This is a genomic window from uncultured Martelella sp. (genome assembly GCF_963677965.2).
Lineage (GTDB): Bacteria > Pseudomonadota > Alphaproteobacteria > Rhizobiales > Rhizobiaceae > Martelella > Martelella mangrovi.
The window spans coordinates 728,527-786,197 of record NZ_CAXXFM010000001.1 but is presented as its reverse complement, the minus strand read 5'-3'; the positions used below and the strand labels follow the sequence as shown (position 1 = coordinate 786,197).

The following is a 57,671-nucleotide window of genomic DNA, read 5'->3' as shown; positions in this document are numbered from 1 at the left end:
TCGGGGTATCCGATGTCGATGGGCAGCCGACCGGCCGCGCCTTTCCCACCTGGGCAACGATGCCGTCCGCTCAGGACATCGCGGGCGGGCGTCACTGGCACTTCTTCTTCGCCTGGCTCTTCGTCATCAACGGCACAATCTATGTGGTCACCAGCGCCCTTCGCCGCCATTTCAGCCGGGACCTCGCGCCCACGCGCGCCGAACTCAGCCCGCGCCACCTGTGGCACGAGATCGTCGATCATGCGCGTCTGCGGTTTGCGAAGGGAGAGGAAGCCCGGCACTACAATGCACTACAGAAGCTCACCTATCTTTCCGTGATCTTCATCTTGCTGCCGCTCATGGTGCTGACCGGCCTGACGATGTCGCCGGGCATCGACGCGGCCTTTCCGTGGCTTCCCGACATCTTCGGCGGTCGCCAGTCGGCCCGAACCATTCATTTCATCACCGCGTCCCTCATCGTTCTGTTCGTTGTCGTCCATCTCGTGATGGTGGTTCTTTCGGGGACCTGGAACAACATCCGTTCGATGATCACCGGGCGCTATGGCATAGAGCAGAAGGAGCCGGGCGAATGACACGTCCCACAAAGTTTTTGACCCGCCGCAAACTGTTGATCGGCGGCGGTGTTGCAGCCGGAACCGCCGCTGTCGGTGGCTGGGAAATGCTCGCGCGACAGTGCGATGGCGGGCCGGTCATTCGATCCGCCGAGTGGCTCAACTACAGGGTCCAGCGGGCCCTGATCGGAAACCGGCTCGCGCGGGAATATGGTGAGGAGGACATCACCAGGCTTTTCTACGTCAATGGCACATCCAGGCCGGACACGGCGGAATGGGTGCATCTGTTTCAGGGCGATTTTTCTGATTGGCGGCTGAAGGTCGACGGGTTGGTGGAGCGTCCGCAAGCGTTCAGCCTCGAGCAATTGAGGGCGATGCCTTCGCGAACCCAGATCACCCGGCACGACTGCGTCGAGGGGTGGAGCGCGATCGCCAAATGGACGGGCGTGCCTCTCGCCCGCGTGCTGGAGATGGTTGGGCCAAAAAGCAACGCGCGCTACGCGGTGTTCTATTGCGCCGACCAGTTGGAACAGACCTTCGATGGCAGCGGGAGCTATTATGAAAGCATCGATATGACCGACGCCTTTCATCCGCAGACCATCCTCGCCTACGGCATGAACGATCAGGCGCTGCCGGTCGGGCACGGCGCGCCGCTGCGCCTGCGGGTCGAACGGCAACTGGGCTACAAGCAGGCGAAATACGTCATGCGGATCCAGCTCGTCGACAGCTTTGCCGATGTCTGGGGCGGGAAGGGAGGATACTGGGAGGACCGCGGCTATGCCTGGTATGCCGGCATATAGACCCGCAGCCGGCACTGCCGTCCGGGTAGCGGCAATTTTAGCCTCTTGACGAAGTAAAACGATCGTTTTACACACGGCATATGAACATCAAAGACCACATCATTGCGCGGGTTGAACCCGTTTTCGACGCGAACGGCTTCGCAGGCACCGGGATGGACCGGCTCACGCATGCCGCCCAGGTTTCCACACGGACGCTCTACAAGCATCTCGATGGAAAGACCGGGTTGATCTGCGCGGTGCTGGACGCACGCCGCCGCCGCTTCTTCGAGCAGTTCGAAGATCACGGCGTCGACAGCCTCTTCGCGACGCTGGAGACGTGGGTGGCGGCTGAGGGCGCACGCGGATGCCTGTTCCTGCGTGCTCAGGGCGAGATGGGCACCGATGAACCCTCTGTCGCCGATCAGGTGGCGATCTATCGCCGGGACCTGCGGGATCTGGTGGAGCGCGCCGTCGCGCACGATCTCGGCCGGGATGGCGATGCCGACCTCGTCGACGAGGTCCTCCTTCTCTTCGAAGGCGCGACGTCGGTGGCAAGCTATCACGGCCCGGCGGCCTTTGCCGCCGCGCGTCGTGCTGCAGCGCGACTGATGCCGCCCAAGACATGACACACCTAACCGAAGGGGCTGCCCGCATGAACCTCCTGACCGTCTTTGCCCATCCACTTCCGAACAGCTACCCGGCCGCCGTCCTTGAGAGCTTCGTCGCTCCTTTTCGTGCCGCCTCGCACTCGGTCGAAATCCTCGACCTGCATGCCGAGAACTTTGACCCACGCTTCACCGAAGCCGATCACGCGCATTTCTGGGGCGGCCCGGTGCCGTCGGAGATTGCGGCGATGCATCGGCGGGTCGAACGGGCAGACCGGCTTGCCTTCGTCTTCCCGGTCTACTGGTGGGGTATGCCGGCCCTGATGAAGGGATGGATCGAACGGGTTTTCACGGGTGGATGGGCCTATCAGTACGGTAAGGGAGTCGAAGACCGGGGCAAGGCGCCGCTGAATGCGCTTCTCGGTAACGTTCCGACGGTGCTTATCGGCATTGGCGGGTCGAGCCGGGCAACCTACGACAAGTATGGATACGCCGAGGCAATGCGCACGCAGATCGACGTGGGCACGTTCGCCTATTGCGGCATCAAGGACGTTCAAAGTCATCTTATCTTCGATGTGGAAGGCGACCACAATGCGCCCAAGCGTGCGGAAGGACTGGAGCTTGCGGCCGATATTGCCCGTTCCTTCATGGCGCCGGATCGTGTGGCGCGGGATGCGAAGGCGGAGCATTTCAAGGCTCGGTGACCTGTCACCAGCGCGCCGAAGATTAACGCTCGTGATGTGGACGGATATCGGCGCGCCATGACGGCGGTCGTCACAGGTCGCTTCGTCTACGCGTCCGCCCCATCCCGGCCGTTCAGGTTACGCTGGCGATTTTCCAAGGGCTGCCATCGGGAGAAGCACCCTGCCAACGGTAACGACCGTCTGCTTTTGGCGGGAACATTCTCAGAGTTGACGCTCATAGCAACGCATGTCCCGTTCAGGCGATGGCACCTTCAAATTCCTCTGCTGCAGTGTTGGACAATACGGCGGCGTCGCGCGCATAGCGTGCCGGCGACATTCCCACCTCACGCGTGAACGCAACGCTGAAAGCGCTGGCGGAGGCGCGGCTGACGCAGGCCGAAATGGATCAGCGTCAGGCGGACAGAGCGCTGGAGCGGGCGAACCAGTTGCGACCGGGCGGTGCAATCTCCGTGCAGCGCATTGAAGAAGCGGATACGGCAGCGCAAGTCGCGAAAGGTCGCGTTCTTGAAGCGCGACAGGTTCTGGCCGGGGCGCGGGCGGGCAAACGCGCACAGGAAATCAAGCTCGCTCATACGCGGATCGAGGCGCCGATGGCGGGTATCGTCAGCCGTCGTCCCGCGCGGCTCGGCGCGCTCAGCGATGGGGCCCCGCTGTTCCAGCTTGTCGGCAAGGGGGAGCTCGAACTGGTCGGCACCGTCGCTCAATCCGCAATGGCGCAGATTGAAGCTGGGCAGGCGGTCCTGGTCACTCTGACGGATGGCCGTAAGTTCAACGGTCGAGTGCGCCAGGTTGCACCGGCGATCGACACCAGCTCCCAGCTCGGCACGGTCCGTATCGCGCTTCCCGATGCTGCCGGTATTCCCGTCGGCGCGGCGGCCGTCGGCGCGATCGAAACCAGACAGAATTCGGGCCTCACCATACCGCAGACGAGCCTTCTATTCGAAAACGGCGGCGTTTTCGTCTTCACCGTGGCTGACGGTGAGGCCAGACGACGTCCCATCGTGCTTGGTCCCGTCGCCGGCGGGCGTGCACGTGTTCTGTCCGGTCTCGGCGCGGGCGAAGCGGTCGTGGCTCTGGCGGGGGCCTTTTTGAGGGATGGCGACCCTGTCACGGCCGTCCTCGGGCCCGAAGACGCGGGAGATCCGTCGTGAATTTCAATATTTCCGCCTGGGCCATCGACCGTCCCATTCCTTCGATCGTCCTGTTCGTCGCGCTCACCGTATTGGGGCTTTCCGCGTTTGGCGCGTTGCCGGTCGCCCGCGCTCCAAGCATCGATATGCCGACAATCACCGTGAGCATCGTTCAGCCCGGCGCGGCGCCCGAAGAGCTGGAATCGGACGTTACCCGCCTTGTCGAGAACGCCGTGGCCAGCCTGACAGGCATCAAGCATGTCCGCTCGACGATGACCGACGGCAATAGCGTGACCACAGCCGAATTCCGCCTTGGCGTTTCAAGCGATGCGGTGCTGGCCGACGTGAAGAACGCGATCGATACGATCCGCTCCGATCTTCCCGGTGACATTGATCCGCCCACGGTTGCCAAGGTGGATGTCGAAGGGCAGGCCATTCTCACATACACCGTCGCGGCGCCTGATCTTTCGCCGCAAGCACTTTCCTGGTTTGTCGACGACAGCGTGGCGCATCGCCTGCAAGGTCTTACCGGCGTGGGGGAAGTGCGGCGACTGGGCGGGGCAGACCGCGAAATCCTGGTGGCATTGCAGCCCGAGCGGTTGCTGGCTCTGGGCGTTTCTGCCGCCGATGTCACCGCGCATCTCGCGGCGATGAGCACAAACCTTTCCGGCGGACGCTGGGCGGCGGGGAGCGGCGAACAGCCGATCCGCACGCTCGGCCGCAGCCGCAGCGCCGAAGATCTGGCTGATACCTACCTCAATCTCTCGGACGGGCGCATGGTTCGCCTCGGCGATTTGGCACGTGTGATCGACACGTCGGCCGAACCGCGCAGTTTCGCAAGGCTCGACGGGGAGCGAACGGTCGTTGCATTTTCTGTCTTTCGCGCGCGTGGCTCCGACGAGGTGGCTGTGGCCGCGCGCGTCGAAGATGCGCTTGCCGCCCTGCAGACACGGCATCCCGAGGTCGCCTTCACCCGTATCGATGCACCCGTTACGGTGACCGGGGAGACGTTTCATGCTGCCATGAGCACGCTCGTCGAAGGGGCGGTTCTGGCAGTGATCGTCGTCTTTCTGTTCCTGCGCGATCTGCGCGCCACCATTGTCGCAGCCGCCGCACTGCCGCTCTCCATCATCCCGACATTCTTTGTGCTCGATGTGGCCGGCTTCTCGCTGAACACCATTACCCTTCTCGGTATCACGCTGGTTACCGGCATCCTCGTGGACGATGCCATCGTCGAGATCGAAAATATCGTGCGTCATATGCGCATGGGAAGGTCGGCCATTGCTGCCTCCAAGGAAGCGGCTGCCGAGATCGGCCTTGCCGTCGCCGCTATTTCACTCACTGTCGCGGCGGTCTTCGTGCCGGTCAGTTTCATGGGCGGCATCGGCGGACAGTATTTCAAGCAGTTCGGTCTGACCGTGGCGATCGCTGTCCTGTTCTCGCTTGCCGTTGCCCGGTTGATCACGCCGATGATGGCAGCGCGCATGTTACGCGCGCACGGCAGCGAGCAGAGAGCCGACGGACGCGCGATGCGCGCTTATGCGCGCTTGCTCGGCTGGGCCACGCGTCACCGGCTTGTCGTGACATTGGCAAGCCTTCTCGTTTTCGTCCTGTCTTTGTTCGCAGCAGCACTGTTGCCGGACGATCTTATCCCTGTGGAGGATACCGGCCGTGCCGTCTTCGCGCTTGAAGCGCCTCCTGGCGTCACGCTCGATACGATGGTGGACAGGACGGATGCGGCCGTGCGGACCGCACGGTCCGTTCCCGAGGTCCGGCAGGTCTTCGTCCATGGTGGCGTTGCGCCCTCCGGTGAGGCGGACGTGCGCCACGCGACGCTGATCGTGCACCTCGCACCGAAGAGCGACAGGGATCGCGATCAAAAAGCGGTCCAGGCCGACATCCGTGATCGCCTGGCCGCCGTCCCCGACATCCGGGCCTGGCCACTCAACGAGAATGGTGGCCGGGAGGTCGCGGTCTCTGTCGCTTCGAGCGCCCCGGAAGCGCTGGATGCCGCCGTCTCTTCCCTGGAAAGCGCCATGCGTCAGCTGCCCGGCCTTGCCAATGTGGCAGCAAGTGCCGGGCTGGAACGCACCGAAATTCACATCACCCCGCGCGTGCTCGATGCTGCGCGTCTGGGGGTCGCCACCGAGGCGATCAGCGAGGGCATTCGCGTCGCGGCAATCGGTGATGTGGAGACCAATCTGCCAAAGCTGAAAACGCCCGGGCGCCTGATACCTGTTCGCGTACAACTTGATCGCCGAAGCGATCTGGCGCTGATCCGCGCCTTGCCCGTGGCGCGCATAGACGGGCAAGCGATCCCGCTCGAGGCGGTCGCAGACATCAGCCTTCGCAGCGGTTCGTCCTCCATCGAACGTTATGATCGTCAGCGCCGGGTGGTTCTGGGGGCCGACCTTGCGAGCGGTTCGACGCTGGGCACCGCGCTCGACGCCATTCTCGCCATGCCGGAAGCAAAGTCGTTGCCGTCAGTGGTGAGCGTTACCCCTTCGGGTGACGGCGAGGTGATGGATGAGGTGCTGAGCGATTTCCTGTCCGCCCTCGGAACGGGCGTCCTCTTGATGTTCGCGATCCTTGTGCTGTTGTTCTCAGGCGTGCGCCTGCCTCTCGTCATCATGCTGTCGTTGCCGCTCTCGCTCACGGGGGCAATCCTGGCGCTCATCGCGACCCAGACCCCGGTCAATCTGCCCGTCTTGATCGGAATTCTGATGCTCATGGGGATCGTTGCCAAGAACGGCATCATGCTGGTCGATTTCGCCCAGCATGGTCGCCACCGGGGCATGGCGCCGGTCGAGGCCATCATCCATGCGTGCCGCACACGTGCAAAGCCGATCATCATGACCACACTCGCCATGACCGCCGGGATGGTTCCAAGCGCATTGGGGATCGGGGGCGGCGGCGCGTTTCGGGCGCCGATGGCGATTGCCGTGATCGGAGGGCTGACGCTCTCCACCCTGCTGTCGCTGGTGACGATCCCGGCGCTTTACCTCCTGACGGAGGATATCGCCCGTCTCGGCGGACGGCTCCTGCGATGGCGGGCGCATGATACGCCGGAATTGGCTCAAGAGAACGCCCAGCTTTGACAAGGAAGTCTCAAATGAATGTCCCCAGCTTTACAATTCACGACGCCACCAACTTCCCGCTCGTGGAAATCAAAACCGACAGGCTCATGCGGGGCTATGCAACGCAGTGGATGCTCGAAATGGAGATGCTGCTCTGCAACGAAAAAGCTTTCGTACTTCTACTCTATGACGCCGAAAGACACGATGAGTCCCATGAGGATCGCAAGCAAACCGTTCTCTGGTTCAAAAGGAACAGGCAGGCTTTTGGGCGTGTTTGCCGCGGCATCGTCGGTATAGAGCCGAACAAGACGAAGCGCACATTGAAACGTGCACACGGCAACCACCTGCACGGTGGCACCGAGGGCTTTGATCGCAAACTCTGGAATACCGAGGACCAGACCGTCAACCGCATCACTTTTTCCTCGGTGTCCGAGGATGGTGAGATGGGCTTTCCGGGACGGGCGAGGTTACGCACGACCTATGAACTGACCGACGACAACCGCCTGTTGATCGCCATGGAAGCGAAAAGCGACAAGCTAACGCTCATAAACATGGTGAACCACGCCTATTTCAACCTCAGCGGACAGGGCAATGGCGAAATTCTCGACCATGTGGTGCGTGCGGTTCGGCGCGAGCTTTTACACGCCTGTCGACGAGGACCTGCTGGCGACCGGCGAGATCCTCGGCGTCAAGGACACTGCGTTTGACTTTACCACGCCGAAGGCCATCGGTCAGGACATCGAGCAGCTTGCCGGTGTTGGTGGCGAGATCTTTGCCGAAGGCAGCGGGTATGACCACAACCTTTGCCTTGATGGAACCGACGCGCTGCGGTTCTGCATTGACACCTATTACCCCGGCTCTGGCCGTCGCATGGTGATGCATACATCTGAGCTCGGCGTGCAATTCTACACCGGCGGCTATCAATCCTGATCGGCATTGTCACAGGCGTTCAGGGAACACGTTGGCTGGAGGCCGTATTCGAAGGGCAGACGGAGCAATGCTGGCTTCGAGACCAAGCTTGAAAGATGGGCCATACGGAACAGAGAGGCTACCGTGGGAGATCACGGGCAACCTTGTGGGCCTCGAGGTCGCCCATCGGTCGTAGCTGCGAAGTCTATCGGGCGGGTCCGGTCGATAGCCGGGGCACGACCTCGACACCCATGCCCACACGCTTGGCCGAGGGTTTGTTGGCGGAATTCTGCTCAAGCAGCAATTTCAGTCCCGTTCGTCCAAGTTCCTGCCTGTCGATGCGCACGGTGCTGAGCGGCGGGGACGAGTGCGCTCCGATCGATAAGCCGTCAAAGCCCATCACAGATACGTCTTCTGGTACCGAAAGGCCATGCGCCTGTATGGCCTGAACCACGCCGAGGGCGACAATATCCGCCACGCAGAAGAACGCCGTGGGTAGTTCACGGTTCTCGTCTATCATCCTGCTGATGATCTCGCGGGCATTGATGCCGATCATGTGCGGATCGCCGAGGTCAAGCACATGCCGGTCGGCAGAAAATTCGATACCCGCCTCCTCAAGAGCCTCGCGAAAACCATCTAGGCGCCTGCGCAATGATTGCCGGTGCGGATGGGTTACGTGGACAATCTGGCGGTGACCAAGTTGCAGAAGATGCTGTGTTGCTGCAACGCCGCCGAAGTGATAATCGGGAGACACACTGGAAATGCGCATGCTGCGGTCCATGCCGTTGACAATCACCGTCGGTATCTGTGCGTCGTATATCGCATCCAGCAGACCGCTGTTGTCTATGCCGACCAAAATTACAGACGCGGGCCGGTTTTGCCAGAGCTGGGCGGGATCACCCTTTGCCGCGCTTTCGGCGGAGATTACCCTTACATCCGCACTCAACCCCTCTTCGCGCGCCTCGGCCAGTATGCCGTCGATAACTTCGCTGTGAAACGGATTGTCGGTGACATAGCGATCCAGAGTGACGACCGTCACCGACTCGAATTCGAGGGATGATGAAGCACGCCTGCTGCGCGCGCGATAGCCGATTGTGTTGGCGGTCTGCATCACGCGGTCGCGACTGGCCTGGCTTACGCCCTCGCGGCGGTTGAGAACTTTCGAGGCGACGGCGACCGATACGCCTGCGGCGTCGGCCACATCCTTCAGTGTGGGGCCTTTTTCATCTTTCGAGCTCATCTTATTGCTTTCTGCTGGTCCCCATCCGGATGAAAAGGCCTGTTGGTTTCGATACGCACTATCGACCACAACCTCAACCGTAAATCGGCAGGCTTCAAGAGCGGTACCCTATACCGCTGACAGACGCAAACCGGAGGTTTTCGCAAAGGCGGTAGCATTGGCATCGCCCTACGGTCCGAAGGGCATGCCCGGCACGACCGGCAGGCCTACCAGAAGAAACGCGAATGCCCCTGCGCACGCATCAGCGCCTCCATGAAGTAATAGTCGCCATAGGGCAACATGGTATCCGCCTTTCCAACATTGACATGAGCAGCGCCGCCGGAAAGCAACCCTTGCGCCGTCGGATGGTTGGTCAGGTCGCATTGCTCCAACAAACCGTCAAGCAAATGGTCGCCAAGCGCACGCCAGCGCTCGGCTGACTCCGGTTCTGTGACCAGGGCGAGTATCTGCAGGCCCGCGGCCATGACGGCCCCGGCCGAGCTGTCGATGAATGTGGGCTGGTCATCCGCAGCGCTGAAATCCCACGGAGGCACGCTCGCCCCGGCCAACAATTCCTCCGTACGACCGGCGATATGCTCGGCCGTTTCCAGGTGGGCGCGGTTTCCGGTTGCAACATAGCATTGCGCAAAGCCGTGGAGGAGCCATGCCTGCCCGCGCGACCAGCATGAGTCGTCGGCGCGGCCCTGATGGGTTTCCCCGCGGATGGGCTCGCCCGTCGACGGATCGAAAATGAAAGTATGGAAACTCGAACCGTCGGAGCGCACAAGGTGCTGGCGTGTTGTTTCGGCGTGATTTTCGGCCACAGTTCGGAAGTCCTCAATCGCCGTTTCACGATGAGCCCAATAGAGAAGCGCGAGGTTTTGCATGGTATCGGCGATCATCCGACCATTCACGAAAACGGCGCGGTCGCGGTCGCCGGTCTCGCGCGCGCTCCATGCCTGAATATACCCACCTTCCGCACGGTAGCGGCCGACAAGGGCATTGGCGGCCTCAAGGGCCATCTGCCGCGCCTGCCAGTCAGCGGTCATCAGCCAATCTGCAACGGAATGCAGGGAAAACTGGAAACCCAAATCGTGATCCCGCATGGCGCGATGCTCAAGGACATAGCGGAAGTCCGGCCGCCGTGCCCTTGCCGCTTCGCGGAATCTGACGTCGCCGGTCATCTGATAGGCAAGCCAAAGCTGTCCCGAATGAAAGCCCTGCACCCAGTCACCCGGCTCGCAATAGGCCCATGTCAAGTCGGGCAGCCCGATCTTCGGGTTGCGTAATCCGATCTGGTTCATGGTGGAGCCCAGTCGCTGCACACAACGATCAAGCGCGGCCTGGTACCTTTCGACATTTCTGGATTGCGGGCGGCGGGAATAGTATTGGCTGGCTTGCGTGTTCATGACTTCACCGAATTTAATGAATTTTCGAAACTTTCTATAAAATAAATATTTTCTGTAAATAGAAAATTTCTGATTGATTGATTGAGTTTTCGGAGTTACGTACTTTCCAAGCGAGGCTTGGGAGGAAAAGAACCAAGTGGCGTTGGAACGCTTGAGGTTTTCGAGCGGCCAGAAGAGCAATACGTTGGCCTTCAAATGGCAGGCGGGACTGTTTTTCCTCGCAAATTAGGTGCTCATACAAGGAGGCAAGACTGATGCGCCCAGAAAAAAATTCTAATTTTCGAAAAATCGTGATCTCGCTCGGCTGCGCAGTCGCGATGTTTGCCACGGGGGCCCAGGCGGCGACCTACAAGATGGCCACAAACACGTCTGAAAATGACGGAAGCGGCGTATTGCTCAATGAGTTTGTCCGCGATGTTGCCGAAAAGACGGATGGACGCGTCAGGATCAAAATTTTCTTCAACGGTGTTCTCGGTGATCAGATGGCCTATCTGCAACAGATCCCGAAGGGTGTCATTGACATGGCTCTGGTCAACAGCGGCGCGCTGGAAAATGTGATTCCCGAGTTCGGCGTTGTCAATCTGCCATACGTCTTCCGTACGGCTGACGAATATCGAGATGTCATGTCGGATCCGGCCGTCAAGCAGATGTTGTTCGAAGGCGCAGCTTCCCACCATTTTGCGCCCCTCGGCTACATCAGCAACGGGTTCCGTGGCCTGTTCGTGAATCAGGAAGTCGACGGCATTGATGACCTTGCGGGTCTCAAGATTCGGACGATGACGAGCGAGACCTATATCGAAATGCTCGAGCGTTTCGGCGCGGTTCCCACACCCATGTCCTATACCGACGTATTCCCTGCGCTGCAGCAGGGCGTCATTGATGGGGCCGAAGGCGGGCTCGGTGGCCTGTAGACCCAGAAATTCGGTGAGGTGGCGCCCTGGGCGTTGCGCACGGACCAGACGCGCCTGACTGATTTCGTCATCATGAGCGAGAAGTTCCAAGAGCGTGTCGGGCCTGAGGATCTGCAGATCGTGGTCGACGAATTCGCCAAACTCAGTGAGAAATCTGTCGACTTCATTGAAGAGCGAATCCGCAGCAACGAACAGAAGGCGGTTGACGAACTCGGCGTTACATTTGTCGAGGTCGATACCGGCCCCTTCATCGAAGCCGTCCGGCCGATGCTCCGCGAAGCGGCTGAGGATGAACAGAAGGGGCCTCTGCTTGAGGCGATCTTCGAAATCGAAAATCGTCAGTTCTAATACTGTTGAGTCTGGGCGCGCGCCAGCGCGTGCGCCCTTTTCTTTCCCGGATGTTCCAACCTTTTGCAGTTCCTTTCAAGCGCATCCGGACGACATTGGGCGGAGCCTATCATGCAACAATCGGTCAAGACCGTCAGCCAGCCGGAGCCTGGAGCTTTCGCGCGCCTATATGCCTTGTTGATCAAGACAGTGTGGGCCTTTCTCGTTGTTCTCACGCTCGCCATGAGCGTTCTGATTTCATATCAGGTTCTGGCCCGCTATTTTTTTCAATGCGCCAAGCGCACTGACAGAGAGCCTGCTGCGCTATTCGTTGGTCTGGCTTGGCATTCTGGGGTCGGCTTACTGCTTCATGACCGGCCGCCACCTCAATCTGCCCTTGGTAACCGACATGGTGTCGCCCAAGGCGGCAGCGCGGCTAAACGCCTTCAACACCATCCTGGCTCTGCTTTTCGGTCTGGTGCTCAGCTATAGTGGTTTTCATGCGATATCCGACAATGCCCGCACAATCGTGCCGTTGCTCGGCGTTTCGCTTGGCTCGATACAGAGCGTGTTGCTCATTTCCGGGATTTTGACGGTCCTGTCGCAAGGCGTGCAGCTTCTGGCGGCTGTTCGTTCCGGCGCCCTGACCCTGAAAAGCCTGCTGGGTATCGTGGTCACGATGCTTGCCGTTTCTGTTTTCTGGCTCGTCTTTCGCAAAACGGCGGTTTATGAAAACCTGGTGTTCGATCACCTGGAGATATTCTCTCTGGTCGTTCTGTTTGTGGCATTTTTCGGGTTCCTGTTTCTGGGGACCGCCATTGCCGCCGGCCTTGCTTTCGCCGGTATCATAACGCTGAGCCTTCAGCTGGATTTTGGCTCGCTGTTCACGACCGTGGGCGAGAATATCTTCAGCAGTCTCGATAATTTCGGCTTTCTGGCGCTTCCATTCTTCGTGTTGGCCGGGGCCATCATGAATCAGGGCGGTATTGCCCAGCGGCTGATCGATCTGGCAATGCTTTTGGGACGGCGGATTGCCGGCAACCTTTGGCAATCCAACATTCTGGCCAATATGCTTTTCGGCTGCCTTTCCGGTTCGGGTATCGCCGCAGCCACTGCCATTGGCAGCATGATCGCCCCTGCTGCCCGGGAGAAAGACTATGACATGCCGTTCACGACGGCTGTCAATGCTGCCTCGGCGCCTTGCGGCATGCTGATTCCCCCGTCCGGACCCTTCATTCTCTATTCGCTGATCACAGGCGGTAGCGCCTCGATCATCGCAATGTTCCTGGCTGGTTATCTGCCGGGTATGATCATGGGTGGCGCGGTCATGCTGGTCGCCTGGCTTTATGCGAAGCGCCGGGGCTACTCGGTTGACAGGAGCCCATACCGTTTTTCTGAAGTCGCTATCGTCTTCTGGCGCGCCTTGCCAAGCCTTTCGCTTGTCGTTGTCGTGATCGGCGGTATTCTCGGCGGTGTTTTCACGGCCGTTGAAGGTGCCGGCGTTGCTGCCCTTTACAGTTTTCTCCTGGCTGTCGTTTATCGCGACCTCACCATGGCCAAGCTTATTCGGGCGGCGGGCGAAACCGTTGTGACGTCCGGGGCGATCCTGTTCCTGATTGCATGTTCGGGCCTGATGAGCTGGAGCATGACCTTCGCCAGCATCCCCGACACGATCGGCACGCTGTTGATGAGCGTCAGCGAAAACAAGTATATTGTCCTGCTGCTGATCAATATCTCCCTTCTGGTCGTCGGCGTCTTCATGGACATGACCCCGGCGATGCTGATCTTTACGCCGATTTTCTATCCGGTCGTGACCGAGCTTGGTATTGATCCGGTCCATTTCGGTGTCGTGCTGATCTATAATCTTTGCATGGGTGTGGTCACGCCACCCGTTGGCACGGTTCTGTTTGTGTCGTGCAGCATCACGGGCGAAAAGATCACCAAGGTGGTCAAGCCTCTGCTGCCGATCTTCTTCCTGCAGTTTGCCGGGCTTCTCCTCGTCACCTATCTGCCGGCCATCAGCCTGACCATTCCCCGCCTGTTCGGCCTTTAGGCCGGACACGCAGCAACACTGGAACGGACATGACCCGATACGCCAGCTTCACATCAAATGCGATGAAGAGCAGGAGTGACTTCCAGCGCCTTCTCGTCGATCTCGTCACGCCTCTGCTTCCCTATCTTCGCGATCAGGGCGCCTCGGTCGATTTTCACGAAGGCGGTGCGCACTACGATATGCGGGCGAGCCATCTGGAGGGCGTGGCGCGTCCGCTCTGGGGGATCGTTCCCTATGTGCTCGGCGGTGGGACCTTCGAGCACTGGCAATTGTTCAGAAACGCGATCATCGAGGGGACCGATCCAAACAGTCCGCGTTTCTGGGGCGATACGACGGATCACAATCAACGCAGCGTCGAGATGCCCGCCATCGGATTGCTGCTCATGGCGCTGCCTGAATATGGTTGGGAACCTCTGACAGCAAAGCAGCGCGACAATCTATGTCGCTGGCTTGCCCGCATCCAGTGTGTCCCGATGCCTCTCAACAACTGGCGCTTCTTCACTGTTCTTGTCCAGGAGGCGCTTAGATCCGTTGGTCGCGAAGACCTTGTCGACGATGTTCTGGAGCGTGATTTTCTGACTCAACTGAGCAACTGGTATCTTGGGGACGGCTGGTATGGCGATGGCCGGGCGGCAACGGTAAACCACTATGGCGCTTTCGCCATGCACTTTTACGGGCTGCTCTATGCGCGTCTTGCCAAGGTGCCGGACAGCGAGCTTTCACAGCTTTTCAGACAGAGGGGTAAGGCCTTCATCGAACCTTTCTCATACTGGTTCGCGGATGACGGCAAATGCATGCCGGTCGGACGGTCGCTCACCTATCGGTTCGCGACCTCGGCTTTTTGGGGCATGCTGGCCGCTGCCGATGTTCCCGGCATCGATATCGGCGTCATCAAGGGGTATTGGGCCCGTCAGATCCGCTCCTGGCGTGACAAGCCGATTTTCACCACCGATGGATTATTGACGCGCGGCTATGGTTATCCCAACCTGCTGATGTGCGAGGATTACAATTCTCCGACATCGCCATACTGGAGCTTCAAGGCGTTCTTTCCGCTGATGCTGGCAGAAGACAGTGCTTTCTGGACCGCGGAGGAAGTGCCCGCACGGCATGAAAAGACCGTCTATCCCATGCCGGCTGCATCGCAAATCGCGCAGAGGATAGAGGGCGAGAGCGTCATTCACTATGCGGCGCCGCTGCATCCGAAAGTCCAGCCCGACAAATACAACAAGTTCGCGTACTCGACCGGTTTCGCCATGGAGGTCGAGGCGCTCCAGTACGCGGATCTCGGAAAGTTTGGCGACAACATCTTGGCCTTTTGTTTCGATGCCGGGTTCAATTGGCAAATGCTTCGAAAGCGAATGGAGGTTCTGGTCGAGGACAATCGCCTGACGGCACTCTGGACGACGGGCGAGCAGGAGGTCAGGACGACGATCGACGTGATGCAGGACGGCTCATCCGTGCGAAAGCATGCCTTCCGCCTTAAGCGCCCGGCCACGGTCGTGGAGACGGGCTTCGCCGTCTATGGCTGGTACGAAAATGTTTCAGTGGTGCTTCCCGTTGCCGCAATGACCGGCGCTTTGGGTACAGCGAATTCCGAAACCCGTGCGGATGCTTCGCGCGTCGGCCAGGTCGTGGGCGTGAAGGGGACCAACGGTATTTCTGCAATGCAGAGCATCGACGGCTACGCGAAACGTTCCGGTGTTTCAAAACGGACGAATACCAATGTCGATGAGGCAAGAACCGCGGTGCCATTTCTGTCTGTGGAATTGCCGGCGGGCGAACATACGCTGGTCGACCGCTTCGCCGTGTCTCCCCGGTCATCGCTGGATTTGATCTCTCGTCTGTTGCGCTGACCGGCAGCAGGGGACGGATGTCGACAGCATGCGCCCAGAATGAAGTCACCCCGGCCCAAACTCATCTCTCACCATAGGAAAACGGCAATATGCGGCTCGTGCTGAAAACACACGCTCAAAATGGCGCTCTTCTCAATGAGGCCTCCGGGGAACGAAGTCTTGCTGGCTCACGAGGCGGCCTACGACCCGGGCGCGGCAAGCGAGCTTCACGGCGAAGTGAAAGAATGCTTCGTCGTCATTCAGCTTGATGACGCCATGGAGCCTGCCCTCTGTTTGCTGAAGGGCGGAAAGCTGGTTTTCCCAGTGCCCCCTGATGAGTCCAGAAATGCCTATTCCCCGTGGGCCTTCTCCGGGCTGCGGCATTGCCTGCGCGCGGTTGGCCTCCGTCGGAGAGCTTGGCGCCTACCGCAATCTCGCATTCAACCCTTATGATTTCGCAGCAAATGAAGTGCTCTGGCCACATGTTTCTGCCAATGTGGAGACCCGCAGTGAAGCAGCTTTCGCCGCGCGCAATGCGATCGGCGGATGCACGGCCAACAGCAAACACGGCTTCTGGCCCTATACGAGCTGGGGCATCAATCGCGAACCGCGGGCCGAGCTCGTGGTCGATTTCGGGTGCACGGTCACTATCGACCGCGCTCTCATTTACCTGAGGGCGGATTTTCCACACGATTCATGGTGGAAATCGGCAACGCTCGACTTTTCCGACGGCAGCGAGTGCCGCGTTGCCCTGACAAAGAGCGGCCATGGACAAGAGGTTCTGTTTCCGGAAAAAGATGTCAGTTGGGCGAGGCTTCATGCGATGCAAAAGGCCGAGGAACCCTCGCCATTTCCAGGTCTCACGCAAATCGAGATATGGGGACGCGACGGCAGCGCGTGATCGTCGTCTTATGCCGTTCCTGTTTGTAACCACTGCTTTCCCGCGACACCCGTATCGCGAAAAAGAAGCTGGCCGCCAATACCGCGTCGGCGTGTCACGTGACCGTCGGTACGCCGACGCCGGACTGGGATCAACTCGCGAAACCGGATTGCGGCAACAAGCCGGCTTCCAGGGCAAAGCGGAAGAGCCCGGCCGGTGCCGTATTGCCCATATGCGTCGGGGTGGCGCCGAAGATAATACTGATCTCTTCCATATAGCGGCTGCAAAGGGCGTCATCGCCGATGATGAGCAATGGCGCTCCGGCTTCCACGCGCGTGGCGAAACGGTGATGGGCCAAGACCAGTTCGCGCCCGATGACAATGCCGGACAGGTAGTCGGCAAGCACCGGCTGTTCGATGCGCCCGAACAAGCCCATGGTTTTGGCGGAAAAATCTGGTATGCAAGATCGCCTGGCCTGCTTTCACGTGCCAGGAGTACGCCCTTTTCAAAGGCGTCCCGGGCCGCTTCCGGCGCCGGCACGCCGATTTCAGGGATCAGGCGGCCGAGTATGGTGGCATGGCGCAATGCGCTGAACAGCTCTCCGGTCATGTAGCTGTAGAAGAAATTTACGCAGCGCCCCTCGATCTCGACCCATTTTGAATGCGTGCCCGGTAGAACCATCAGTGTTTGACCTTCGGCCTTTGGTGGACTTGCTTCGCGAAAGTGGAGAGGTTTTCTTGAGATGAAAGGAATCCTCTATGACGAAGAGACCAGCATTTACGAAGGAATTTGAGCGAGAAGCCGTTCGGCTTGCCGAGACGAGCGGACGGACACACAAGGAAATTGCTGAGGACCTCGGTATCGGTCTTTCGACGTTGCCCCGATGGCTTGCGCGGAACCGTGATGCGGTGATGGATGATCTCGGCCTGCGTGATGCGAATGAAGATATGGCCGCCGAACTCAAATGTCTTCGCCGAGAGAACGAGATTTTGCGTTAGGAGCGGGATATCCTGAAGAAGGCGACAGCTTTTTTCGCCAAGGACGGGGTGAGGCCGGAAGCGCCATCGGTCCGAGCGACTAGGCCGAACGATGAGGTTCCATTTCATCGAGCAGGCGAAGAAGGATTTCCCCGCATACCGTCTTTGCCGTCTCATGGGCGTCAGTCAAAGCGGTTATTTTGCCTGGAGGGATAGGTCCGCCAGCCACCGTCAGCGCGGCGACCTGGTGATGCTGGCGCATGTGCGGTCTGCTTATTCCCTTCCGAACGAAACATATGGTAGCCCGCGCATGACGCGGGAATTGCAGGATCAGGGAGGGGGCGTTGGTCGTCGGCGGATTGCGCGGCTCATGCGGGAGAATGGAATGCATGCGCATCAGAATCGGCGTTTCAAAAGACCACGGACAGTCATCACGCTTTTCCCGTCGCGCCGAATATCATCGCACAGAATTTTGCAGCAACAGGTCCCAAACAGAAGTGGGGGGCCGATATATCCTATATCTGGACACGGGAAGGATGGCTTTACCTCGCTGTTGTCATCGACCTCTTCGCACGTCGTGTTGTCGGCTGGGCTGTCAGCGACCGGCTACACCGCAAGTTGGCGCTGCAAGCCCTCCAAATGGCCATCACCGTGCGACGACCGCCAAGAGGGCTGATCCATCACTCGGACCGTGGAAGCCAATATTGCTCGATTGAATATCAGGCCATGCTGAAGGCGAACGCCATCAACATTTCCATGTCAGGCAAGGGGAATTGCTATGACAATCCCATCCGACGGCATTCATCGCTCGACTATATGAGCCCGGCTCAGTTCGAACGAACAGCCGCCTAACGCGCAAACGCCTCTCCACTTTCGCGAAGCAAGTCCACACAGCCGGGTGACCTGGCTCTCGGAGATGCCCGACATGCCCATGGCTTTGACAAGGTCATCGACGGATCGGGTTGAAACACCCCGAATATAGGCTTCTTGGATAACCGCCGTCAAAGCCTTTGCGGCAATGCGGCTCTGTTCGAGGAAGCTCGGGAAATAGCTGCCGGTGCGCAGCTTTGGAATGCGAAGTTCCACCGTTCCGGCCCGCGTCTCCCTGTCCCTATCGTGATAGCTGTTGCGCTGGGTAAGCCGGAACGCATTCCCCTCGCCGAGGAACTCCTATTGGAGCACTTCCGACCTGCGAGCGATAAAATTGTTGCATGAAGCGGATATGCCTTTCGAAAGCTCTCGCCGATTCATTTCGTTATGGTGCGGCGTTGGGATGGGAGGCGTTTATGATGAGGCCGAATATTTTGCTGATCACCACCGATCAGCAGCACTACAACGCGCTTGGGGTTCGTGATCCAAGACTGAAGACACCGAACCTTGACCGCTTGTGTCGCGAAGGGACACGTTTTGACCGGGCTTACTGCCCCTCGCCAGTCTGCACGCCGTCGCGGGCAAGCATCATCACGGGGCAGTATCCATCGCATCACGGGGCCTGGACAATCGGGGTCAAGCTGCCGGAGGATGTCCCGACTGTCGGCGAACACCTGATTGCCACGGGCTACAATACCGCGCTGATCGGTAAAGCGCATTTCCAGCCGCTTGCAAGCACTCCGGAGTCGGAATCGCTCGAGTGTCAGCCGATCCTGCGCGATCTTGATTTCTGGCGAGGGTTTAACCGTACCTGGTATGGGTTCGAACATCTGGAACTTGCCCGCAACCACGCCGATGAAAGCCATGCAGGCCAGCACTATGCGATCTGGCTGGAGGAGAAGGGGCTTGTCGACTGGCGCGATTATTTTCAGCCGCTTTCGGGCGAAAATGCTGCGAAAGCGCCGCGCACCGGCAAGAAGGGCAGCTATACCCGGCTTGACCGTTCATGGGCGCTTCCCGCCACTATGCACTATACCACATGGACCGCCGAGCGCAGCATTGCCTATCTCGACGAGCATGGCCGCAGCGGAAAGCCGTTCTTTCTGTGGGCGAGCTTTCACGATCCGCATCCGCCTTACACCGTCAGCGAACCCTGGGCATCGATGTACGATCCGGACGACATGGAAATCGATCGGGTCACGCCCGGTGAGCACGACCGCAACCCGCCGCATTTTGGCAAAACGCAGGAGGAAAATCCGGATTTCGGAGACTGGCATGATCCCTATCAGGCGCATGGCTGCGAAAGCCATCTCTATCCGGAGGAGGAACTGAGGAAGGACAAGGCCACCTATTTCGGAATGATGAGCTTTCTGGATTCGGAGATCGGCCGCATCCTGGACAGACTCGACGATATGGGGCTGGCGGAGAATACGCTGGTGGTGTTCACCACCGATCACGGCCACTTTCTCGGTCAGCACGGCCTCATCGCCAAAGGGCCGTTTCACTATGAGGACATGCTGCGCCTGCCGATGATCGTCAGGCTACCGGACAAGGTGGCCGCCGGCGCGGTCAATGCGGATATGCAGAGCCTCGTCGATCTGGCACCGACCTTTCTGGAGGCCGCTGGCATCGCTGTGCCCGGTGAAATGCAGGGCGTCTCGCAATGGTCGAACTGGCAGGGCGGACCGGAAGCGCGGGATTTCATTCTTTGCGAGAACCGGCACAATCCGGTGATGCCGCATGTCGAAACCTATGTCGACCGGCGCTACAAGATCACGGTTTATCGTCAGGGCCGTTTTGGCGAACTGTTCGACCTTCAGGATGATCCCGGTGAGATCGACAATCTTTGGGATGATCCCGCTTCGCAGGACCTCAAGGCCAGAATGCTTCATGCCATGATACAAGGCATCATGAAATCCGAACCCACCCGCATGCCGCGAATTGCCGGCGCATGAGGCGCTATGCGAGGCGTTGGTCGATGGTCTCGAAATAGTCCGCGCACAGCGCCATCAACGCCTGAAGCGGCGGATAGTGGCTGATCGCCCTGCGATAGACCGCGCCAGTATCGGAATTGCGCCGCCCAAGCTCGATCGGCACGGTCAGGATCGGGCGACCGGGAATGCCGAGGGCGGCAGCATCCGGCAGGATGCAGAGGTAGTCGCCGTCCTGCAGAAGGCGGAAAATGGCCAGAAGAGAGCTTGATCGCACCCTGATCTGCGGCAGTCGCCCGGTACGTTCCATGACGGCGTGCAGCGTCTCCGCCTCGTAGATCGGATCGGCAGAATAGATGATCCAGGGGTAGCAATGCACGGCTTCATAATCATTGGCGCGGCATTGCTGGATGGGATGATCGGCGCGGGCGACGAGGCGATCGCAGATCTTGGAAAAGGCGCGCGTCTCCAGGTTGGGATGTTCGCTTTCCGCATAGAGTCCGCCGAAGGAAACATCGATCAGTCCGTCGATCAGTGCCTGGGATGAACCGGCCACGCTGGGCGCCATTTCAAGTGTCAGATTGGGATATTGCGTATGCAGTTTCGAGGTTATCGTCGGCAGCACGACGGACGACCACAACGGGCCGGCATGAATGCGCAATCGCCCTTCGGCGGCAGGATCATTGCCGGCAAGCTCTGCCTCGGCGAGTTCCCAGTCGCGGGCAAGCCGCGATATCGTTGAAAGAAGTTTGGTGCCGAAAGGCGTCGGCCGAACGCCGCGAGCATGGCGCTCCAGCAGTTTGGCATCGTAGAAATCCTCCAATTGCGCCAGAGACCGCGAAAGAGCGGGCTGGGTCACGTTCAGGACCTCCGATGCCTTGCGTACACTGCCCGCTTCGGCAATCGTACGGAAACGGAAAAGCAGGCTCATTCTGTCCAGCATAGCTATTAAATTCCATTATCGCTGCAGCAAAGAATGGCATTTGTTTTTGATAACTTCAATTGATATCCGTCAGTTCGCAACCGTCATCGAATGGTTTACCGGCGCCGCCTGCAGGAGGAGATTTGCGGTTGGTGTCATGCGTTGGCTGCGGACTGTTTTCGCCTGAGGATGCGTGAGCGTTCGTAAACGGAAAATGGTAGATCTACGTGTCGGGTCTGTCCTGATCGAAAAACCGGTCAGGTTGCGCCAAGGGAGGAGACTATGACGCAAATGACATCGATGAAACGCCGCCAGTTCCTGGCTGGCAGCGCAGCACTCGGCGCGCTGGCGCTGACTGGCGCCGGACGGGCTTTCGCGCAGGAATTCGACATTCCCGCACCCATCGGGCCGATCAATGCCGATGGTCCGTTTCGCTGGCTCGACAGTGGCGACCAGAAGGCGACCTTCTATAAGGCATTCTTTCCAGAATACGCCAAGGCGCGTGACATTGAAGTGGTCTATGACGGGCTGCCCTGGAACGAGATCAATCAGGTTTTGCCGCTCGGTATCCGCAACAATACCGCACAGGACGTCTTTAACCTGCCGCTCAACATGCCGCCGGCCTACGCCGTCAACGAGGGCTGGGTGCAGGCCTACGACGATTTCATCCCGGATATTGAGACCTGGAAGCAGGGTTTTCCGCCTGGCGCTTTTCTGGAAGGGCTGAATGTCTTCAATGGCAAGACCTATGGCCTGCCATACACGTCGGCGCGCGTCAGTTCGGCTTTCACGCTCTATAACCGGAAATACCTGAATGATGCCGGCTATGACCCGGAGACGACGCCGTTTACCTGGGATACATTCCGCTCGGCGGCAGCCAAGGTCACCGAAATGAACGCTGGACGCGCCTTCGGCTTCATCATCGGCGGTAACCAGGTCAACCGTTGGTGGGATGCCTGCCGGACGCTGGCACAGAGCAACGGGCTGGCCTGCGGCGATACGTCGATCGGCAATGGCGTCGATTTCCGCACCGGCGAAGTGGTCTTCGACGCCGATGAGATCGTCGGCGCCATCGAGCTTCTGCTGGCGCTGAAGGCGGACGGTTCGATTTTCCCCGGCGTGATGAGCATCAATGCGCCACAGGCGCGCGCGATGATGCCGCAGGGCGCCGCCGGCATGATACTTCAGGGGCCGTGGAATATTCCCCAATGGGAGCGAGAGAACCCGAATTTCGATTTCGGCATCGCGCCGACCCCCGGCAAGGGCGGCTACTCCATCGTCGGCTCTTTGGCCTCGGCGTCGAACACCATGTTCATCTACTCGAAGTCGAAGAACTCTTCCGTTGCCGCCGATGTTTTCCATTATCTCGGCACGGAAGAAGGCCAGATCGCGTGGGGCAATGTCGTTGGCTCCTCCGATCCGCCGATCTTCCCGAAGGCCGTCGAACAGTCGACCATGTCGGCGCGATCGAAAAAGGCACTGCAGATGTTCGAGCAGACCATCCGCATTTCGCCGAACACATTCGCGCGCAACCCGGAGCTTGCGGCCGTCGCCAGCATCTATCAGGAGCCGACTCCGAACGCCGCCCAGACGATTCAGGGCCTGTTCACCGGCCAGACCACCGACATCAAGGGCGAACTGACAAGGCTTGTCTCGGCCACCAATACGGCGCTGGATGCCGCCTTCAATACGGCGAAGGAAAATGGGGCGAATGTCAGCCGCGACGATCTCGTCTTCCCCAACTGGGACCCGTCCAAGGACTATGTCGCTTCGGATTACGAGGCGCTTTGAGGCTGGAAACAGGCGAAAAGGACCCGCCGCCGCCGGCGGGTCCGCAGTCAGGAAAACTATCCCATGTCCGATTTTACCGTGTCATCCAGTCTGACGCGCCGTCTGGGCGCACGAATCTGGAACAGCCGCGTCGACTATTTGTTCCTCGTTCCCGGCATGCTCATCTTCGGCGCCTTCATCCTCTACCCGATTTTTGCGGCGGAATATTTCTCGCTGCTGAACTGGTCCGGCTTCGATGCCAATGCCAAATTCATCGGGCTCGCGAACTATGTCGAATTGCTTCGCGATCCGTTCTTCTGGAACGCATTCGCGCGTTCGTTCCTGTTCACGCTCAGCACCGTTCCCGCGCAGATGATCATTTCGCTGATCATCGCGATCATCCTGAACAACAAGCTTTTGAAGCTCTCGGCCCTTTTTCGCACGATGATCTTTCTGCCGGTGGTGACGCCGGTCGCCGTCATCGGCATCGTTATGACGATCATGCTGTCGCCGTTCAATGGGCCGATCAACATGGCCATCCTGGATATCGGTCTGCTGTCGCGACCGCTGGATTTCCTCGGTGACCCGGACCTGGTCCTGTGGACGCTGGCGGCGATCTATGTCTGGAAATGGGTCGGCGTCACCATGGTCTACTGGCTGGCCGCGCTGCAGACGGTTCCCGCCGAACTCTACGAAGCCTGCAAGCTCGACGGCGTGAAGGGCTGGCAGATCACGCTTTACGTCATCATGCCGATGATCATGCCCTTTGCCATCGTCATCGCGCTGATCTCGGCCATCAGCGCCCTCAACGTATTCCCGCTGATCATGTCGATGACCCAGGGCGGGCCTTATTTCGCCTCGGAGGTAATGGAGGTCTATATCTTCCGCTACGCCTTTGCCACCGCAGGTGCCATACCGCGCCTCGGCTATGCCAGTGCGGCGGGCGTGTTCTTCGGGCTGGCGATCATGTCGCTGACCATTCTTCAGGTGCTGGCGGTTCGCCATCTGCGCAACAGGGAGAAGCCCAATGCCGCATGATGCCCGTATTGCAATCCGGCAGCCGGTGCTGTCGCCGCGCATGCGCCGCGTTCTGGTCTCCGTCGTGCTGGCAGCGGTCTGCGCCGTCTGGATCTATCCGCTGTTGTGGATGGTCTCGGCGTCACTGAAGGATAACGCAGCGATCTTTGCCAATGAAGGGCTGATTCCCGGACAGCCAACGTTCGAAAATTATGTTCGCGCCTGGAAAGAGGCCAATATCGGCTCCTATTTCTTCAACACCGTGTTCGTGACGGTCGGCTCGGTCATTCTGGTCACCATTGCTTCGTCGATGATGGGCTATGTGCTGGGGCGCCGGCGGTTCGTCGGCCGCGGGCTGATCTTCGCGCTGATTGCGTTCACGATCTTCGTGCCGCAGGGCTATACCATCATCCCGATCTTCGACTTGTTGACCCGCATCGGGCTTGGCCAGTCGCTCTGGGGCGTGATGCTGGCCACCTGCGGCGGTTCGTTCGTGATCTTTGTTCTTCTGTTTGCCGGCTATTTCAGCCAGATACCGAACGAACTCGAAGAAGCGGCCAAGATGGACGGCGTCAGCTTCGTCAAGACCTTCTGGTACGTCATGCTGCCGCTGGCCCGCCCGATCGTTGTCACGGTCGTGGTGATGCAGACGCTCTACGCCTGGAACGATTTCCTGCTGCCGCTGGTCGTTACGCTCGCCAATCCTACGATCCGGACGCTCTCGGTCGGCGTCTACGCCTTTCGGGGCGAGAACTTCATCGACTGGGGCGGCATGACCGCCGCTTCCACAATCTCCATCCTTCCGGTGGTGATCCTGTTTTTGTTCCTGCAACGCTACTTCATCGACGGCCTCGCCGGGGCGGTGAAGGGATGATTGCTGAGCTATTTGGGAGAGACCAGACATGACTGGCGTCAGTCTCAAGAACATCAAGAAATCCTACGGCGGTCTCGAGGTCGTCCACGGCGTCGACATCGAGATCGAAAAGGGCGAATTCGTTGTGTTCGTCGGTCCGTCAGGCTGCGGCAAGTCCACGCTCCTCAGGATGATCGCCGGGCTTGAGGAGATCAGCGGCGGCGATCTCGAGATCCACGGGCAGCGGGTCAACGATGTCGATCCGTCCAACCGGGGCGTCGCCATGGTATTCCAGACCTATGCGCTTTATCCGCATATGACGGTCGACCAGAATATGGGCTTCGGACTGAGGATGAACGGTGCGCCGAAAGCCGAAGTGGCAAAGCGCGTCAGCGAAGCAGCGAAGATCCTGCAGATCGAAGACCTTCTGGACCGCAAGCCGAAACAGCTTTCCGGCGGTCAGCGCCAGCGCGTTGCCATCGGTCGCGCCATCGTGCGTCATCCGCAGGTCTTTCTGTTCGACGAGCCGCTGTCGAACCTCGACGCCGAGCTCAGGGTCGCGACCCGTCTGGAACTTGCCAAGCTGCATCAGCAACTGGCCGGCTCCACGATGATCTATGTGACCCACGACCAGGTCGAGGCCATGACGCTGGCGGACAAGATCGTGGTTTTGCGAAAGGGCCGGGTCGAACAGATCGGCGCGCCGATGGAGCTTTACGAGAACCCGGCAAATCTTTTCGTCGCCGGTTTCATCGGATCGCCGAAGATGAACTTTCTCGATCTCGAAGGCGGCGAAAATCTGACATTTCGTTTCAAGGACAAAAGCGCCATCACGCTTGCCGGCGCGGGAGCCGAGCAAACTGCTGTTCTTGGCCTGCGCGCTGACCAAATGACGCTAACGGAGCCGGACAACGGCCATTTCACCGGCACGGTCAGCGTGGTGGAACGTCTCGGCGACAGCGAGTTCGTTTATGTCGCCACCGAATGGGGCCAGGAACTGGTGGTGCGGGTGCCGGGCGGCACCAACACGCCGATGGGCATTGCAACCGGTGTCGTACTGTCGGGACGCACCCATTTCTTCGACAGCGCGGGACGCTCGCTTTCCGGCATCTCGCTTGCCACGGACCAGAACTGACATAAAGGGGCAGATCCATGCGACCCAACATCATCTTCATCATGTCCGACGACCATGCCGCCCGCGCAATCTCGGCCTATGGCGGCGGGCTCAACAATACGCCCAATCTCGACCGGCTGGCCGACGAGGGCATGCGGCTTGATCGTTGCTATGTCAGCAACTCGATCTGCACGCCGAGCCGCGCCGCGATCATGACCGGCACCTATAATCACGTGAACCTGGTGACGACACTCGACACCCATATCGACAACCGGTTGCCGAACGTCGCCAAACACCTGCAACAGTCCGGTTACCAGACGGCGATCTTCGGCAAGTGGCATCTCGGTGAGGGTAAGGCGCACGAGCCGACCGGTTTCGATCAATGGGCGGTGATACCGGGGCAGGGCGTCTATTACGATCCGATCTTCATCGATCGCGATGGCCCGAAGGTGCATCCGGGTTACGTCACCGACATTACCACCGACATGAGCATCGATTTCATTAAGGCCCGGGACAAGGAGCGGCCGTTTTTCCTGATGTGCCACCACAAGGCGCCGCACCGGCATTTCGTCTGCGACCACAAGCACGAGGACATGTTTGAGGCGGACCTGCCGCTGCCCGACAGCTTCTCCGATGATTACGCCAACCGCGCGGCGGCGGCGAAGGAAGCGAAGATGCGGGTGCGCTCGGACATGACCTATGAGGATCTCGGCCTGGTGCAGCCCGAAGGCGGCTCGGAGGTCGGCGCGTTGCTGTTCGAGCATCCGAATGTTCACATGCGCAAGGTGCCGGAACTGAAGGAGGGTGAAAGCCTGACGCTGATCGATGTGAAGACCGGCGAAAACTTCACCTTCACCGATCCGCAAAAACTCGCCGAATTCAAGTATCAGCGCTACATGAAGCGGTATCTCAGAACGGTGCAGTCGATCGACGACAATGTCGGCCGTCTCCTCGATTATCTGGATGAAGAAGGGCTCGCCGAAAACACCATAGTGATCTACACCTCCGATCAGGGATTTTTCCTGGGTGAGCACGGCTGGTTCGACAAGCGCTTCATGTATGAGGAATCACTGCAGATGCCGTTTCTGGTGCGCTATCCCGACGGGATCGAACCGGGCGGCATTTCCGGGAAGATCGCCATGAATGTCGATTTCGCGCCGACCTTTCTCGATTATGCCGGTGTGCCTGTCCCCTCCTACATGCAGGGAACGAGCATGCGGCCGGTGTTCGAAGGCCAGGCGGGCGAAGACTGGCAGGATGTCGCCTATCACCGCTACTGGATGCACAAGGATGTCATCCACAACGCGTTTGCCCATTACGGCATTCGGACCGAGCGCTACAAATTGATCTACTGGTACAACGAGCCGCTCGACCAGATCGGGGCTACATCGGGCGACGAACCGCCCGAATGGGAACTGTTCGACTGCGACACGGATCCCTTCGAACTGCACAATCGCGCCGGGGACCTGGAATACGCGGAGATTTTCCGAGACATGCTGGAAAAGCTGGATGCCAAGATGGCTGAGATCGGCGATGTACCGGAGCACAACGGGGCCCCCTGTCGGGGCTGAAAACGGCAAATGGATCTCTGGTGCCCCGCCGGTCTCCAGCGGTTGCTTGACCGCCGGGCCTACGCGACTTTTATCGTTTGCATCGCTATTTTCACGCCCTGCCCCGGACAGGCCGCACGAGCTCGTCGCTTCCGGACAGATCGGATCGAGGCGAAGGCGATGACTGTAGGAGCAACCAGGTCGGGAACGGTGCCGATACCCGCTTCGTAGATTTCACCCGAGGTCTGCCGACTGGCATGAAAGACAGCGGCAGGATCCGAGGATAGCTAGCGAAATCGCCTACCTCCCGGGCACGTCCCCGCCTGATGGTTGCTACGACAGCGGGATCTATTCGAGTGTGCCCCGCGACGAGGGCTTCTACGACTCCAGTAGGGGCACCTTGATGGCCGCGCCGAATGTGTCCGGTGCGGTCGCCGTCGTGACCGAGGCCTATCCGACCTTCACCCCGGCGGAAATCGTCCAAATTCTGTTCATGACCGTCGAGGATCTGGGTACTGCCGGCATTGACGAGATCTATGGCTGGGGACTGGTGCGGCTTGACCGCGCGCTCTCCGTCGGCCCGGTCGGCATGACCGGCGAAGGCGTCTACACGGTTGGCGCAGACGGTTCGGGCACAACCTGGATCGTCTCCTTCACAAGCGACGGAAGCCTTGAGAAAGAGGGCGACGGAACGCTGTCGATCCTCAACGCCGCAACCTTCAGACAGGGCGCGGACGTCAATGATGGCCTCCTTGCCGTCGATGGCAGGTTGACGACGCCGATGCTGGCTGTCGGCCGGAACGGCATTCTCGGCGGTAACTGTTTCGTTGCCTCAGACGTCAATGTCGACGGCACGCTTGCGCCCGACCGGTCGCCCGGAACCCTCATCATTGCCGCCAACGGCACGCTTCAGCCGCGGCTGCGCGGCATTTCCGGTGTTGCCATCAACACTTTCACGCCGGTTCTGGGTGAACTCTTCACCTTTGTCCAGGTGGAAGATAGCAGCGTCACAGGAAGCTTTGCCGGTCTCAACCAGCCGGATTCGGGTTTGACGCCGGGCACGCGGCTCGACGTGCTCTACTGGCCGGATGCACTGTCATTGGCCGCGACGCCGGAAAGCTATGCCGATCTTTCCGCATTCGGGGTTTCCGCGACGCAAAACCAAAGAGCTCTTGGCGCTGCGATCGACACAAGCCGGCCGGCGGCCGGCGTGCGGCCCGATGCCGCCTATAATGACAGCTTCAACATGCTTTACGCCGCCGCCGGCCAGGCTCTTGCGGGCGGTCTTTCGTCGCTGACCGGCCGGCTTCATGCCGAGATGGGCACCAGCGCGGTGCGTGCGATCGGCCGCTTCGCTGACCGGATCGGCGAGCGCCAGATGGGTCCCGCATCGGGATGGCTTTCGGAGACAGGCACGCCGTATGGCACCGGCGAGGTCTGGGTCAGCGGCAACCATGCTCACACGGATGTTGGCTCATCCGGCGCTATCTCCGGCTATGACGTGAATGCGAGTAACGGCGCTTTCGGCATTGACTGGCGCTTTGGCCAGAATACGGCTGGCCAGGCAGGCGCCTATGAATATGCCGACGTCTCGGCCAATGCCAACGGCGCCGGCAATATCGGCATGCAGCCTATGCCGCCTTCCAAACCGGCGGCCCGACACTGGCCGTACGCGGCGGGCTGTCCTATGGCAACCTTTCAAGCAGCCGCATGACGACGCTTGGAAACTATGCTGCAACGGCAAGCGCCTCCGGTCACGGTACGGGCGGCTTTGCCGAAGTGAGCGCGTTTCAGGACTTCGAGATCGACGCACTGACCTTTACGCCGTCCGCCACGTTCGGCTATCGCGGCTTCCACCGCGACGCCATGAACGAGACGGGCAGCCTTTTTGCCCTCTCGTTACCGGAAGACACATTTTCCAAAACGCAGACCACGCTGGCCCTTTCCGCCTCCCATCGCTTCGCCTTCGACAGCGGGCTCAAGCTCGAGCCGGTCCTGAGCGCAGGATGGCGCTATGATTTCGGCGACCTGAGCCGGTCTTCGAACCTCGCCATCTTCGGCAGCGGGTTTGAGGCAGCCGGGGCGGATATCGGACGCAGCGCCTTTATTGGCCGGATCTCCCTCAATGCCATCGCCTCGGACCGTTTCACCTTCGGCGCGAGCTACGAGGCGGAACTCAGAGACAATCTCAGCAGCCAGATCTTTTCAGCAAATGCCAGCCTCAAGTTCTAGAGGACGGCGCCCATACTCAAGACAGGGGACAGCCTTTCATGAAAGCCGCCGTTCGGTGCGCGTGGCGCTGAGTGTAATTCAGCAAAGGCGTTCGACGCCGATCGGTGCGATAAGTCTTTGAAAGATTTGGAGCGTGTGGGATCCCCGCGTCACGCCGAATGACAGCCTGAGCTTCTGCCGGTTTCGTTGACATGAAGATAGGATCGTGTCCATCAAACCAGCAGCAGTCCTTGCCAATGAACAGATCGGCTAGAGAGCCGCCATCAGGTGGTCGGCGAAGCTGGCCGCTGCGACCGGCAGCACTCGCCCACGGAGTTGGCACAAGACGAGATCGGATGTCGGCAGGTCGCGTTCGTCGATCGTGCGCGTCACCAGCCCATGGCCCGAGCCCTCCCTGGGCGCTCCGATATCGATCTGAAGCGAGATCATGTTGCCGTGAAGAACGAGGCCGCGCAGCATTTCGAACGAGTTTGATTCGGCCATGACCTGGAATTGGAAGTCGCGCCTGGCGATGACCTCGTCGAGGATCTGGCGCCCCCCGAGGGTCGGGTGGGGCAGGGCCAGCGGGTAGCTGACACAATCGGACAGCCTGAGTGTCTGCTTTTGCGCCAGTGGATGGTCCGCCCTAAGAATGGCCGCCAGGCGTTGCGGCGCCGACTTCAGGATGCGAACTGCCGGGCGGATCGTTGCGCGATAGACCAGCGCAAGATCGACATCATAGTCGATGAGGGCGTTTATCGCAGCGTTGTGGTCCATAACCTGAACGTCGAAAACCAGCCTCGGGTTTTCCTTCCGGAATGAGCCAATCTGGGATGGCAGGAAGTCAAGCGCAAGCGCCTGGCTGCAGCCGATATTCACCGGACCGCGCCGCATGCCTCTAAGGTCTTCGACCTGTGAGCTCAGCCGGTCGGCATCTGCGATCTGGCTGCGGGCATAGTGGACGAAAAGCTCGCCTGCTGCCGTCAGCTTGACCCCGCGCGCCCGTCGTTCGAAGAGCGGAGTGCCGATTTCCTCCTCGAGGTCGTGGACTTTCCGGTTCATTGCCGAAGCGGTGATGTTGAGGTTTTCAGCCGCCTGCCGGATGGAGCCTGCCCGGGCGATTTCCGAGACCTGCTGGAGTAATTTGAGGTGGCGCATGGGAGATCCTGAGCGTAGCCTTTTTGTGATCGGTTAGAGACGATAATAGCGTTAGATGTATTCACTGAACAGTGTATTCTTCATTCCTGTGAGAACGAAAGCCTGCCTCTGCGGCGGCCTCACCAGAAAAAAGGGAACAAGCCATGCTAACGCACCAGATGAAGAACCGCGCCCGCGCCACATTGCTGGCCGCAGCCGCGTCCCTCGCGACGCTTGCCGGCGCCGCCACCGCTCATGCCGACACCGACATAAACCTGGTCTTGAACTGGAAGTATCAGGGGCCCCAGGGCCTGCTATTCCTGGCGGAAGACAACGGCTATTTCGAAGAGGAAGGGCTGAACGTCAATATGGACCAGGGCAATGGTTCGGGCGCTGCCGTTCCGCTCGTTGCAAACGGCGCCTACGACATGGGCTTTGGCGACATCAACGCGCTGATCGAGCTCGCCGCCCGGAACTCGGAAGAAGCGCCGGTCGGCGTGTTCATGATATATAACCAGCCGCCCTTCACCATTGCCGTGCGCGCCGACAGCCCGATCGAGAGCCCGGCTGATCTTGCCGGAAAATCTCTTGGCGGGCCGGCGAATGATGGCGCCCTGAAGCTGTTCCCCGCCTTTTGTGCCCGTTCGGAAGCCGATTGTTCCGATATTGACGTCAGCAATATGCAGCCGAACCTGCGCGAGCAGATGCTGATGCAGGGGCAGGTCGACGGCGTCTTCGGCTATGTCAATACAATCCGTTTCAGCTCGAAGCTGCTCGGCATTAATCCGGATGAGGAAATCCGCTTCATTCGCTATGGCGACTACGGCATGGACCTCTATTCCAACGCGATCATTGTTTCGAAGGAGTTTGCGGCGGAAAATCCGGAAGCGGTAGAGGGATTCGTCCGTGCCATCAACAAGAGCATCAAGGACGCGATCGCCGATCCCGAGGCCGCAATCGAAAGCGTGCGCCAGCGCGAAGGCCTGATCAATGTCGAGGTCGAGCGCGAGCGTTTCGATGCGACGCTGACCGATGAAATGAGCCACCCGGAACTCGCCGAGGTCGGTCTCGGCAATATCGACGAGGCACGGATGGCTCAGGCGATCGAGATCCTGGTCGAGGCTAATGATCTTCCGCGCACGCCTGCGGTCAGCGAAGTCTTCGATGCAAGCTTCCTGCCAGAAAGAAGCGAACTGCTCAACTCTGTCCAATAAGCGGTGGCGCGAAAGCGCCGCCCCTCACATACCAGACGAAAGAAACGGATATCATCATGGACCTGAAGCTTAAGGACAAAGTCGTGCTCATCACCGGCCCGGCCAAAGGCATGGGCGCTTCGATCACGCGCGCCTTTGCCGAAGAAGGCTGCAAGCTTGCACTTGTGGGCCGCGACACCGGCGCCATCGGCCAGCTTATCGAAACGCTTCAGATCGACGATGGCGCTGCGCTCGTCTTCGGGTGCGACCTGACAGATGCTACGCAGTGCCAGGCCGCGGCCGACAAGACAATCGAAACCTTCGGCCGTGTCGACGTGCTGGTCAACGTCGCTGGCGGCTCAGGGCCGATGGGCAAGACGGGGGCTGAAACGACGCCGGAAGAATTCGACGAGATCGTGACACTCAACATGCATGGCTGCTTCCACACCATTCGTGCCGTCATGCCGGCCATGATGGAGCAGCACTACGGCAAGATCGTCAATGTCGGCGGGACGTTCGGCATGCACGGCAAGGCCGGACGATTGGGGTATTCGGCCTCGAAATGGGGTCTGCGCGGCATCACAAAGAGCTTTGCGCTGGAAGCCGGCGAGCACAACATCAACGTCAACTACGTCGCCCCCGGTATGGTCGACGGACCGCGTTTCCGCGACAAGGTCTGCAAGACGATGGCGGCAAAGCTCGGCATTTCCGAAGCAGAGGCGGCCGAACGCCATGCGGCGGACTACGCCCTGAAACGCATCACGGCGGATGAGGATGTCGCCAATGCCTGCCTTTTCCTGGCAAGCGATGTCTCCCGCCAGATCACCGGTGTCGACCTTCCCGTCGACGGTGGCTGGGCTGCACTTTGAGGATGACGGCAATGACTTCAGAAAAGATTATCGCAGACCTCGTCATCAACGGCGGCGTGGTCGTTTCGCCTGACGCGGAATATACCGCTAGCATCGCCATCAAGGACGGCAAGATTCTCGCCATCGGCGAGCGCGAGGCGATGCCGGAAGCGCGTGAAATAGTCGATGCTTCGGGGCTTCACATACTGCCAGGTGCGATCGATGTTCACGTTCACTTCCGCGATCCGGGCTATCCGCAGAAGGAAGATTTTGCCAGCGGCACGGCGGCCGCAGCATTTGGCGGCGTGACCACCGTCTTCGACATGCCCAACACGCTGCCGCAGATTGCCGATGCCAAGGCGCTTGCGGAAAAGCACGAAATCGCTTCCGCAAAGGCGCATGTCGATTATGGCCTTTACGCCGTGCTCGGCGAGGACAGCCTTGCTAATATCGATGCATTGATCGAGGGCGGTATCATCGGTTTCAAATGCTATATGGGCAACACGTTCGGCCGGATTCCCTCGCCCACGACCGGCGCGATGCTCGAGCTTTTCGAGCTCGTTGCCCCCACCGGCAAGCGGATTTCACTGCATGCCGAGACCAATTCGGTGATGGAGCGCCGCGAAGCACGCCTGCGCGCCATGGGCAAGACCGAACCGCTCGACCATCTCGCTGCCCGGCCTGCCGTCGTTGCCACCGAGGCCGTGTCGCGCGCCGCAATCCTTGCCGAATGGACCGGCGCCCGTATTCATGTCCTGCATATCTCCTCGGCGGCCGAGCTGCGCCCTCTGGCCGACGCCAAGGCGCGCGGCGTCGACATTACCGGCGAAACTTGTCCGCAATATCTGCTGCTTTCGACGGAAGATTATGCTGCTAAGCGCGGTGTCATCCGCGTCAATCCGCCGGTGCGCGAGCCTGAAAACCAGGAGCCGATCTGGCAGGCGCTTGTTGATGGCACGATCGACATGATTGCCACCGATCATGCCCCGCATTCCATCGAGGAAAAGACGCGTGAGGATATCTGGACTGTCGATTGCGGCTTCCCCGGTGTCGAAACGCAGATGCCCTTGATGTTGACCGAGGCAAAGCGCCGCGGCGCCAGCCTCTCCGATTACGTGCGCTGGAGCGCGGAGAACCCGGCCAAGCGCTGGGGTCTGTTTCCGAAGAAGGGCGCATTACAGGTCGGTTCGGATGCCGATATTGCGATTGTCGATACCAACCGGTCGTGGACTGTGGACGACCAGGCGCTGCAGTCCCGAGCGAAAATCACGCCGTGGGATGGCATGGAGGCGACAGCCTTACCAGTTCACACGCTCGTGCGTGGCCGGTTTGTGATGAAGGATCGCACATTGCAGGATGATGCGCGCGGCTGGGGGCAATCCGTGCACGCCATTCAGGAAATGCCAGCGGCCGAACCGCAGAATGTCGACGGGACCATGGCTGCCGTGACCCGAAGGAGCCCAATAGATGACTGAAACGCCAGCCAAGCAAAAACCGGTTATCGAGCTTGAAGACGTCAATGTCACCTTCGGCACCGAAGAGCAAAAGACCGTCGCGCTCGCACAAACCTCGCTTTCCATCAACAACGGAGAGTTCGTTGCCCTGGTCGGGCCGTCCGGTTGCGGCAAATCGACCATTCTGAAGCTGATTGCCGGAACGCTTTCGCCGTCAGAGGGGCACATCTTCGTCGCAGGCCGTGAGATCGGCGCCAATGACGTACGCATCGGCATGGCGTTTCAGAACCCGACGCTTCTGCCGTGGCTCAATATCCGCGACAACGTCATGATGCCGCTTAAGATCGTGGCACCCTACAAGCGCAGCTTCCGTCAGAAACGGAATGGCGAATACCGCGATCGTGCCGAAGCGCTCCTGAAGACGGTCGGCCTTGACGGTTTCGGCGACAAGTTTCCCTGGCAGCTCTCGGGCGGCATGCAACAGCGCGCCTCGCTCTGCCGGGCGCTTATTCACGAGCCGACACTTCTGCTCCTCGATGAGCCTTTTGGCGCGCTCGACCAGTTCACGCGCGAGGAACTGTGGGAGATCATGCAGAACCTCTGGATGGAAACCCGCCCCACCGTGCTGCTTGTCACCCATGACCTGAAGGAGGCGTCCTATCTCGCCTCGCGCATCTGCGTCATGCAGGCCCGTCCGGGCCGCATCATCGAGGATAGCGCGATCGAATTCGCCCGACCGCGGACCATCGATATCTCGTTCGATCCCGAATTCGTTTCGCTGACGCAGAGGCTACGTGATCGGATTGTCCAGGCACGTTCGCCGAAGGAGCACCAGATATGAGCCCCGCAACCAAACGTCGTCTGCTCTCGGCCATCTGCATCGTCGGCTTTTTTGTCGCCTGGGAACTGATCTGCCTCGCCTTCAACGTTTCCGCACTGGTGCTGCCGCGTCCCACGGCCATCTTCTACACGCTCTGGGAAAAGATGCCGGGCATCTGGCCGCATGCGGTGCAAACGCTTTACACGACCATGGTCGGCTTCGCGCTTGGCGTCCTCATCGGCGTTCTGCTCGGCATGCTGATCGGTTCGTCGCGTCTGGCCTATGATGTTGCCTATCCGATGCTGGTCGGCTTCTCCTCCATCCCGAAGGTCGCCATCGTGCCGATCCTGGTGCTGTGGTTCGGGGCTGGAACCGTGCCGGCCATCCTGACGGCGATGGTGATGTGCATTTTCCCGATCGTGGTCAATGTTGCCACCGGCCTCGCCTCGACCGAGCCGGAACTGCAGGATGTGATGCGCTCGCTGAAGGCAACGAAGCTTGAAATCCTCTGGAATATCGGTCTGCCGCGCACGATGCCGTATTTCTTTGCCTCGCTGAAGGTTGCTGTCACGCTCGCCTTCGTGGGGACCGTGATTTCGGAAACTGTGGCTTCGAACCGGGGTATCGGCAACCTGATGATGATTGCTAGTTCGACCTTCGATGTGCCGCTGGTTTTTGCCGGCCTGTTCATCCTGGCCGCGCTTGGTGTGCTTCTCTATGCGGTCTTCTCGGCTATCGAAGCGCGCGTCACCGGCTGGGCTGTGCGCAGTGACAGCTTCGCAAGCCGCTGATAGTCACGAAACGACGCCGCTTTCATCAAAGTCGGCCAGAACCAAAGTTGGACAGAAATGACAAAGTTGATCGTCACCGCCGGCCCCTTCACCTTCGAAGCACGGTTGGAAACGGAAGCCGCGCCGAAGACTTGCGAGGCATTTCTCAAAAGCCTTCCCTATGAGAGCCAGGTCGTGCATGTGCGCTGGTCGGGCGAGGGGGTCTGGATTCCGCTCGGGGACCTGGATTTCGGGGTCGGCTATGAAAACCACACCAGCCATCCTGCGCCGGGTCATGTCATCCTCTATCCCGGCGGCATCAGCGAAACCGAAATCTTGCTTGCCTATGGTGGCGTCGACTTCTCCTCGAAGATGGGGCAGCTTGCCGGCAACCATTTCATCACGCTGACATCCGGCCTTGAAAACCTACCCGCCCTTGGCAACAAGACGCTTTGGGAAGGCGCCCAGCCGATCCGCTTCGAACTGGCCTGAGCCGATGACCGCGCACGAACTGAAGCCTTCCGCCGATACAGTTCATTGGGGTTTTCTCGATGGCAGCCTTGCCCCGGTGCTCGAAGTCGCTTCCGGCGACACGGTGACGGTTCACTCGCTGAGCGGCGCACCGGAAGAGGTGCCGTCGCAATTGTCGACGCTTCGTCCCGAACATGCCGACATTCATGCGCGGCTTTCGCCATCACCTGGACCGCATATTCTGACGGGTCCGATCTCCGTTCGGGAGGCAATGACAGGCGATGTCCTGAAGGTCGAGATCCTGGATATCGCCCTTCGCGAGCGCTGGGGATACAACATCACCAGGCCGGGAAGGGGCACCTTGCCCGACGATTTCCTCGAGCCTCATACACGGCATTTCGAGATCGACCCGGAAGCGGGATCGATTACGCTGCCATGGGGCGGAACGCTGCAGGCCAATCCGTTCTTCGGCATCATCGCCGCGGCGCCGCGGCCGCAAGATGGTCGGCTGACCTCCGTAATACCCGGCTATTTTGGCGGCAATCTCGATTGCCGTGAACTGACAGCCGGTTCCACGCTGTATCTTCCGGTCTCTGTCGCAGGTGCGTTGATCTCGATCGGCGACGGTCATGCCAGCCAGGGCGATGGCGAGGCGTGTCTGACGGCCGTCGAAACAGGACTGACAGGGCGCTTTCGGTTTACGGTCCTCAAGGTCGGCTCGCTCGAATTCCCATACGCGGCGACCCCTTCGCATCTGATCACCATGGGGGTGGACGAAAATCTCGAAGAAGCTGTCAGGCTGGCGTTGCGTCGCGCGATTGCGCAGGTTTCTTCGGCTACCGGCATTTCGGCTGCGGAGGCCTATACGCTGTGCTCGATTGCCGCAGACATCCGCATCACGCAGCTTGTCAACGTGAAGAAGGGGGTTCATGTGATGATCCCCAAGGCGGTCCTACAGCAGGCCGCGAACGACTGAAGAGGGTCAAAATGAGCGCCAGAAACATCAAATCAATTGCCGTTTTCTGCGGATCGAACACCGGCGGGGCGGTCGATTTTGCCGATGGAGCCCGCGCGCTCGGTACGGCACTGGCCCGGGCCGGCATCCAGCTCGTCTACGGAGGAACCACCAAGGGATTGATGGGCGAGGTCGCCGATGCCGCGCTTGAGGGAAATGGTGAAATTCATGGCGTCATCACGCGGCGCCTGATGGAGAAAGGTCATGCGCATGAAGGCCTGACGAGAAGCGAAGTGGCCGAGCCGCTGCGCGCGCGCAAGGAGCGCATGGTGGAACTCGCCGATGCCTTCATTGCGCTTCCGGGCGGTATCGGCACGCTTGAGGAGTTCATGGAAACCTGGACCATGAACCAGCTCGGCGAGATCGACAAGCCGGTGGGCCTCCTCAATACACTAGGTTTTTTCGAACCGTTCCTCGGCTTCATCGACCACATGGTCGCATCCCGTTTTCTGCCGCCGGAGCATCGCCATTCGGTATGCGTGGATGCCGATCCAGCCGTGCTTGTCAACAAGCTTCGTAGCTTCGAGCGCACCACAGTGCCGAAATGGCTGTGATCCGCTGATCACATTAAATTCATTGGATAAATTGGCGGGGACGCATGGGCGTTCCCGCCTTTTCCGTATCCGGCGCTGAAGTGATAAGTGAACGCATTTTGGTACCGCGTGAACACGAAAACAGCAATAGTCAGCACTGCTCGCTGCTCCTAACATCACTTTGTCTTTGATCTGACGAATAGCCGGTCGAAGGTCGAAAGCTCCGGCAGATCCTCGATCCTCCTCGATCTTTTAGCAAGCCGGTGGATGCAGCCAGCTACATGGCGGACCGGGTGACGGCGTGTTGCAGAAGACTATATAAGCCAAGTGACTGGCGGAGCAGCTTCGGGCCTCAGCCCCCACAAACCAATCGAATGGGAACCACCATGAGAAAGCTCCTCCGTTCTCTGATCATACCGGCCATGCTGCTTGCCACCTAGGCGCAGGCCGATGATCTGCCGATCAAGTTCACGCTCGACTGGAAGATCCAGGGTATCCACTCCTGGTTCTACCTTGCCGAAAAAAAAAGGGCTATTTCGCCGACGAAGGCCTCGACGTGCAGATCGACCAGGGCGAGGGCTCTGCCGCCACGGTCACCCGCATCATGTCGGGCGCTTACGATGCCGGTTTCGGCGACATCAATGCCATCATCCAGAATGTGCTGGAGACGCCCGAGACCGCGCCGCTGATGGTCTACCAGATCTATAATCAGCCGCCCTTTTCCGTGCTGACCAAGAGCGACGGTCCGGTTCAGGAATTGTCCGATCTTGAAGGGCTGAGGGTCGGTGGTCCGGCAGGTTCGGCTGCAACGCGCCTGTTTCCCGCTCTTGCCGCATCGGCAGGTGTGGATGTGTCCGAGGTCGAGATCGTCAATGTCGCCACCAATATCCAGGAACAGATGCTGATCCGAGCCAACATCGAGGCGAGCCTCGTCTTCAACGTCACCAGCTACCTGAACCTCGTCGGTCTCGGCCTCGATCCGGAAACCGAGTTCAACTGGTTCAACTACGGCGACAATGGTGTCGATATCTATTCGAACGGCGTTATGGTTTCGCGTGAGCTTGCCAAAGAGCATCCGGAAGCCGTGCGCGGCCTGGTGCGCGCCATCAACCGCGCCATGAAGGAAGTGATCGCCGATCCGGCCATGGGGGCAGCAACGGTCAAGGAAGTTGAGCCGCTCATTGATGAAGAGCTGGAAGAGCTACGTATCGACTTTGCGATCGAAAACCTGATTATCTCCGATGAGACCGAGACGGTTGGCCTCGGCGGTGTCGATGAGGAGCGTCTCGCCCGGTCGATCGAGACCATCAAGGAAGCCTATGAGCTTGATGGTTCGCTGGAACCGTCCATCGTATTCTCGAGCGACTTCCTTCCCCCGCTTGACGACCGCACTGCAAACTGATGACGATCTGGCGGGGCTCGTGACGGGCCCCGGCTTCTTATTTAAGGCCCGGGAGGCGCATATGGATAGCCGCACAATCACCGTCGCAGAGGCCCTTGTCGGGCCGTCCTATACGCCTTCCGGCCCTGCTGAAATCACGATAGAGGGCGGCACGATCTCGTCCGTCCGGCCTCTGGAGAAAATGCCCTCCGGCCCCCGCATGCTGGCGATGCCGGCGCTGGTGGACGGGCACAATCATGCGCGGCCGCTTTCGCCCACCTCATTCGGTGCAGGCATGAAGCCGCTGGAAACATGGCTGCCTTCGCTGGCGGTCATGCCGTCGGTTGATCCCTATCTGGCGGCTGCGGCCTCCTTCGGCCGGTCGGCCAGGGGCGGCTGCGTCGGTGCCATGGTGCATCTCATCCGCCCCATGGGGCAGGAGCCGCTCGAGCGTGAGGTGCACGAATATGCCCGCGCGGCAAGTGATGTCGGAATATCGATCGGCTTTGCCGTATCGATGCGCGACCGCAACCCGATCGTCTACGGCGATCATTCGGCGATCTCGGAAAAGCTTGCCGGCGAGTTCGCCATTGACGATATCTGGCGCCTGCCCGCCGAAGGTATCAGGGACCAGATCAAGCGCGTGGAGGCGGTCGCCACCGAAATGGAAGATTGCGGCCATGTCGACGTACAGTTCGGTCCCAATGGCGTTCAATGGTGTTCTGATGGGCTGCTGGAAGCGATTGCCGAGGCGTCAGCCGAGAGCGGTCGTCGTATCCACATGCATCTGCTCGAAACCCGCGAACAGCGCCGCTGGGCGGACCGCGCCTATCCGCAGGGCATCGTCAACTGGCTTGCAGAGATCGGCCTCCTGTCGCCGCGCCTTACGGTCGCCCATTGTGTCTGGGCGCGACCGGGGGAACTCGAACTTCTGGCGCAACATGGCGTCAGGATTGCGGTCAATCCGTCATCCAACCTGCATCTGAGTTCCGGGATAGCAGCCGTCGGCAAGATGAAGGCCGCGGGCATCCAGTTCGGGCTCGGCCTCGATGGCTGTGCCTTTGACGAGGATGACGACGCGCTGCGCGAGTTACGGCTTTTCCGGCTGCTGAATGCCGGCATTGCCTTTGACGAGGTGATCACGCCGGGAGACGCGCTTTCTGCTGCGTGCTCGGTGAGCAGAGATATTATCGGTCTTCAAGCCGGTGGTAATATCGGCGAAGCCATGCCCGCCGACCTGCTGATACTTGATCTCGACAGGCTCGACCCGGATCAGATCGTGGACGTAGACCCCCGCCACTGCGTTTTCGCCCGCGCGACCCAGCAGCACATCGATGAAGTGATCCGCGGTGGGCGGACCATCGTCAAGAACCAGATGTTGCCGGGTCTCGAACTGGATGCCATGCATGAAACACTGCGTGCCCAATACCGCGCCTCCATCGCCTCGACGAAGCACATCCGCAGCGCCTTCGAAGCCCTCGAACCCCTGATCGCCGAACACTATCGCGGCTGCTGCTGATATGCCTGACTTCAGGAGCACGCGAGGTTCGAGCATCACGCCAAATGATACATTGTTGAACAACCCTTTCAGTGTCTCCGAGCAAAACAGTGTCCAAATCCTGCCCCCGCAACCAAAATCGTGTTAGCAAACAAATTAAAAGCCCTCGCATAACCGCGGGGCTTTGGGCGTTCTGGCTCAGTAAAACGTCGTGAGATGCGCGAGCGACGGGCAAGATTTGTCGTCAGGAGCGCCGGAGTCAATTGAATCGAACGTGAAGTAGCCGAATGAGTTGTTTCCCCTCAAAGCGGCGCGGAATTGCGTTCCAAATTATGTTTTCCCAGTCTGTCTACTCGTCTCTCGCTTGCTGCGTAAGAGCTGGCATATCTATCGACGCTGTTATTGCGTGAAAGCTCTGCGAGGGCGGAAGGGAGATGACAGTAAAGCAGTCGCACTGACGTTCGGGAGATCATAAAACAGTGTGCTATATCCGCCAGGCGAAACGACTGATTAAGTTTTCTTTTCTATCACAGATGCTGTGTGTCAGTTCTCAGATTGGTCTTCATCAGCATGCCTATTTCGCGTTATCCCAACCATCAAACGAAACCTGTAGATGTAGCAAAAACGGAAAACGCTGAGGCAGAAAGGGACCAGATCGCCGAGGTCTCGCGACGCAATGCGGAAGCTGCGATTCTTGACCCGGAGCGTTTGCCGACCTGGCAGCGTCCATTCGTGTTGGGGCCGAATGTGCGGTTCACTCGCACGCCGCACCGGAAACATCCGGAGCCGGCAATGCCGGCCGAAACGGAGACGGAGGAGATGGTTTTCGGCCCGCATCTTCCTTCGCCGGCGACCGTGCTTCAGGAGCGGATTGCCGAAGAGCTGCCCGCAGCGCGCTTGGTTTCATCCGACAAACAGCCGTGGAACGTGGAGACCGAACAACCGCTGTCCGAGGTCGAGCCAATTGACGAGATTGAAGCAGAAGAAGAAGACACAGCGCCCTCGATCCCCTGGTATCTTTCGGGCGAGAACGACGTCGATCCGTCTCTGCCTGACGAAATCGATTATGCGACCACACACGATGACGCGATGCTTGAGACTTCAAGCGAGACAGAGCGCGTGCACGGCGATTGCTTTTCCTATCTTCCCGATGGGCTGGCGTTCGAGATGATGGCGCTTGGCGGTGTTGAAACGCCTGGAGCGGAAAAGAACGTGCAAACGGAACCGCCGGTCGAGACGGAACCGCAACAGGCCAAAGCGGACATATCCGTGGCGCCGGCAACAGAGCCCGCCGGGGCAGCGCAAGCCGATCTGGTTGACCCGTCATGGACCGCGACCTCGGATGCCGTGGAAACTATCCTTGATGACAAGAAAGAGCGCGCCGAAGAGGGGCCGTCTCCGGTTTCGCTCTACCGTCAGGTTCTGCTTTACAGCCCGACGCGGACTGCCGAAAGCACACCCGCGGATGTGCCGTCGGGTCCTTGCGAATCCAGTGAAGACGCAGATGATGCGCCGGATGTCTGGGCCGTCGAGGACCTTGCTGATGATGAGCCGGACGAAGACATTGCTGCATTCATCGAAGAGGATGATGTCGAGATCGAACCGGAACGCGAGGCCGAACCTGAATACAAGGAACGCACCGAGCCCCTCAACGTTCTGGCGGAACATGAGGTAACCGACTTCGTTTTCCCGTCGATCGACCTGTTGCAGATGCCGGGGTCGGATGAAGCCAACGAGTTCAGCCAGGAAGCGCTGGAGCAGAGCGCCGGTCTGCTGGAAAGCATTCTGGAGGATTTCGGCGTCAAGGGCGAGATCATCGATGTCCGTCCGGGCCCCGTCGTCACGCTTTACGAGTTCGAACCTGCGCCGGGGGTCAAATCCTCGCGGGTGATCAATCTTTCGGATGATATCGCCCGCTCGATGTCGGCGCTTTCCGCCCGTGTTGCCGTCATTCCCGGCCGCAATGTGATCGGCATCGAGCTTCCGAACGAAGAGCGTGAGACCGTCTTTCTCAGGGAGCTGTTCGAAAGCCGCCTCTATATGACGACCGATTTCCGCCTGCCGCTTTGCCTCGGCAAGAATATCGGCGGCGAACCGGTTGTCGCCGAACTTGCCAAGATGCCGCATCTTCTCGTCGCCGGCACCACGGGTTCGGGCAAGTCGGTGGCGATCAACACCATGATCCTGTCACTGCTTTATCACCTGCGTCCGGAAGAATGCCGGTTGATCATGGTCGATCCGAAAATGCTGGAACTGTCGGTCTATGACGGGATTCCGCATCTTCTGACCCCGGTTGTGACCGACCCGAAGAAGGCGGTTCTGGCGCTGAAATGGGCCGTGCGCGAAATGGAAGACCGCTATCGCAAGATGTCGCGGCTTGGCGTACGCAATATCGATGGCTTCAACAAGCGTGTTGCCGAAGCTCGCGCCACCGGCGAAACCATCATGGTTTCCGTGCCCACCGGCTTCGACCGCACCACCGGCGAGCAGACCTTCGAGGATCAGGAGCTCGATCTTTCGGCACTGCCCTACATCGTCGTCATTGTCGACGAGATGGCGGATCTGATGATGGTCGCCGGCAAGGAGATCGAAGGCACGATCCAGCGATTGGCGCAGATGGCGCGCGCGGCCGGCATTCACCTGATCATGGCAACGCAGCGGCCCTCGGTGGACGTGATCACCGGCACGATCAAGGCCAATTTCCCGACGCGCATCTCCTTCCAGGTCACCTCCAAGATCGACAGCCGCACCATTCTCGGCGAACAGGGCGCGGAGTATCTGCTGGGCCAGGGCGACATGCTGCACATGAAGGGCGGCGGCCGGATTGCCCGCGTCCACGGTCCCTTCGTTTCCGACTACGAAGTCGAAAAGGTCGTCGATCATCTAAAATCTCAAGGCACGCCCACCTATCTCGGCAGCGTCGTCGTCGACGAGGGAGACGAGGGCGAAGAGGATAGCGCCGTTTTCGATGCAACCGACATGGCGAGCGAGGGTGATGATACCGACGATCTTTTCGCCAAGGCCGTCAAGATTGTCCAGCGCGACAAGAAGTGCTCGACCTCCTACATCCAGCGACGTCTGTCGATCGGCTATAACCGCGCTGCCTCGCTGGTCGAGCGCATGGAACAGGAAGGTCTGGTCGGGCCCGCCAACCACGTCGGCAAGCGCGAAATCCTCGATACAGGTGCCGCCGACTGACCCGGATTCCGGATCCATCGGGGATGGGGGCATATCTTCATCCCAACATCGAGTGAACATCGAAACGAAGGCGTCCTGCTCTTCGTGCTAAGTCTTTTCGCCGACGTGCCGCAGGACACACTGTGGCTTCCGCATGCAACGCGGAACCATCCGCAGGCACGTCGCAAAAGCCGCCGGCGAGATCTCCGACCTGATCCGTTCGCCGAACAAATAGTCGGACACTGTCCTGATCGTCAGCGTCCGGGCCTCACGGCAGGCGGACCGGCAGTGGTGCGGCAAGCACGTGGTCTTTCAGCCGCCGAAGCTTTGCTGTGTCAGGCCCGGAGGCGCCGGCGGCGGCGATGCGGGACCATACGGCGCGGTAATAGAGCGTGGCCGTCAGCCGGGCGAAATCATGGGCCAGCGGCGTCGGGTCTTCGGCGGCCAGAACTTTGTCGCGCCACTGGTTCCAGATTTGCGCGAGCGCCGCGATTTCGGTGTCGCCATCGGCCAGTCGGTCGATGAGCGCCGTGAATGCGTCGGCCCCCGCGCCGTCTTTGAGGCGCAGGCCGCGGCCCGCGATCGTCAGTGCATGGATGCCGTTCGCACCCTCGTAGATCGCGGTGATGCGGGCGTCGCGCCAGACCTGCGACAGGCCGTATTCGGTGAGGTAGCCATAGCCGCCGAGCACCTGAATGCCGAGATTGGCGGCTTTGATCCCCGCCTCGGAAGCAAACAGCTTGCACACCGGCGTCAGGAAATCGACCAGTTCCGGCTTTTCGCCAAGCGCCATCTCAACGAGCGCGATATGGCACATGGCGCGGCTGCCGAGAGCCAGCGCCTGCTGCTCGTCGAGCATACGCCGGACATCGGCATGATCGCTCAGAACGGCCGGGCTGCCATCCGCCTTGCGGCCCTGACGGCGTTCGTCGGCATAGCTCGCGGCGATATGGCCGGCGCGGGCGGCATGCGCCGTGCCCTGCAGCGCGACATCGATGCGGGCGTGGTTCATCACCGTGAACATGGCCTTCAGCCCTTCGCCCTCCGTGCCGATCAGTTCGGCGGGCGTCGCGTCGAAAACCATCTGGCAGGTGGGCGAGGCGTGCAGCCCCAGTTTTTCCTCGATCCGGGTGATTTTTATGGTCTCGCCGGCACTCTCCCGGTCGCAGAGAAACAGCGAAAGCCCCCGGACGCCGCTTGCCGCATCGCCAGTGCGGGCCAGAACCAGATGCAGGATATTGTCGCTCAAATCCTGATCGCCGCCGGAAATGAAGATCTTCTCGCCGGAAAGCCGCCAGACGTCACCATCGCGGCTGGCCTTGGTGCGGATACGCCCGAGATCGGAGCCGGCATCCGGCTCGGTCAGGCACATGGTCGAAAGCGCGGCGCCGGCCGAAAGCGGCGCGATCCAGCGTTGCTGCTGGTCTTCGCTGCCGTAATGCAGCAGTGTCGCGATTGCGCCCGGCACAAGGCCGCAGACCATCTGCATGGCATGGTTTGCGCCGGAAAAAATCTCCGAAACGGCCGCGCCGATGACCGGCGAAAGCCCCATACCGCCGAAATCCTCCGGCGCGGTCAGGCCCTGCCAGCCGCCCTCGGCCAGTTGAGCGAAGGCATCGCGAAAACCCTCCGGCATGATGACGCGGCCACCGACAAGGCGGCAGCCCTCGGCGTCGCCCACCGCGTTGAGCGGCGCAAGCACGCCTTCGGCGAAGGCCGCGAAATGGCCGATGATCTCGCCGGCCAGTTCGCCGTCCCAGTCCGGAAGGCGGGACGCGCCGGCAACGGCGTCGAGCGAAAACAGGATATCCTCGACAGGGGCCTTGAATTCGGTCATCTCAGCTCTCGACCCCCAGCAACCGCATGGCGTTTTCCTTCAGGATCAGCGGGCGCACCTCGTCGCGAAAGGGGGCCTTGTCGAAGGCGTCCAGCCAGCGTTCCGGGGCGATCATCGGCCAGTCGGAGCCGAACAGCATCTTCTTTTTCAGGAGCGTGTTGGCGTAGCGCACCAGGATTTCCGGGAAGTATTTCGGCGACCAGCCGGACAGGTCGATATAGACATTCGGCTTGTGGGTGGCCACCGACAGGCTCTCCTCCTGCCAGGGAAAGGAGGGATGGGCCAGAATGATCGGCATGTCGGGGAAATCGACGGCGACATCATCGATATACATCGGATCGGAATATTTCAGCCGCATGCCGTTGCCGCCGCGCATGCCGGAGCCAACGCCGGTCTGGCCGGTGTGGAACAGCGCCGGCTTGCCGGTCTCTGCAATCGCCTCGTAAAGCGGATAGGCCATGCGGTCATTGGGATAGAAGCCCTGCATGGTCGGGTGGAACTTGAAGCCCTGAATGCCGTGGTTTTCGACGAGATCGCGGGCCTCGCGCGCGCCGAGCCTGCCCTTGGCCGGATCGATGGAGGCGAAGGGGATGAGGATGTCGCTTTCCTTCGCGCAGGCCTCCGCTACCTCGTAATTGTTGTAGCGCCGGTAGCCGGTCTCGCGTTCGGCATCGACGGGAAAGATCACGGCGGCGATATTCATCTCGCGATAATGCGCCGCGGTTTCCGGAATGGTCGGCGGATGCGACCACGGGGCCTTGAAATATTTGGCCATCGCCGATTGCAGGTCGTCATAGCCGTCATCGTGATGGCAGCCGCAGGGCTCTTCGGCGTGGGTGTGAAAATCGATGGCGCGAACTTTGGAAAAATCAACCATTTCAGAAACCTTCAAACACGGATCAGGGCCGGATCTTCATTGTCGTAAAGCCGTTCGAGAAGGCCGGCCCGGCGGGTGATGATCTTGCGGATGTTGAGCGAGCCCTTGTCGGTGATCTCGCCATCTTTCAGGTTCGGCGGTTCCGACAGGATGATGGCGCGGGCGATGCGTTTGGCCGATCCCGTTGCCTTGCGCGCCAGAAGCCGCAGCTCCCAGTGAATGGCAGCCTGGAGATGCTCGTCGATCACCGCGCCCTCGGATGTATTGCCGTCGTGCACCGCATCGGGTTTGGGAAAGACGAACAGGCCGATTTCGCCGCGGTCATGGCCGCAGACGACGACATCCTGCACCAGCCCGCGCAGGGCCTCCAGCGCATCGAGGCGCAGCTTGCCCGCCTGCACCCAGGTGCCGGTCATCAGCTTGAAGTCTTCCGACACGCGCCCGTCGAAGACGAGGCCGCGATCGGGGTCATCGGCATCGACGAAACGCACGGCATCGCCGGTGATCATGAAGCCTTCTTCGTCAAACGCCTGCGCGGTTTTTTCCGTATCGTCGAAATAGCCGGGCATGATGTTTATGCCCTTGACGCGAAGCTCGCAGCGCATCTCGTCGTCGGGCATCAACTTGATCTCGGTGCCCGGCAGCGGCACGCCGATCACGCCGGAACGGCCGATCTGTTCATGCAGCATGATCGTGGCTGGCGCCGTCTCGGTCATGCCCCAGGAGGAAATCATCAGCGGCAGTCGGCCCTGAACCTCCATCGCCATTTCCTCCAGACGCGTCCAGATATCCTGCGGCAGCGATGCGCCGGCGTAAAACAGCAGGTCGAGATCGTTGAAATAGGCCTGGCGCAGGTCGCGGTCCGTCTCCATGGCGTGCACCAGCATGGAAAAGCCGACCGGAACGTTGAAGGCGAGGTTGCCGGGATGCTGCTTGATATTCTCGATCGAGGTCGGAAACGCCCTGGCGGTCGGCTTGCCATGGTCGATGTAGAGGCTGCCGCCATGGGCGAGCATCATGTTGACATTGTGCGAGCCGCCGAAAACATGGTTCCACGGCAGCCAGTCGCAGATTTTCGGCGGGCGCTCGCTGATGAAGGGCAGGACCGAGGCCATCTGGCTCTGGTTGGCGCACATCATCCTTTGCGTGGTCATCACCGCCTTCGGGTTTGAGGTCGAGCCGGAGGTGAACAGCAGTTTCGCCAGCGTGTCGGGGCCGACCTTTGCGTGGGCGGCTTCGAGATCGACGCTGCTATCGCCTTTCAGAAGATCGGCAAAGGCTGTGACCGGGCGTGGCGCGCCTTCTGTCTTGACCGCCACCACGGCGATATCGTCGAATTCCGGCCGTTCGAGCGCTTTGGCATAGCGTGCGGCATCGTCGACGAAGGCCAGCGCCGGCTTTACTTTGCCGATGGCATAGGCGAGACGGCCATGGGCTTCCTCGATCAGCGAATATTGTTCGGCCAGCGGCACGACGGGAATGCCGACCCATTGCGCGGCAAATGACAAAAGCGCGTGGTCGACGCCATTGCCGGACATGATCAGGATCGGCTTGTCCGGACCAAGCCCCATCGCCAGCAATCCGCCGGCAATGGCGCGGACCATGTCGAGCACCTCGCCATAGCCGTGCTCGCGCCAGCCATCGCCGGAGCGCTCGGCCAGAAAGACGCGGGCTGGCGCTGCGGCGGCCCATTTTTCAAGCCATTCGCCTGTGTGGTTGACGACCGGATCGAGCGGGACATTCGATGTCGCGATCATCGTCCCGTCGGGGCGCGTCACGGTCCTGACCGAATGCGCCACCAGCGTCAGTTCCTTGTCGAGAACGTCCATTCTTCCTCCTCCGCGGGACAAGCCTCTCCTCAGACCGGCCCCGCTCTGTTGTCGTCATCAGCCTGCCATGCAGATTTTCCGGAGCATGCCGCGCAAAAGCGCCTGTTCCTCATCGCTCAGGAGGCCGCCGAACAGCGTCGCCTCGTGGCCCTCGACGGCGGCTTTCGCCTTTTCCCAGAGACGCTGCCCCTTGGGGGTGGCGCGCAGCGCATAGGTGCGCCGGTCGCCGGGCACCCGGTTGCGCGAAATCAGGTCGCCGTTTTCCAGCTCATCGACCAGCACGACCATGCCGGATCGCTCGATCTTGAGGACCTGGCTGAGCTGGGTCTGCGAGATATCCGGGTTTTCGACCACGATCGACAGAACCGAAAAGGTCATCATCCGCAGGCCGAGCGGTTCGAGCACGCGGCGCATATCCTCCTGCACCAGCAGGAAGGCGCGCTTCATGTTGTAGCCGATGAACGCGCCGAGATAATCGTCGGTGGCGCCTGTTGCGGCTTTTGTCATGTCGTCTGCCTCGACGGGGTTCGGTTTTGCGTTCGTCATCGTGTTTCTTCCTGTCAGTTTGCCACCAGATCGACGAGCCAGAAGCTGAGCGCGGGAAAGGCGATCAGCAGCGCCACGCGGATCAGCTCCGATATCACGAACGGGATGGTGCCGCCGAAAATCGCTCTGAGCGGTATGTGTTTGGCCATTGATGAAATGACGAACAGGTTCATGCCGACGGGTGGGGTTATCAGCCCCATTTCCACCACCACCAGCGTGATGATGCCGAACCACATCGCCGTATGCTCCGCCGTCATGCCGAAATCGAGCGCCATGATTGTCGGAAAGAACACCGGCACGGTCAGAAGGATCATCGACAGGCTGTCCATCACGCAGCCCATGATCAGATAGAACACCACGATGGCGAGCATGACGAGCATGGGCGAGAGGCCCGACTGGCCGAACCAGGCGGCGATATCCATGGGCATCCGGCTGAGCGCCAGCGCGACGTTGAAAAGATCGGCGCCGAAAACGATGGCAAAGATCATGGCGGAGGCCGCAGCCGTGTCGATCAGCGAGGCGATCAGGTCCTTCAGCCGCAACCCGCCGGTTGCCACGCCGACGACAAGCGTCAGGACAACGCCGACGGACGCGCCTTCGGCCGGGGTGAAGAACCCGCCATAAATGCCGCCGAGAACGACAGCGAAAATGCCGACGATATGCCAGATGCCAAGCGCCGCCTTGATGCGCTGGCGAAACGGGACCGGCGCGTGATCGGGCCCCTGATCGGGAAAAAGACGCACGAAAACGGCAATGGCGATGCAAAAGCCGATCACCGCCATGGTCGCCGGCACGGTGGCGGCCAGAAACAGTTTCACGATGTTCTGTTCGGTCAGCAGCGCATAGATGATCAACACCACGGATGGCGGGATCAGAATGCCGAGCGTGCCGCCGGCGGCCAGCGAGCCGGCCGAAAGCGCGCCGGAATAACCGTGCTTGCGCATTTCCGGCAGCGCCACCCGCGCCATGGTCGAGGCGGTGGCCAGCGAGGAACCGGAAATCGATCCGAACATGGCGCAGCCGGCCACCGCCGCCATGGCGAGACCACCGCGAAAATGCCCGATCCAGGCATTGGAGGCGGCAAACAGGCTGGCGGAAATGCCGGAGCGCGTCGCGATATGCCCCATCAGAATGAACAGCGGCACGATCGCCAGTTCGTAGGACATGAATTTATCGACCCAGGCGGTGTCGAGATAGAAAAGCAGGCTTGCGGGGCTGCCGAGCAGCATGTAGCCGCCCGCCCCGACAGCCCCCATGGCCAGAGCGATGGGCATGCGCAGGAAAATCAGCGCCAGCATGATGACGAGCATGCCGATGGCAATCATCGTGGGGTCCATCAGGCGGCCTCCCTGATGGTCTCATCCGTTGCCCGGCCAAAAAGATCGGCAGCGCCTGTAAGGGCCGCGACGAAGGCCGAAAGGCCGGTACCGAAGACGGCCGGAACGTAAATCATCCACACCGGAAAGCCGAGAAGCATGGTCCGGTCGCCATAGGCATGAATGGTGGCAAGGCCGTGGGTCAGACGCCAGCAGATGATGGCCCAGCCGGCGGCAAACAGCAGCGTCCAGAAACCGTCGAGACGGCGCTGGCCGGCTTTCGGCATCCAGTCGGTGAAGATATCGACCATGACATGGCCCTTGGTGAACTGGCAAAGCGGCAGGAACAGCGAGGCGCAGGCGGCGCAGACCAGTTCCACGGCCTCGAAATCGCCGCGAAGGCCACCGAAGCCGGTCATGCGCGCCACCACGGAAAACGAAACCATCAGCGCCGTGGCGAAGGCGGCAAGACCGCCGAGGCCGGCGCTTACCAGACATATCCGGTATAGCCAGAAGAAACGGGGGCTATGCGCCCCCTCATTTCCGTGTTCGGCCGGGACGTGTTCCGCCATGGGTCAGCCCTGATCCAGCAGTTCGTTGGCACGCTTGATGATCGCGGCGCCGTCATAGCCCTTGTCATCGAGCTTCTTCTGCCATTCGGCGACGACCGGCTCGGCGGCTCCGCGCCATTCGGCAATCTGGTCAGCCGGGATTTCGACGATATCGTTGCCGTTTTTCTCGACCACGCCCTTGCCCACGGCCTCGAACCTGTCGAAGGCGGCACCCAGCCGTTGCGAAAGCGCCGGGCCGGAATGGTCGTCAATCACCTTGCGCAGGTCGTCGGACAATCCCTCATAGCTGCGTTCATTCATCACCAGCGCAAAGGTGTTGGAATAAAGTCCGCGTGCGCCCGGTGCCGGGGCGGCGGAAAACTCGGTCAGTTCCTGCAGCTTGTAGGCGGGAACCACCTCATAGGGCAGGCAGCAGCCGTCGATGACGCCGTTGGACAGGCCGACCACCATCTCGGTAACCGGGAAGAACACGACCTCCGCGCCCAGTGCGCTCAACATATTGCCCGTCGACTGGTTGGGCGCGCGGATGCGCATGCCGCTCAGATCGGCCTTCGATGTGATCGGCTTGCCGCGGGTATGCAGCTTGCCGCCGGCATGGGTGTGGAAGGCCAGCGGCTGCATGCCCCTGTATTCGGCCATGCCGTATTCGCGCATCAGCGTGTCCATGGCCACCGATGTCTGTTCCGCCGATGTTACCATGAAAGGCAGCGCCATGGTTTCGGCTACGGGGAAACGGTCCGGCGTATAGACCGGCAGGGTCCATGCGATATCGACAATACCCTGGCGCGCCTGATCGACCAGTTGCGGCGCCTTGCCGCCAAGCTGCATGGCGGGGAATATCTGCAGTTCGATGGCACCGCCGGAAGCATCGGACAGTTCCTGCGCCCAGATTTCGAAAAAACTGCTCTGGATCGGCGCCATGGCCGGCAGGAAGTGATGCAGCTTGAGCGTGACTTCGGCGGCATGCGCATGTCTGATGAAGGCCGGCGCCGCCAGTGCCGCGCCGATGGTTGTCAGCGCCCTGCGGCGCGTCATTTTCATACCCTTGGTCATATCGGTTCCTCCCTTGAGACCGTTTGCCTGCAAGCATCGAGCAGCCCGCCGTCTCCCGTCGGCGGGTCTGCCGGCCTATCGAAAGACCGGCGCCCGTTTCTCCAGAAAAGCGCGAAGTCCTTCCTCGGCATCCGCACTTGTCTGCGAGACCGCCGCGCACAGGCTTTCGGTGAAAAGCCCTTCCGCGCGCGGCATTTCGGTGATCCGGCTGATCGCCTGGATCATCATGTAATTGGAAAGCTTCGCATTCTTCGCGATCCGCCCGGCAAGCTTTTGCGCCAGTTCCAGCGCCTCGCCTTCGCCGACGCTGTAATGACAAAGGCCGAGCGCCAACCCTTCATCGGCATTGTATTTGCGCCCGGTCAGCATCATTTCGCGCATCCGGTCGGCGCCCAGAATGCGGCCGACGCCGATGGTCGCCCCGCCGCCGACGAAAATGCCGCGCATGCCTTCGGGAAGCTGAAAGATCGTCGACGGTTCGGCAATGCGGACATGGGTGGCCGATGCCAGCTCCAGCCCGCCGCCGATGACCGCGCCGAACATGGCGGAAATCACCGGCAGGCCGGAGAACTGGATCATTTCCATGACCCGGTGCCAGTTGCGTGAATGATACATGGTGTTCTCGGCATCGCGGGCGACATGTTCCGACAGGTCAAGCCCCGAGCAGAAATGGCCGGCCGTGCCGGTGAGAATGACGACGCGAACCGCCTCCGGCGGGGCGGAAAAGAACCGGTCGAGCGCATCGAGCAGTTCATCGCACATGGCGTTGCGCTTTTCCGGCCGGTTCATGGTCAGCGTTGCCACCGGACCGTCAATTGCGATTTTCAGAATATCGGTTTGCGTCATGCGTTTTTCTTTTCGTTCGTGTCGCGTCATTTCGGCGGCATCCGCGCTGCCGCGTCGAGCCTGATGAGGGAGCCGTTGAGCATCGGGTTTTCGATGATCTGCGCGGCCAGGCGGGCATATTCGTCCGGCAGGCCCATGCGGCTTGGAAAGGGCACGTTCTTCAGGATTTCGGCGCGGACATCGTCGGGCAGGCCCGCGCTCATCCGGGTCTCGAACAGACCGGGCGCAATCGCCATCACCCGAATGCCGAAGCGGGCGAATTCGCGCGCGGCCGGAAGCGTCATCGAAGCAACCCCGCCCTTGGAGGCGGCATAGGCGGCCTGGCCGATCTGGCCGTCTTCGAAGGCCACCGACGCGGTGTTGATGATCACGCCGCGCGCGCCGTCCTCGTCGACCGGCTCAGCCGCCGCCATGGCGCGGGCGGCGATGTTCATCACCGTATAGGTGCCGACAAGATTGGTGCGCAGCGTGCGCTCGAAGATATCGACCGTCAGCGCGCCGTCGCGCGGCAGAATGCGCGATGCCGTGCCGATGCCCGCGCAGGAGACGACAATGCGCGGCACGCCGATCTTCTCGCCGGTCTCCGCGATGATCGCTTCGATCCTTGCCGCATCCGCGACATCGGCGGCAAAGCCAAGTCCGCCGGTTTCCGCGGCAATGGCCAGCGCGGCGTCTTCCGAAAGATCGACCGCAACAATATGAGCGCCGTCTTCGGCCAGCCGGCGCGCCGTGGCCGCGCCAAGCCCGCTGCCCGCACCGGTGATCAGTGCCACCATGCCTTCGATCTGCATGAATCCTCCTCTGCTCCTCGCGGCAGATTAGAACGCCAATAAACTGTTATGTCAATGAACAGTTGTTCTTAATAAATAAAATTTGCTTTTTGGCAGATCATGCGTGATTTCTATCGGACGTCGCCGGTTTGTTTCACGCCGGCTGGCCCGGGCCTGGAGGCGGCCCTTGAAAGGGAGGAGACTGTCATGAAAACGCAAGTGGCCATTATCGGCGGCGGGCCATCCGGCCTGCTGCTTTCGCAACTCCTGAACCGACAGGGCATAGAGACCGTCGTCATCGAGCGCGCCAGCCGCGCCCACGTGCTGTCGCGCATCCGCGCCGGCATTGTCGAATGGGGCGCGGTCGAACTTCTGAGGGCGGCGGGTGTCGGCGCGCGGATGGATGCGGAAGGCATTCCCCATGATGGCTGTGTATTGTCGGACAACGATCTTCAGGTGCGGATCGACTTCGAGTCGCTGACCGGCCGGGCGGTGATGGTCTACGGACAGACGGAGATCACGGCCGACCTCTATGCCGCGCAGGATGCCATGGGAACGCCCATGTTTCACGGCGCATCCGATGTGGTGATCGACGATCTCGGATCGGCGCTCTCAACCGTCAGCTTCACGCATGAAGGCGTCCGCAAGACCGTGACATGCAGCTTCGTGGCCGGGTGCGACGGGTTTCACGGGGTGTCGCGACGCACGATTCCGCAGGAAAAACGGCGCGAATTCGAGCGCGTTTATCCGTTCGGCTGGCTCGGCGTGCTGTCACACACGCCGCCCGTGCATGATGAGCTTGTCTATGCCAATTCCGACCGGGGTTTTGCGCTGGCCTCCATGCGCCACGCTTCGCTGAGCCGCTATTATCTCCAGGTGCCGCTCACCGACAAGGTCGAGGACTGGTCCGACGAAGCCTTCTGGGGGGAGCTGAAACAGCGTTTGCCATCGGATATCGCGGCCCGACTGGTGACGGGCCCTTCGATCGAGAAGAGCATTGCGCCGCTGCGGTCCTTCGTCTCGGAACCGCTGCGCTGGGGCAATCTCTTTCTTGCCGGCGATGCCGCGCATATCGTTCCGCCGACCGGCGCCAAGGGGCTGAACCTTGCCGCCTCCGATATCCACTACCTGTCGCAGGCGCTGATCGACAAGCTGAAATCCGACACCTCGGCGGGCATCGACGCCTATTCCGAACGCGCGCTGAAACGGATCTGGAAAGCGATGCGCTTCAGCTGGCAGATGACCATGCTGCTGCACCGTTTCGATGGCGAGGACGCTTTTTCCGCGCAAATGCGTAAGGCAAGCCTCATGCATCTGTCGGATTCGGAAACCGCTCGCCGCGAACTGGCGGAAAACTATGTCGGGTTGCCGTATTGACGATAGCTGTTGCTGTCGCGTGCACGTCTGTTTGAGGCCGCAGTGCAGGTGAGGGGCTTTCCTGGCCAAGACGAACGGGAAATCAGCTTGTTTGAGCGATCAGCGCCTTGAGCTCGTCCATTTCGCTGACGCTGAGATCGGTCAGCGGTGGGCGAACCGGTCCGGCGCGGCGGCCAATGGCCTCCAGCCCCGCCTTGATGATCGACACGGCATAGCCCTTCTTTCGGTTGCGCAGTGCCACCAGCGGGAAGAAAAATTCCTTGAGAATCCGATCGGTCGTTTGCTTGTCGCCCTTGCGCAGCGCCGCATAAAAATCCTGCGCAAGCTGCGGTACGAAATTGAAGACGGCGGAGGAATAAGTGGTAACCCCGGCTGAATAATAGGCTTGCGCATAAAGCTCGTGCGTGGGCATGCCACCGATATAAACCAGTCGGTCCTGGAGTTGAGTGGTGATCTCGATCACCCGGTCCACCTCGCCGTAGCCATCCTTGAACCCGATGAGGTTGGGGCACATATCGGTCAGTCGCAGAAGGCTCTCGGCAGTCAGAACGATATTGTCGCGATTATAGACGACGACGCCGATGCCGACCGCGTCGCAAACCGCCTTGACGTGGGCGATGAGCCCTTCCTGCTCGGCGAACATCAGATAGGGAGGCAGAAGCAGGATGCCGTCGGCCCCTGCCGCTTCGGCGTTCCTGGCCATCTCGACGGCCATTGCCGTGCCGTAGGCGGCCCCGCCGACGATGGGCGTCCTGCCGGCGCTGGCCTTGGCGATCCGCGTGACGTAGGTAGCCTCATCGGGTGTCAGCGAAAAGAGTTCGCCGGTCCCGCCGGGCGCGAAAAGGACAGCGGCGCCAAAGCCGTCGAGCCAGTCGATATGGCTGCGATAGGCTTCCTCATCGAGGCCGAGATCCGGCTTGAACGTGGTTACGGGGAAAGACAGCAGACCGCTACCCAAAGCGGATTTCAGATCGTCAGGGGTCATGGAAATTCAATCCGGTGGTAAAAGCTGATCAGTAGGTTTCAAGGGCCTGGAGCAGGGCGGCGATGTAGCCGTAGCAATAGGCAAAGGCGACGCCCTGCGGGTCCCGGCCGGAAATGGTCGGCACATGATCGGGCATGATCATGTATTTGTAACCCACCTCTTTGTAGGTCTTGAGCGCGGCGGCCATGTCCATGTCGCCTTCATCGGGGAAGGTCTCCATGAAAGACAGTTTCCGGCCTCGGATATTGCGGAAATGCAGGTTGAAAATCTTGTCCCGGCTGCCGAACCAGCGAATGACGTCGTCGACCTCGTCGCGTGGGTTGTCCAGCATTTCGCCGACCGTGCCCTGACAGAAATTGAGGCCATGATAGGGGCTCTCGCGCATCTGCACGAATTTTTTCAGCCCTTCGACCGTGCCGAGTACGCGCGTGACGCCCTTGTAGCCGGGCGGGGTATAAGGATCGTGAGGGTGGCAGGCAAGGCGGATCCTGTTGGACTCGGCGACGGGGACGACGCGCTCGAGGAAATAATCAATGCGCTCCCAGTTTTCGTCCTCCGGCAGCACGCCGGCCATGCCGGGGGCGGCATTCTGGTCGGTCTTGTCCCAGCGGAATGAGGCATTCAGCGAGCCGCCGCGTCCCCGCTCGGCCGGTGTGCGCGGAATTCCGATCAGGTTGAGATTGTATTTGGCGGCGGGAATGCCGGCCTCGGCAAGGTTTTCGATCAAGGTGCAGATCGCGTCGATCTGCCGGTCGCGCTCGGGGCCGGCCAGCAATATGTCCGGATAAGTCGCGGTCTCGATCGGGCTGGAGGGGAGGGGAAGCTGGATCATGTCGAGAACCAGATCGAAGGTTTCGACCTTTTCACGCAGCCGCAAAAGATCGTCCAGTGTCCATGAGCCGGGCTCGCCCGCTGGATCAGCGCATATGTGCTTTATGCCCAGCTGGGCCCAGACCCGATAATCCTCATCATCGCGCGCGGCGAGTTGGGTGCCCAAATACATGCCATACTCCTCTTCCGTCATATGACATAGTATGAATTATCAAGCCTGTCGAGGCCTATCTTGACAATCGTCGATAACGCTTCTGGCTGCCGATCAAGTGATCGCGCATGGCCTGACGGGCCGCTTCCGGATCCTGGTCGGCAATGGCGTCCACGATAACCTGATGTTCATTCAGCACCCCCAGAAGGTACTGCCGGTCTGTGGCGCTGGGCAGGGTGGGAAACTGGCCGCGCGGTATGGACCGCTGACCGAATTGCTTGAGAGCATCGGGGAAATAGCGATTATTGGTGGCTTCGGATATGGCCATATGAAAGGCCAGATCGGCGTCCACCGTGGGTGCATCCGCCTCGATGAGGCGTTCCATTTCCTGATTGGCGTTGCGAATGGCATCTTCCTGTTTGGCGGATCGCCGATAGGCCGCAACAGCGGCGGCTTCAGTTTCGATGGCAATGCGAAACTCAAGCATTTCAAGCGTTTGCGGGATGCTTTGGATTTCGATTGGGGTGAGGATTATGCCGGTGTGGGGCAGGTCTTCGCTGACAAACATGCCCTTGCCTTGCACAGGCGTGACCAGTCCCGCCGAGCGCAGTTCGGCGATGGCCTCGCGCACCACGGTGCGGCTCACGGAAAACTGCGCTTCCAGCTGCGGTTCGGTCGGTAATTTGGCGCCGGCGGGAAGATCGCCATTCTCGATCTTGTGCCGGAATTGGTCGACAAGGGCCTGAGCAAGTCTGGGCCTGCGGCGCCTCATCGTTTGAGCCA

The 57,671-nt window shown here is 60.3% G+C and carries 47 protein-coding genes and 4 pseudogenes (2 of these 51 only partly in view); 33 read left to right on the top strand and 18 right to left on the bottom strand.

The annotated features are described in order from the left end of the window. From ACHZCU_RS03860 to ACHZCU_RS03825, 8 genes are all read left to right on the top strand, one after another. Positions 1-572: the 3' portion of a cytochrome b/b6 domain-containing protein gene (locus tag ACHZCU_RS03860; protein ID WP_319517731.1), read on the top strand. Its footprint begins 280 nt before the window's first position; 572 of the gene's 852 nt are visible here — the last part of the coding sequence; the start codon falls outside the window, past its left edge; its stop codon occupies positions 570-572. Then, positions 569-1,351, top strand: coding sequence for a molybdopterin-binding protein (locus ACHZCU_RS03855; protein WP_319517730.1), 783 nt, complete (start codon positions 569-571; stop codon positions 1,349-1,351). Before ACHZCU_RS03860 ends, ACHZCU_RS03855 begins: the two co-directional genes overlap by 4 nt. Positions 1,352-1,431: 80 nt before the next feature. Beyond that, on the top strand, positions 1,432-1,956 hold the full coding sequence (locus ACHZCU_RS03850; protein WP_319517729.1) for a TetR family transcriptional regulator: 525 nt from the start codon (positions 1,432-1,434) through the stop codon (positions 1,954-1,956). 26 nt (positions 1,957-1,982) lie between these two features. Further along, positions 1,983-2,639, top strand: coding sequence for an NAD(P)H-dependent oxidoreductase (locus ACHZCU_RS03845; RefSeq protein ID WP_319517728.1), 657 nt, complete (start codon positions 1,983-1,985; stop codon positions 2,637-2,639). A gap of 329 nt (positions 2,640-2,968) precedes the next feature. Further along, a complete protein-coding gene (locus ACHZCU_RS03840) occupies positions 2,969-3,790 on the top strand; it encodes an efflux RND transporter periplasmic adaptor subunit (protein WP_319517727.1) in 822 nt (273 codons plus the stop codon). Then, a complete protein-coding gene (locus tag ACHZCU_RS03835) occupies positions 3,787-6,867 on the top strand; it encodes an efflux RND transporter permease subunit (protein ID WP_319517726.1) in 3,081 nt (1,026 codons plus the stop codon). The genes ACHZCU_RS03840 and ACHZCU_RS03835 overlap by 4 nt, the downstream gene beginning before the upstream one ends. 14 nt (positions 6,868-6,881) lie before the next feature. Then, entirely contained in the window at positions 6,882-7,553 is a 672-nt protein-coding gene (locus ACHZCU_RS03830; RefSeq protein WP_319517725.1) for a hypothetical protein, read from the top strand. Next, the gene (locus tag ACHZCU_RS03825) at positions 7,438-7,776 is read left to right on the top strand and encodes a hypothetical protein (RefSeq protein ID WP_319517724.1); all 339 of its coding nucleotides are present in this window, start codon (positions 7,438-7,440) and stop codon (positions 7,774-7,776) included. Before ACHZCU_RS03830 ends, ACHZCU_RS03825 begins: the two co-directional genes overlap by 116 nt. Positions 7,777-7,960: 184 nt before the next feature. Here the strand turns inward: ACHZCU_RS03825 and ACHZCU_RS03820 are convergent, their stop codons facing one another. Continuing rightward, positions 7,961-8,995, bottom strand: coding sequence for a LacI family DNA-binding transcriptional regulator (locus ACHZCU_RS03820; protein ID WP_319517723.1), 1,035 nt, complete (start codon positions 8,993-8,995; stop codon positions 7,961-7,963). Between the two features lie 206 nt (positions 8,996-9,201). Further along, positions 9,202-10,563, bottom strand: coding sequence for a glycoside hydrolase family 88 protein (locus ACHZCU_RS03815; RefSeq protein WP_319517722.1), 1,362 nt, complete (start codon positions 10,561-10,563; stop codon positions 9,202-9,204). Positions 10,564-10,637: 74 nt separating this feature from the next. Between ACHZCU_RS03815 and dctP the strand changes: the two are divergent. From dctP to ACHZCU_RS03795, 4 genes and pseudogenes are all read left to right on the top strand, one after another. Then, positions 10,638-11,642: pseudogene (dctP, locus tag ACHZCU_RS03810) on the top strand (TRAP transporter substrate-binding protein DctP). Positions 11,643-11,883: 241 nt separating this feature from the next. Beyond that, positions 11,884-13,674 carry a TRAP transporter large permease subunit gene (locus ACHZCU_RS03805; protein WP_319519738.1) on the top strand — a complete coding sequence of 597 codons (1,791 nt, stop codon included), beginning with the start codon at positions 11,884-11,886 and terminating at the stop codon, positions 13,672-13,674. A gap of 29 nt (positions 13,675-13,703) precedes the next feature. Beyond that, positions 13,704-15,527, top strand: a complete 1,824-nt coding sequence (locus ACHZCU_RS03800) for a DUF2264 domain-containing protein (protein WP_319517719.1) — start codon at positions 13,704-13,706, stop codon at positions 15,525-15,527. 325 nt (positions 15,528-15,852) lie between these two features. Then, positions 15,853-16,407, top strand: a complete 555-nt coding sequence (locus tag ACHZCU_RS03795) for a hypothetical protein (RefSeq protein WP_319517718.1) — start codon at positions 15,853-15,855, stop codon at positions 16,405-16,407. A 130-nt stretch (positions 16,408-16,537) separates the two neighbouring features. Here the strand turns inward: ACHZCU_RS03795 and ACHZCU_RS03790 are convergent. Further along, positions 16,538-17,067: pseudogene (locus tag ACHZCU_RS03790) on the bottom strand (2-dehydro-3-deoxygalactonokinase). 77 nt (positions 17,068-17,144) lie between these two features. Here ACHZCU_RS03790 and ACHZCU_RS03785 point away from each other — a divergent pair. Further along, a pseudogene (locus ACHZCU_RS03785) lies at positions 17,145-18,215 on the top strand (IS3 family transposase). Between the two features lie 36 nt (positions 18,216-18,251). Here the strand turns inward: ACHZCU_RS03785 and ACHZCU_RS03780 are convergent. Next, positions 18,252-18,506, bottom strand: a pseudogene (locus ACHZCU_RS03780) (transposase); the annotation flags it as partial. Positions 18,507-18,652: 146 nt separating this feature from the next. Between ACHZCU_RS03780 and ACHZCU_RS03775 the strand changes: the two are divergent. Continuing rightward, positions 18,653-20,188, top strand: a complete 1,536-nt coding sequence (locus ACHZCU_RS03775; protein WP_319517717.1) for a sulfatase-like hydrolase/transferase — start codon at positions 18,653-18,655, stop codon at positions 20,186-20,188. Between the two features lie 4 nt (positions 20,189-20,192). On the opposite strand, the gene ACHZCU_RS03770 is transcribed toward ACHZCU_RS03775, so the two are convergent. Continuing rightward, positions 20,193-21,095, bottom strand: coding sequence for a LysR family transcriptional regulator (locus tag ACHZCU_RS03770; protein ID WP_319517716.1), 903 nt, complete (start codon positions 21,093-21,095; stop codon positions 20,193-20,195). 273 nt (positions 21,096-21,368) lie between these two features. Here ACHZCU_RS03770 and ACHZCU_RS03765 point away from each other — a divergent pair, with 273 nt between their 5' ends. The 7 genes from ACHZCU_RS03765 to ACHZCU_RS03735 all read left to right on the top strand — a co-directional run bounded on the left by ACHZCU_RS03765 (position 21,369) and on the right by ACHZCU_RS03735 (position 29,622). Beyond that, the gene (locus ACHZCU_RS03765) at positions 21,369-22,877 is read left to right on the top strand and encodes an extracellular solute-binding protein (RefSeq protein ID WP_319517715.1); all 1,509 of its coding nucleotides are present in this window, start codon (positions 21,369-21,371) and stop codon (positions 22,875-22,877) included. Positions 22,878-22,940: 63 nt separating this feature from the next. Beyond that, positions 22,941-23,894, top strand: a complete 954-nt coding sequence (locus ACHZCU_RS03760; protein WP_319517714.1) for a sugar ABC transporter permease — start codon at positions 22,941-22,943, stop codon at positions 23,892-23,894. After that, complete coding sequence (locus tag ACHZCU_RS03755) at positions 23,884-24,747, top strand: carbohydrate ABC transporter permease (RefSeq protein ID WP_319517713.1); 864 nt, start codon at positions 23,884-23,886, stop codon at positions 24,745-24,747. The genes ACHZCU_RS03760 and ACHZCU_RS03755 overlap by 11 nt, the downstream gene beginning before the upstream one ends. Before the next feature lie 28 nt (positions 24,748-24,775). Further along, positions 24,776-25,861: a sn-glycerol-3-phosphate ABC transporter ATP-binding protein UgpC gene (locus ACHZCU_RS03750; protein WP_319517712.1), complete on the top strand. Its 1,086-nt coding sequence runs from the start codon at positions 24,776-24,778 to the stop codon at positions 25,859-25,861. Between the two features lie 17 nt (positions 25,862-25,878). After that, a complete protein-coding gene (locus tag ACHZCU_RS03745) occupies positions 25,879-27,411 on the top strand; it encodes a sulfatase (protein WP_319517711.1) in 1,533 nt (510 codons plus the stop codon). A 382-nt stretch (positions 27,412-27,793) separates the two neighbouring features. Continuing rightward, on the top strand, positions 27,794-29,104 hold the full coding sequence (locus ACHZCU_RS03740) for a S8 family serine peptidase (RefSeq protein WP_319517710.1): 1,311 nt from the start codon (positions 27,794-27,796) through the stop codon (positions 29,102-29,104). After that, positions 29,053-29,622 carry an autotransporter outer membrane beta-barrel domain-containing protein gene (locus ACHZCU_RS03735; protein ID WP_319519737.1) on the top strand — a complete coding sequence of 190 codons (570 nt, stop codon included), beginning with the start codon at positions 29,053-29,055 and terminating at the stop codon, positions 29,620-29,622. The genes ACHZCU_RS03740 and ACHZCU_RS03735 overlap by 52 nt, the downstream gene beginning before the upstream one ends. Positions 29,623-29,871: 249 nt before the next feature. Here the strand turns inward: ACHZCU_RS03735 and ACHZCU_RS03730 are convergent, their stop codons facing one another. Beyond that, positions 29,872-30,759 carry a LysR substrate-binding domain-containing protein gene (locus tag ACHZCU_RS03730; protein WP_319517709.1) on the bottom strand — a complete coding sequence of 296 codons (888 nt, stop codon included), beginning with the start codon at positions 30,757-30,759 and terminating at the stop codon, positions 29,872-29,874. 143 nt (positions 30,760-30,902) lie between these two features. Between ACHZCU_RS03730 and ACHZCU_RS03725 the strand changes: the two genes are divergently transcribed. The 11 genes from ACHZCU_RS03725 to ACHZCU_RS03675 all read left to right on the top strand — a co-directional run bounded on the left by ACHZCU_RS03725 (position 30,903) and on the right by ACHZCU_RS03675 (position 43,919). After that, entirely contained in the window at positions 30,903-31,952 is a 1,050-nt protein-coding gene (locus ACHZCU_RS03725) for an ABC transporter substrate-binding protein (protein ID WP_319517708.1), read from the top strand. Between the two features lie 56 nt (positions 31,953-32,008). After that, entirely contained in the window at positions 32,009-32,800 is a 792-nt protein-coding gene (locus tag ACHZCU_RS03720; RefSeq protein WP_319517707.1) for an SDR family NAD(P)-dependent oxidoreductase, read from the top strand. 11 nt (positions 32,801-32,811) lie between these two features. Then, on the top strand, positions 32,812-34,254 hold the full coding sequence (allB, locus tag ACHZCU_RS03715) for an allantoinase AllB (protein WP_319517706.1): 1,443 nt from the start codon (positions 32,812-32,814) through the stop codon (positions 34,252-34,254). Beyond that, entirely contained in the window at positions 34,247-35,074 is an 828-nt protein-coding gene (locus tag ACHZCU_RS03710; RefSeq protein ID WP_319517705.1) for an ABC transporter ATP-binding protein, read from the top strand. Before allB ends, ACHZCU_RS03710 begins: the two co-directional genes overlap by 8 nt. Next, positions 35,071-35,844, top strand: coding sequence for an ABC transporter permease (locus ACHZCU_RS03705; protein ID WP_319517704.1), 774 nt, complete (start codon positions 35,071-35,073; stop codon positions 35,842-35,844). The genes ACHZCU_RS03710 and ACHZCU_RS03705 overlap by 4 nt, the downstream gene beginning before the upstream one ends. A 57-nt stretch (positions 35,845-35,901) precedes the next feature. Beyond that, positions 35,902-36,315: a DUF3830 family protein gene (locus ACHZCU_RS03700; RefSeq protein ID WP_319517703.1), complete on the top strand. Its 414-nt coding sequence runs from the start codon at positions 35,902-35,904 to the stop codon at positions 36,313-36,315. 4 nt (positions 36,316-36,319) lie between these two features. Next, positions 36,320-37,270 (top strand): acetamidase/formamidase family protein, encoded by a 951-nt coding sequence (locus tag ACHZCU_RS03695; protein ID WP_319517702.1) that lies wholly within the window; start codon positions 36,320-36,322, stop codon positions 37,268-37,270. An 11-nt stretch (positions 37,271-37,281) separates the two neighbouring features. After that, positions 37,282-37,863 carry a TIGR00730 family Rossman fold protein gene (locus tag ACHZCU_RS03690; RefSeq protein ID WP_319517701.1) on the top strand — a complete coding sequence of 194 codons (582 nt, stop codon included), beginning with the start codon at positions 37,282-37,284 and terminating at the stop codon, positions 37,861-37,863. 535 nt (positions 37,864-38,398) lie between these two features. Beyond that, the gene (locus ACHZCU_RS03685; protein ID WP_319517700.1) at positions 38,399-39,244 is read left to right on the top strand and encodes an ABC transporter substrate-binding protein; all 846 of its coding nucleotides are present in this window, start codon (positions 38,399-38,401) and stop codon (positions 39,242-39,244) included. A gap of 61 nt (positions 39,245-39,305) precedes the next feature. Then, complete coding sequence (locus ACHZCU_RS03680; protein ID WP_319517699.1) at positions 39,306-40,742, top strand: amidohydrolase family protein; 1,437 nt, start codon at positions 39,306-39,308, stop codon at positions 40,740-40,742. 549 nt (positions 40,743-41,291) lie between these two features. Next, a complete protein-coding gene (locus ACHZCU_RS03675) occupies positions 41,292-43,919 on the top strand; it encodes a DNA translocase FtsK (RefSeq protein ID WP_394706012.1) in 2,628 nt (875 codons plus the stop codon). Positions 43,920-44,166: 247 nt separating this feature from the next. On the opposite strand, the gene ACHZCU_RS03670 is transcribed toward ACHZCU_RS03675, so the two are convergent. From ACHZCU_RS03670 to ACHZCU_RS03630, 9 genes are all read right to left on the bottom strand, one after another. Next, entirely contained in the window at positions 44,167-45,735 is a 1,569-nt protein-coding gene (locus ACHZCU_RS03670; RefSeq protein WP_319517697.1) for an acyl-CoA dehydrogenase family protein, read from the bottom strand. A gap of 1 nt (position 45,736) precedes the next feature. Next, positions 45,737-46,612: an amidohydrolase family protein gene (locus ACHZCU_RS03665; protein ID WP_319517696.1), complete on the bottom strand. Its 876-nt coding sequence runs from the start codon at positions 46,610-46,612 to the stop codon at positions 45,737-45,739. Positions 46,613-46,623: 11 nt separating this feature from the next. Further along, a complete protein-coding gene (locus tag ACHZCU_RS03660) occupies positions 46,624-48,441 on the bottom strand; it encodes a feruloyl-CoA synthase (RefSeq protein WP_319517695.1) in 1,818 nt (605 codons plus the stop codon). A gap of 57 nt (positions 48,442-48,498) precedes the next feature. Then, positions 48,499-48,987: a MarR family winged helix-turn-helix transcriptional regulator gene (locus tag ACHZCU_RS03655; protein ID WP_227023591.1), complete on the bottom strand. Its 489-nt coding sequence runs from the start codon at positions 48,985-48,987 to the stop codon at positions 48,499-48,501. Positions 48,988-49,001: 14 nt separating this feature from the next. Beyond that, entirely contained in the window at positions 49,002-50,324 is a 1,323-nt protein-coding gene (locus ACHZCU_RS03650; protein WP_106303964.1) for a TRAP transporter large permease, read from the bottom strand. Continuing rightward, positions 50,324-50,875: a TRAP transporter small permease gene (locus tag ACHZCU_RS03645; RefSeq protein WP_106303961.1), complete on the bottom strand. Its 552-nt coding sequence runs from the start codon at positions 50,873-50,875 to the stop codon at positions 50,324-50,326. Before ACHZCU_RS03645 ends, ACHZCU_RS03650 begins: the two co-directional genes overlap by 1 nt. Positions 50,876-50,878: 3 nt before the next feature. Then, on the bottom strand, positions 50,879-51,928 hold the full coding sequence (locus ACHZCU_RS03640; protein ID WP_227023590.1) for a TRAP transporter substrate-binding protein: 1,050 nt from the start codon (positions 51,926-51,928) through the stop codon (positions 50,879-50,881). A gap of 75 nt (positions 51,929-52,003) precedes the next feature. Further along, positions 52,004-52,774 carry a crotonase/enoyl-CoA hydratase family protein gene (locus ACHZCU_RS03635; protein WP_319517694.1) on the bottom strand — a complete coding sequence of 257 codons (771 nt, stop codon included), beginning with the start codon at positions 52,772-52,774 and terminating at the stop codon, positions 52,004-52,006. 26 nt (positions 52,775-52,800) lie between these two features. After that, on the bottom strand, positions 52,801-53,565 hold the full coding sequence (locus ACHZCU_RS03630) for an SDR family NAD(P)-dependent oxidoreductase (protein WP_319517693.1): 765 nt from the start codon (positions 53,563-53,565) through the stop codon (positions 52,801-52,803). Between the two features lie 186 nt (positions 53,566-53,751). On the opposite strand from ACHZCU_RS03630, the gene pobA reads away from it, so the two are divergent. After that, positions 53,752-54,921 carry a 4-hydroxybenzoate 3-monooxygenase gene (gene pobA, locus ACHZCU_RS03625; protein ID WP_319517692.1) on the top strand — a complete coding sequence of 390 codons (1,170 nt, stop codon included), beginning with the start codon at positions 53,752-53,754 and terminating at the stop codon, positions 54,919-54,921. 82 nt (positions 54,922-55,003) lie between these two features. Here the strand turns inward: pobA and kdgD are convergent, their stop codons facing one another. The 3 genes in view from kdgD to ACHZCU_RS03610 are tightly spaced (at most 55 nt apart) and all read right to left on the bottom strand, a layout consistent with a single transcriptional unit that may run on beyond the window. Continuing rightward, positions 55,004-55,906 carry a 5-dehydro-4-deoxyglucarate dehydratase gene (gene kdgD, locus ACHZCU_RS03620; RefSeq protein WP_319517691.1) on the bottom strand — a complete coding sequence of 301 codons (903 nt, stop codon included), beginning with the start codon at positions 55,904-55,906 and terminating at the stop codon, positions 55,004-55,006. Between the two features lie 28 nt (positions 55,907-55,934). Continuing rightward, the gene (locus tag ACHZCU_RS03615; protein WP_319517690.1) at positions 55,935-56,909 is read right to left on the bottom strand and encodes a mannonate dehydratase; all 975 of its coding nucleotides are present in this window, start codon (positions 56,907-56,909) and stop codon (positions 55,935-55,937) included. A 55-nt stretch (positions 56,910-56,964) separates the two neighbouring features. Then, on the bottom strand, positions 56,965-57,671 hold the 3' portion of the coding sequence (locus tag ACHZCU_RS03610; RefSeq protein WP_319519736.1) for a FadR/GntR family transcriptional regulator. It continues 1 nt past the right edge of the window; 707 of the gene's 708 nt are visible here — the last part of the coding sequence; its start codon straddles the right edge of the window (only 2 of its three bases are visible, at positions 57,670-57,671); it ends in the stop codon at positions 56,965-56,967.

Bases quoted from the DNA above. Each gene is read 5' to 3' on its own strand.
- ACHZCU_RS03745 (WP_319517711.1), top strand. From the start codon at position 25,879: ATGCGACCCAACATCATCTTCATCATGTCCGACGACCATGCCGCCCGC.
- ACHZCU_RS03720 (WP_319517707.1), top strand. From the start codon at position 32,009: ATGGACCTGAAGCTTAAGGACAAAGTCGTGCTCATCACCGGCCCGGCC.
- ACHZCU_RS03725 (WP_319517708.1), top strand. From the start codon at position 30,903: ATGCTAACGCACCAGATGAAGAACCGCGCCCGCGCCACATTGCTGGCC.
- ACHZCU_RS03655 (WP_227023591.1), bottom strand. From the start codon at position 48,987: ATGACGAACGCAAAACCGAACCCCGTCGAGGCAGACGACATGACAAAA.
- ACHZCU_RS03795 (WP_319517718.1), top strand. From the start codon at position 15,853: ATGCCTATTCCCCGTGGGCCTTCTCCGGGCTGCGGCATTGCCTGCGCG.
- ACHZCU_RS03630 (WP_319517693.1), bottom strand. From the start codon at position 53,565: ATGCAGATCGAAGGCATGGTGGCACTGATCACCGGTGCGGGCAGCGGG.
- ACHZCU_RS03680 (WP_319517699.1), top strand. From the start codon at position 39,306: ATGGATAGCCGCACAATCACCGTCGCAGAGGCCCTTGTCGGGCCGTCC.
- ACHZCU_RS03850 (WP_319517729.1), top strand. From the start codon at position 1,432: ATGAACATCAAAGACCACATCATTGCGCGGGTTGAACCCGTTTTCGAC.
- ACHZCU_RS03770 (WP_319517716.1), bottom strand. From the start codon at position 21,095: ATGAGCCTGCTTTTCCGTTTCCGTACGATTGCCGAAGCGGGCAGTGTA.
- kdgD (WP_319517691.1), bottom strand. From the start codon at position 55,906: ATGACCCCTGACGATCTGAAATCCGCTTTGGGTAGCGGTCTGCTGTCT.
- ACHZCU_RS03705 (WP_319517704.1), top strand. From the start codon at position 35,071: ATGAGCCCCGCAACCAAACGTCGTCTGCTCTCGGCCATCTGCATCGTC.
- allB (WP_319517706.1), top strand. From the start codon at position 32,812: ATGACTTCAGAAAAGATTATCGCAGACCTCGTCATCAACGGCGGCGTG.
- ACHZCU_RS03740 (WP_319517710.1), top strand. From the start codon at position 27,794: ATGGCCGCGCCGAATGTGTCCGGTGCGGTCGCCGTCGTGACCGAGGCC.
- ACHZCU_RS03755 (WP_319517713.1), top strand. From the start codon at position 23,884: ATGCCGCATGATGCCCGTATTGCAATCCGGCAGCCGGTGCTGTCGCCG.
- ACHZCU_RS03645 (WP_106303961.1), bottom strand. From the start codon at position 50,875: ATGGCGGAACACGTCCCGGCCGAACACGGAAATGAGGGGGCGCATAGC.
- ACHZCU_RS03775 (WP_319517717.1), top strand. From the start codon at position 18,653: ATGAGGCCGAATATTTTGCTGATCACCACCGATCAGCAGCACTACAAC.
- ACHZCU_RS03820 (WP_319517723.1), bottom strand. From the start codon at position 8,995: ATGAGCTCGAAAGATGAAAAAGGCCCCACACTGAAGGATGTGGCCGAC.
- ACHZCU_RS03660 (WP_319517695.1), bottom strand. From the start codon at position 48,441: ATGGACGTTCTCGACAAGGAACTGACGCTGGTGGCGCATTCGGTCAGG.
- ACHZCU_RS03855 (WP_319517730.1), top strand. From the start codon at position 569: ATGACACGTCCCACAAAGTTTTTGACCCGCCGCAAACTGTTGATCGGC.
- pobA (WP_319517692.1), top strand. From the start codon at position 53,752: ATGAAAACGCAAGTGGCCATTATCGGCGGCGGGCCATCCGGCCTGCTG.
- ACHZCU_RS03665 (WP_319517696.1), bottom strand. From the start codon at position 46,612: ATGGTTGATTTTTCCAAAGTTCGCGCCATCGATTTTCACACCCACGCC.
- ACHZCU_RS03640 (WP_227023590.1), bottom strand. From the start codon at position 51,928: ATGACCAAGGGTATGAAAATGACGCGCCGCAGGGCGCTGACAACCATC.
- ACHZCU_RS03760 (WP_319517714.1), top strand. From the start codon at position 22,941: ATGTCCGATTTTACCGTGTCATCCAGTCTGACGCGCCGTCTGGGCGCA.
- ACHZCU_RS03615 (WP_319517690.1), bottom strand. From the start codon at position 56,909: ATGTATTTGGGCACCCAACTCGCCGCGCGCGATGATGAGGATTATCGG.
- ACHZCU_RS03710 (WP_319517705.1), top strand. From the start codon at position 34,247: ATGACTGAAACGCCAGCCAAGCAAAAACCGGTTATCGAGCTTGAAGAC.
- ACHZCU_RS03650 (WP_106303964.1), bottom strand. From the start codon at position 50,324: ATGGACCCCACGATGATTGCCATCGGCATGCTCGTCATCATGCTGGCG.
- ACHZCU_RS03635 (WP_319517694.1), bottom strand. From the start codon at position 52,774: ATGACGCAAACCGATATTCTGAAAATCGCAATTGACGGTCCGGTGGCA.
- ACHZCU_RS03690 (WP_319517701.1), top strand. From the start codon at position 37,282: ATGAGCGCCAGAAACATCAAATCAATTGCCGTTTTCTGCGGATCGAAC.
- ACHZCU_RS03825 (WP_319517724.1), top strand. From the start codon at position 7,438: ATGGCGAAATTCTCGACCATGTGGTGCGTGCGGTTCGGCGCGAGCTTT.
- ACHZCU_RS03695 (WP_319517702.1), top strand. From the start codon at position 36,320: ATGACCGCGCACGAACTGAAGCCTTCCGCCGATACAGTTCATTGGGGT.
- ACHZCU_RS03730 (WP_319517709.1), bottom strand. From the start codon at position 30,759: ATGCGCCACCTCAAATTACTCCAGCAGGTCTCGGAAATCGCCCGGGCA.
- ACHZCU_RS03670 (WP_319517697.1), bottom strand. From the start codon at position 45,735: ATGACCGAATTCAAGGCCCCTGTCGAGGATATCCTGTTTTCGCTCGAC.
- ACHZCU_RS03830 (WP_319517725.1), top strand. From the start codon at position 6,882: ATGAATGTCCCCAGCTTTACAATTCACGACGCCACCAACTTCCCGCTC.
- ACHZCU_RS03750 (WP_319517712.1), top strand. From the start codon at position 24,776: ATGACTGGCGTCAGTCTCAAGAACATCAAGAAATCCTACGGCGGTCTC.
- ACHZCU_RS03765 (WP_319517715.1), top strand. From the start codon at position 21,369: ATGACGCAAATGACATCGATGAAACGCCGCCAGTTCCTGGCTGGCAGC.
- ACHZCU_RS03845 (WP_319517728.1), top strand. From the start codon at position 1,983: ATGAACCTCCTGACCGTCTTTGCCCATCCACTTCCGAACAGCTACCCG.
- ACHZCU_RS03800 (WP_319517719.1), top strand. From the start codon at position 13,704: ATGACCCGATACGCCAGCTTCACATCAAATGCGATGAAGAGCAGGAGT.
- ACHZCU_RS03700 (WP_319517703.1), top strand. From the start codon at position 35,902: ATGACAAAGTTGATCGTCACCGCCGGCCCCTTCACCTTCGAAGCACGG.
- ACHZCU_RS03675 (WP_394706012.1), top strand. From the start codon at position 41,292: ATGCCTATTTCGCGTTATCCCAACCATCAAACGAAACCTGTAGATGTA.